The 57671-nt window shown below is 30.1% G+C and carries 39 protein-coding genes and 8 tRNA genes (2 of these 47 cut by a window edge); 34 read left to right on the top strand and 13 right to left on the bottom strand.

Annotated features, from left to right (window positions below; all coding sequences use genetic code 4):
* Both NXS15_RS01540 and NXS15_RS01535 read left to right on the top strand, forming a co-directional pair.
* Positions 1-1123: the 3' portion of a GIY-YIG nuclease family protein gene (locus NXS15_RS01540; protein ID WP_259290113.1), read on the top strand. It extends 593 nt beyond the left edge of the window; 1123 of the gene's 1716 nt are visible here — the last part of the coding sequence; its start codon lies beyond the left edge, outside the window; the stop codon is at positions 1121-1123.
* Complete coding sequence (locus NXS15_RS01535; RefSeq protein WP_259290112.1) at positions 1124-1888, top strand: hypothetical protein; 765 nt, start codon at positions 1124-1126, stop codon at positions 1886-1888.
* A 26-nt stretch (positions 1889-1914) separates the two neighbouring features.
* On the opposite strand, the gene NXS15_RS01530 is transcribed toward NXS15_RS01535, so the two are convergent.
* The 4 genes from NXS15_RS01530 to aspS all read right to left on the bottom strand — a co-directional run bounded on the left by NXS15_RS01530 (position 1915) and on the right by aspS (position 6085).
* Positions 1915-2610, bottom strand: coding sequence for a hypothetical protein (locus NXS15_RS01530; protein WP_259290111.1), 696 nt, complete (start codon positions 2608-2610; stop codon positions 1915-1917).
* Positions 2611-2637: 27 nt separating this feature from the next.
* Positions 2638-3324 carry a hypothetical protein gene (locus NXS15_RS01525; protein ID WP_259290110.1) on the bottom strand — a complete coding sequence of 229 codons (687 nt, stop codon included), beginning with the start codon at positions 3322-3324 and terminating at the stop codon, positions 2638-2640.
* 68 nt (positions 3325-3392) lie between these two features.
* A complete protein-coding gene (pip, locus tag NXS15_RS01520) occupies positions 3393-4340 on the bottom strand; it encodes a prolyl aminopeptidase (RefSeq protein WP_259290109.1) in 948 nt (315 codons plus the stop codon).
* A 32-nt stretch (positions 4341-4372) separates the two neighbouring features.
* The gene (gene aspS, locus NXS15_RS01515) at positions 4373-6085 is read right to left on the bottom strand and encodes an aspartate--tRNA ligase (protein ID WP_259290108.1); all 1713 of its coding nucleotides are present in this window, start codon (positions 6083-6085) and stop codon (positions 4373-4375) included.
* Between the two features lie 268 nt (positions 6086-6353).
* Between aspS and tuf the strand changes: the two genes are divergently transcribed.
* Positions 6354-7544 (top strand): elongation factor Tu, encoded by a 1191-nt coding sequence (gene tuf, locus NXS15_RS01510; protein ID WP_259290107.1) that lies wholly within the window; start codon positions 6354-6356, stop codon positions 7542-7544.
* A gap of 162 nt (positions 7545-7706) precedes the next feature.
* Here the strand turns inward: tuf and NXS15_RS01505 are convergent, their stop codons facing one another.
* Together NXS15_RS01505 and NXS15_RS01500 are read right to left on the bottom strand one after the other, a co-directional pair.
* On the bottom strand, positions 7707-7988 hold the full coding sequence (locus NXS15_RS01505) for a putative quinol monooxygenase (protein ID WP_259290106.1): 282 nt from the start codon (positions 7986-7988) through the stop codon (positions 7707-7709).
* A gap of 343 nt (positions 7989-8331) precedes the next feature.
* The gene (locus tag NXS15_RS01500; RefSeq protein WP_259290105.1) at positions 8332-8538 is read right to left on the bottom strand and encodes a hypothetical protein; all 207 of its coding nucleotides are present in this window, start codon (positions 8536-8538) and stop codon (positions 8332-8334) included.
* Positions 8539-8594: 56 nt separating this feature from the next.
* Here NXS15_RS01500 and NXS15_RS01495 point away from each other — a divergent pair, with 56 nt between their 5' ends.
* The 9 genes from NXS15_RS01495 (at position 8595) to NXS15_RS01455 (ending at position 24120) form a co-directional block, all read left to right on the top strand.
* Entirely contained in the window at positions 8595-9527 is a 933-nt protein-coding gene (locus NXS15_RS01495) for a hypothetical protein (protein ID WP_216505732.1), read from the top strand.
* Positions 9528-9541: 14 nt separating this feature from the next.
* Complete coding sequence (locus tag NXS15_RS01490; protein ID WP_216505733.1) at positions 9542-9871, top strand: hypothetical protein; 330 nt, start codon at positions 9542-9544, stop codon at positions 9869-9871.
* A gap of 17 nt (positions 9872-9888) precedes the next feature.
* Complete coding sequence (locus NXS15_RS01485) at positions 9889-11139, top strand: Mbov_0396 family ICE element transmembrane protein (RefSeq protein ID WP_259290104.1); 1251 nt, start codon at positions 9889-9891, stop codon at positions 11137-11139.
* Positions 11126-13954 carry an Mbov_0397 family ICE element conjugal transfer ATPase gene (locus NXS15_RS01480; protein WP_259290103.1) on the top strand — a complete coding sequence of 943 codons (2829 nt, stop codon included), beginning with the start codon at positions 11126-11128 and terminating at the stop codon, positions 13952-13954. The genes NXS15_RS01485 and NXS15_RS01480 overlap by 14 nt, the downstream gene beginning before the upstream one ends.
* Positions 13955-13962: 8 nt before the next feature.
* Positions 13963-14880 (top strand): ImmA/IrrE family metallo-endopeptidase, encoded by a 918-nt coding sequence (locus NXS15_RS01475; protein ID WP_259290102.1) that lies wholly within the window; start codon positions 13963-13965, stop codon positions 14878-14880.
* Between the two features lie 28 nt (positions 14881-14908).
* A complete protein-coding gene (locus NXS15_RS01470) occupies positions 14909-20083 on the top strand; it encodes a hypothetical protein (protein ID WP_259290101.1) in 5175 nt (1724 codons plus the stop codon).
* 1 nt (position 20084) lies between these two features.
* On the top strand, positions 20085-20429 hold the full coding sequence (locus NXS15_RS01465; RefSeq protein WP_259290100.1) for a hypothetical protein: 345 nt from the start codon (positions 20085-20087) through the stop codon (positions 20427-20429).
* A 191-nt stretch (positions 20430-20620) separates the two neighbouring features.
* Positions 20621-22459 carry a hypothetical protein gene (locus NXS15_RS01460; protein ID WP_259290099.1) on the top strand — a complete coding sequence of 613 codons (1839 nt, stop codon included), beginning with the start codon at positions 20621-20623 and terminating at the stop codon, positions 22457-22459.
* Positions 22460-22911: 452 nt separating this feature from the next.
* Entirely contained in the window at positions 22912-24120 is a 1209-nt protein-coding gene (locus NXS15_RS01455; protein WP_259290098.1) for an Mbov_0401 family ICE element transposase-like protein, read from the top strand.
* A gap of 212 nt (positions 24121-24332) precedes the next feature.
* Here NXS15_RS01455 and NXS15_RS01450 read toward each other — a convergent pair whose 3' ends face one another.
* The 4 genes from NXS15_RS01450 to NXS15_RS01435 form a co-directional block, all read right to left on the bottom strand.
* On the bottom strand, positions 24333-26537 hold the full coding sequence (locus NXS15_RS01450; RefSeq protein ID WP_259290097.1) for a DUF262 domain-containing HNH endonuclease family protein: 2205 nt from the start codon (positions 26535-26537) through the stop codon (positions 24333-24335).
* Between the two features lie 420 nt (positions 26538-26957).
* Entirely contained in the window at positions 26958-28004 is a 1047-nt protein-coding gene (locus NXS15_RS01445) for a zinc-dependent alcohol dehydrogenase (RefSeq protein ID WP_396888596.1), read from the bottom strand.
* A gap of 322 nt (positions 28005-28326) precedes the next feature.
* Positions 28327-30678, bottom strand: coding sequence for a putative immunoglobulin-blocking virulence protein (locus tag NXS15_RS01440; RefSeq protein WP_259290096.1), 2352 nt, complete (start codon positions 30676-30678; stop codon positions 28327-28329).
* Positions 30679-30879: 201 nt separating this feature from the next.
* On the bottom strand, positions 30880-33594 hold the full coding sequence (locus tag NXS15_RS01435) for an exonuclease domain-containing protein (protein WP_259290095.1): 2715 nt from the start codon (positions 33592-33594) through the stop codon (positions 30880-30882).
* 260 nt (positions 33595-33854) lie between these two features.
* Here NXS15_RS01435 and NXS15_RS01430 point away from each other — a divergent pair, with 260 nt between their 5' ends.
* The 5 genes from NXS15_RS01430 to gap all read left to right on the top strand — a co-directional run bounded on the left by NXS15_RS01430 (position 33855) and on the right by gap (position 42224).
* On the top strand, positions 33855-34817 hold the full coding sequence (locus NXS15_RS01430; protein WP_259290094.1) for a lactate/malate family dehydrogenase: 963 nt from the start codon (positions 33855-33857) through the stop codon (positions 34815-34817).
* Positions 34818-35025: 208 nt separating this feature from the next.
* The gene (locus NXS15_RS01425) at positions 35026-37401 is read left to right on the top strand and encodes a phosphoketolase family protein (RefSeq protein ID WP_259290093.1); all 2376 of its coding nucleotides are present in this window, start codon (positions 35026-35028) and stop codon (positions 37399-37401) included.
* Between the two features lie 132 nt (positions 37402-37533).
* Positions 37534-39141: a hypothetical protein gene (locus NXS15_RS01420; RefSeq protein WP_259290092.1), complete on the top strand. Its 1608-nt coding sequence runs from the start codon at positions 37534-37536 to the stop codon at positions 39139-39141.
* A gap of 83 nt (positions 39142-39224) precedes the next feature.
* A complete protein-coding gene (locus tag NXS15_RS01415) occupies positions 39225-41036 on the top strand; it encodes an aminotransferase class V-fold PLP-dependent enzyme (protein WP_259290091.1) in 1812 nt (603 codons plus the stop codon).
* A gap of 183 nt (positions 41037-41219) precedes the next feature.
* Positions 41220-42224 (top strand): type I glyceraldehyde-3-phosphate dehydrogenase, encoded by a 1005-nt coding sequence (gene gap, locus NXS15_RS01410; protein ID WP_259290090.1) that lies wholly within the window; start codon positions 41220-41222, stop codon positions 42222-42224.
* Positions 42225-42232: 8 nt separating this feature from the next.
* On the opposite strand, the gene NXS15_RS01405 is transcribed toward gap, so the two are convergent.
* Complete coding sequence (locus tag NXS15_RS01405; RefSeq protein WP_259290089.1) at positions 42233-42775, bottom strand: hypothetical protein; 543 nt, start codon at positions 42773-42775, stop codon at positions 42233-42235.
* A 326-nt stretch (positions 42776-43101) separates the two neighbouring features.
* On the opposite strand from NXS15_RS01405, the gene NXS15_RS01400 reads away from it, so the two are divergent.
* Together NXS15_RS01400 and NXS15_RS01395 are read left to right on the top strand one after the other, a co-directional pair.
* On the top strand, positions 43102-44457 hold the full coding sequence (locus NXS15_RS01400) for a M17 family metallopeptidase (protein ID WP_259290088.1): 1356 nt from the start codon (positions 43102-43104) through the stop codon (positions 44455-44457).
* An 80-nt stretch (positions 44458-44537) separates the two neighbouring features.
* Entirely contained in the window at positions 44538-46919 is a 2382-nt protein-coding gene (locus NXS15_RS01395; protein WP_259290087.1) for a transglutaminase domain-containing protein, read from the top strand.
* 56 nt (positions 46920-46975) lie between these two features.
* Here the strand turns inward: NXS15_RS01395 and NXS15_RS01390 are convergent, their stop codons facing one another.
* Positions 46976-48016, bottom strand: a complete 1041-nt coding sequence (locus NXS15_RS01390; protein WP_259290086.1) for an HAD family hydrolase — start codon at positions 48014-48016, stop codon at positions 46976-46978.
* 155 nt (positions 48017-48171) lie between these two features.
* On the opposite strand from NXS15_RS01390, the gene NXS15_RS01385 reads away from it, so the two are divergent.
* The 13 genes from NXS15_RS01385 (at position 48172) to NXS15_RS01325 (ending at position 55637) form a co-directional block, all read left to right on the top strand.
* Positions 48172-48248, top strand: a tRNA-Pro gene (locus NXS15_RS01385).
* Between the two features lie 2 nt (positions 48249-48250).
* A tRNA-Ala gene (locus tag NXS15_RS01380) sits at positions 48251-48327 on the top strand.
* A 4-nt stretch (positions 48328-48331) separates the two neighbouring features.
* Positions 48332-48408, top strand: a tRNA-Met gene (locus NXS15_RS01375).
* A 26-nt stretch (positions 48409-48434) separates the two neighbouring features.
* Positions 48435-48510 (top strand) — tRNA-Ile (locus NXS15_RS01370).
* Between the two features lies 1 nt (position 48511).
* Positions 48512-48604, top strand: a tRNA-Ser gene (locus NXS15_RS01365).
* A gap of 35 nt (positions 48605-48639) precedes the next feature.
* Positions 48640-48716, top strand: a tRNA-Met gene (locus NXS15_RS01360).
* 3 nt (positions 48717-48719) lie between these two features.
* Positions 48720-48796: transfer RNA gene (locus tag NXS15_RS01355), tRNA-Asp, on the top strand.
* A gap of 4 nt (positions 48797-48800) precedes the next feature.
* Positions 48801-48876, top strand: a tRNA-Phe gene (locus NXS15_RS01350).
* A gap of 146 nt (positions 48877-49022) precedes the next feature.
* Positions 49023-50636, top strand: coding sequence for a CTP synthase (locus NXS15_RS01345; protein WP_259290085.1), 1614 nt, complete (start codon positions 49023-49025; stop codon positions 50634-50636).
* A gap of 1258 nt (positions 50637-51894) precedes the next feature.
* Positions 51895-53907, top strand: coding sequence for a leucine-rich repeat domain-containing protein (locus NXS15_RS01340; RefSeq protein ID WP_259290084.1), 2013 nt, complete (start codon positions 51895-51897; stop codon positions 53905-53907).
* A 676-nt stretch (positions 53908-54583) separates the two neighbouring features.
* Entirely contained in the window at positions 54584-54943 is a 360-nt protein-coding gene (locus tag NXS15_RS01335) for a hypothetical protein (RefSeq protein WP_259290083.1), read from the top strand.
* Between the two features lie 24 nt (positions 54944-54967).
* The gene (locus NXS15_RS01330; RefSeq protein WP_259290082.1) at positions 54968-55324 is read left to right on the top strand and encodes a hypothetical protein; all 357 of its coding nucleotides are present in this window, start codon (positions 54968-54970) and stop codon (positions 55322-55324) included.
* A 13-nt stretch (positions 55325-55337) separates the two neighbouring features.
* Positions 55338-55637 carry a hypothetical protein gene (locus NXS15_RS01325; RefSeq protein ID WP_259290081.1) on the top strand — a complete coding sequence of 100 codons (300 nt, stop codon included), beginning with the start codon at positions 55338-55340 and terminating at the stop codon, positions 55635-55637.
* Here the strand turns inward: NXS15_RS01325 and NXS15_RS01320 are convergent.
* Positions 55623-56147 (bottom strand): HNH endonuclease, encoded by a 525-nt coding sequence (locus tag NXS15_RS01320; RefSeq protein WP_259290080.1) that lies wholly within the window; start codon positions 56145-56147, stop codon positions 55623-55625. The two genes, NXS15_RS01325 and NXS15_RS01320, sit on opposite strands and share 15 nt — an antisense overlap.
* 36 nt (positions 56148-56183) lie before the next feature.
* On the opposite strand from NXS15_RS01320, the gene NXS15_RS01315 reads away from it, so the two are divergent.
* Both NXS15_RS01315 and NXS15_RS01310 read left to right on the top strand, forming a co-directional pair.
* Positions 56184-57251, top strand: a complete 1068-nt coding sequence (locus NXS15_RS01315) for an AAA family ATPase (protein ID WP_259290079.1) — start codon at positions 56184-56186, stop codon at positions 57249-57251.
* Positions 57244-57671, top strand: the 5' portion of a protein-coding gene (locus tag NXS15_RS01310; protein WP_259290078.1) for an MBL fold metallo-hydrolase. It continues 340 nt past the right edge of the window; only the first 428 of its 768 coding nucleotides appear in the window; the start codon lies at positions 57244-57246; its stop codon lies off the right edge, out of view. The genes NXS15_RS01315 and NXS15_RS01310 overlap by 8 nt, the downstream gene beginning before the upstream one ends.

Genomic DNA, 57671 nt, shown 5'->3' with positions numbered 1-57671 from the left:
ATTACAATTTGAAATCGCCCTAGATATTAAAAACTCTTTGCAGTATCTCAAAAAAATTAGCGAAGACCAGATTATTGAACTGAAAAATTTCAAAAACATTGATGTTTTTACATACTGCATTAAGGATGAAAGAATCTATATCACCTTATTATTTTATAGACACGGGAATTTAATCGGTAAAGACAATGTTATTATTGATATTTATGTAGATATCAACGAAACGCTTAATAATTTTTTCCAAGTTTATTATGCAAATAAACACATACCAGAAAATGTGATTGCCGATGATTCTTTAAAAGAATACGATTTCGTTACCGAAAATGAAATAAACTTTATTTTTCCCAAAATCGGTTTATATAAAAAAATTCTAGCAATTGCTAACTTAAATTTAGACGATTTTGTTAAAAACACTAGCACGCACATGCTTAGTTTGCAAAATAAAGCATTCAACAATTTGAAAGATTTAGCAAAATACACTGGTGGTTTGGTCGCTAATAACATTGTAGTTTTTGATAATTCTAATTTAGCCAATAATTTACCAGTCGGCGTTGCAATAGCTATTTGCGGCGGTCTAAAAAACAAACTGTATTATCGTTCTTTTAATCATTCCGAAAACAATCTAAGACAAGCAGATGTTGAATATATGCGTTTAAGTATTGAAAAATATTTCAACTCTGATAAGAATTTGTTACCTGATTTAATTATTGTGGACGGAGGTTTAGCGCAAGTTCGTGAAGCAAAAAATGTTTTAACTAAACTTGAGCGTAATATTAAAGTTATAGGCTTAGTAAAAAATGATCAACACCGCACAAGTCGCATTATTGATGTTGATGAAAAAGCATGTGTGATCAAACCCCAATCATTGAAAAACTTTTTAACAGGCATACAAGATGAAGTTGATCGATTTGCCAAATCTGTTTTCTGAAAAAGAAAAAAAATTTCATCATTAGAAGGAAAATTACAAAGAATTAAAGGTTTAGGCAGTGTTTATGAAGATAAATTGTTAAAATATTTTAAAACATATAATAATATTTACAACGCACCGTTGAGTGAATTAGAAAAAGTAATTCCCAAAAACATTGCCAAGAAAATTTTCAACAAAGAGTTTTTAAAAGGAGAATAAATGAACAATAATTTTATTTCAGACACAACTGCAATTTTTTCTTTCAACAATATAGTTAATATTATTTCGGCAATGTTTGTCATTTGGCCGATCATCTATCAGTCATTATTGATTCGCCAATTTGTCAAAAAATATGCTTATTTTAGAGAAAATAATTTAATCACAACCAAAATAAAGCAAGATAAACGTAAAAATATTATTGATTTTGCGATCGTTGGTTCAGTTGGTTCTATTACAGTCGGTATTATTTTTGCTATCGGAGAGATATTTTTCCGTAAAAACGATTTGTGAATTACGAGTCGTTATGGTGTGTTAATTTTATGGGTGATCTCACTTTTACTCACACTTATTGGTTTCACATTTTTATCTCTGTTTTACCGTAAATTAAAAGCAACATACACAGTAAATTGAAAAAAAGTCAGTGAGTATATTTATAATAAAGATTATTCATTTAAAGATAAAGATTTTGAAATTCGCTGATTAGATCCAGTAACTAAACGTTACGAAGAAGCTAATCAAAAAGATATTTCAATTGAGTGAAAAAGAGATTACGCTCGCTTCAATTCTTTCTCAAAAGGAACAAAATTAAAAGTCAATATTGTTAAATGATATATCAGCCGCATTGATAGATTTTTCTTTAAGGAAGTGTTGAGTGCTGAAGATAAATTGCTAATGCTTATAGCTGTAGTTTTAAATCAATTAACACTGGAGGGTGAGTTCAATAGTATTGAAAGCGCAATTGAGCAAATGCAAAAACATATTTAAAAAAGTTTATCGGTGGATAAACTTTTTTAAATATGACATTTAACTGTTTTTTTCTGACTTTTTCTAATTAAAGAAACTTCACCAAATTGATCTCATCCTTCAGTTGTTCAATCGATTTCGGCAGTAGAGGCTGTATCAACATTATCAGCAACAACGCTTAAAATTTTTCTAACAGCGTCAAAATCAAATATTTTATCGATAGTAAAATTGGTATAAGTAATAGCATCTAAATAATTTTGATAATCAGTTTCGTCAATTGATTCAAGAAATAGCAAATTATTTTTTAATGATTTGGTTTCTTTGATGCTAGGGTTAAAAATTTCACCCACACTGACTTCATTCATTGAATATACAAATTTATTGTCTAAATAGTCAACATTGAAGCGTGATACTGGTCTATCAATAGGAATTAAACTCAATGTATAACCATTGATTATTGTCAACATGTTTAAAACATTTTGCAAGGCATCATTAGTATTAAAGGCTTGTTCGCCCTTGTCAAGAATATTCAAAAACGAGTTTGATTTTATTTTTTTTGACACTAGATTATTTTTGTATTTTGCAATTTGTTCTTTATTTTGCAATGCTTTTATTGCTTCTTTTTTTAGTTTTTCGTATTCATCTTTATTTGCTATTTTGTTTTCAAAATCAAATAATTTAAATACAGTGTTTATAGATCAAGGGATTTGTCTTGAAAATCTTCTGTGAAATTTAATGATCATTTAACCTCCAATGCACAATTTTAGTTATTAATTAGTTTCGTTTGGGTCTTCGTTAAACAAATGTTTTTCGATAAATAAAAATTGATCAAAGCCATCATTAAGGAAACCTAATTGAGATTCATCTTCTTCGATTACCGAACTATTAAAAATGCTTAAAATTCGATATGAAGCGTTGTGATTAAAAATTAGTGCGAATCATTTACGAATCAATTTGATTGATTCTAAATATCATTCATAATCATCTTCGCTTACTGCTTCAAGAAATATAAATGTATTTGCTGAGAAATTAATTTCCTTGTCTTCAACAAAAACTTTTGATATTTCTTTTGAATTTATCTCATAGTTAGGATGGTTATCTTTTGCACTAACAACTAATGAACCAATATTTTGCTCTGCGTTATGATGATTAATGGTATAACCGGTAATTACCATCAACATATTTAAAATGTTTTGTAAAAAATTATCAGTTTCAAATGCTTGCTCGCCTTGTAAAATAAGTTTTTCCAGCTGAGTGTTAAAAACGTTTTTATTGGCATATCTTTGCAATGATTTTTTTATTAAAATACGTTCTTTTAAATATTTTTTCGCTTCTATTTTCAAATTATCCAAATGTTTTGAATCATAGTTGTTAATATCTAAATTTTTCAATCTAAAGGCAGTTATTACACCCTGCGGATAAATATTGAAAAATTTTCTACTTACCGAAATTGTCATTTATTCCCCTTTTGTAAATTATGCTTAATAATTATACATATAGAAATGCTAAAAAAAATGCAAAAAATCTAAAAAGCGATATTTTGCATAATTTTTATAAGTGTTTTTGATATTTTTCATTCTCTTTGTGTGTGAGCTGTCTTCGTAAGCATGAATAAATGCGAGTTATTTAAAGCCTTATGTAATTCATATGCACCAGATGGACGACAATCCAAATCATACTCACCGTGGACAATATAAGTTTCAATGTCTTTGATTTTATCAATGTTGTGCAAAATATAATTTTCGCTCATGAAACCTTTATTGTAAAAATAATAATTTTCCAAATATGAAATTTCAGCAGTTGATTTCATATCGCTTTCGACATCTATATTGATTTTATTCACACTAATTAATGCATTTTCTCATTTTGCTCACTCAATATATGCTTGTTTACGTGTGTTTTCATCGTCAGTATTCATTCTGTGGTAGTAAGCTGATACAATATCTTTTCGTTCATTATCGTTCAAGATACTGATATATTGTTCATATTCAATTGGTTTTAAATACGAAGCGCCCTCTTGGTAAAGTCAATCAATATCGCTTTGGCGATTTAAATAAACGCCTCTTAAAACCATTCGCAAAACATTTCGGGGATATTTAATTGCGTAGCATAAACTTAGCGTTGTGCCCCATGAACCGCCAAATAATATTCATTTATCAATCTTTAATAATTTGCGAATATTTTCCATGTCTTGGACTAAAAAATCAGTCGTGTTATTTTTTGTCAATAATGATGGAGTAGAATTGCCACATCCTCTTTGGTCGATTAATATTATCATGTATTTTTTAGGATCAAAATAGCGACGACACACAGGGCTTGTACCACCACCAGGACCACCGTGAACATAAACAACTGGAATGCCATCGGGATTTCCACTGACCTCATAATAAATTTGGTGCTCACTGTCATTTGGCGAGTAAAAATCTTGCAGGTAGGGTTTAATTTCGGGATATAAATATTTTAAATATGTCATAAATACCTCTTTAAAAAAATTAGTGACTAGCACTAATTGTTATTTTTCTTAACCTCAATAAATAATTCATCAAGTTGTTTATTATCAACAGTATTAGGGGCTTGTGTGAACACATCTTGTGCTTTAGCGTTTTTAGGAAACGCAATCACATCCCTGATACTTTTTTCGTGTGTTAAAATCATCACTAATCTATCTAATCCCAAACCAATTCCACAGTGCGGTGGAACACCATACTTAAAGGCGTCAATAAATCAACCGAATTTTGTTTCTTGTTGTTCTTTATCCATACCAATCATTTCAAACATTTTTTGTTGAGTTTTTTGATCAAAAATTCTAGCCGAACCTGAACCTAATTCAAAACCGTTTAGTACTAAATCATAACTTTTAGCCATTACTTTTTCTAATGGCAATTTGTCTAATTCTTCAAGTTCATGGTCAAATTGTGTAAATGGATGGTGTGCAGCTTGTCATGTATTATTTTGTTCATCATACTCAAACATTGGTCAGTCTGTTATTCATGATAGATGATATTCATCATCGTTAGCATAATGGAACATATCATTTAACTCAACTCTTACTGCTCCAAGTGCTTTAGAAGCATTTTCATATGAATTGGCAACAATAAAGTATGAACCATCTTTATTGTTGTTTTGTTTGATCAAGTTTAACACTGAATCTTTAATTTTATTAGCAAAATTTGTGTGTGATATTTCGCCGTTTTCTACGACAAAATAAAACAGTATATTCGCTTTATTTTTCAAGGCTATTTCCGAAAGTAATTTGAACTCCTTTTTGGAAATAATAGAGTCAACAAACAACATTCTTTTGCTTTGAGCATCTTTAATAATAGAGAAATCAGTATCGTTAGCAAAATCATTGATGTCTTGTAATTTATAACCAAATCTTAAATCAGGTTTATCTGTTCCATAATCTCTCAGTGCATCAAAATATTTAATTCTAGCTAAAGGAGTGACTAAATTTAAATTCAATTGTTTAAAAATGTATTTGAATAACTCTTCAATATAGGCTTGAAAATCTTCAACATTTGTGAAAGATGTTTCAATGTCGAGTTGTGTAAATTCGGGTTGACGGTCTTTTCTGCCGTCTTCATCTCTAAAACATCTGGCAAATTGGTAATATTTTTCAAAACCAGAAAGCATTAAAATTTGTTTGAATAATTGTGGACTTTGTGGCAAGGCTCAAAATTGATTTTGTGAGCGAGTAGGAACTAAGAAATCACGAGCCCCTTCAGGGGTTGAACGTGCCAACATTGGTGTTTCAATATCGATAAAGCCATTTTTGTGCATAAATTCACGAACAGCATGCATTAAATTACTTTTTAAAATAATGTTGTTTTTCATTTTTTCTCTACGAAGATCTAAAAAACGATATTTAAGTCTTAAATCTTCGTTTACATTTATATCATCTCTAATTGTAAAAGGTAATTCTTCAACAGAAGTTGAAAAAACAGTGAAGTCACTGGCTAAAATTTCAATTTCGCCACTTTTTATATCTTTGTTAGCGCTTTGGCGAGCAACAACTTCCCCTCTAACTTCCAATACACTTTCTTTGGGAACGTGTACATCTTGTTTGAATACACATTGAACAATCCCACTACGGTCTCTTAAATCAATAAAAGTCAGACCGCTGAAACGTCTTTTATTTGCTACTCAACCATGTACAGTTACATTTTGACCAACATTTTGAAGGTTTAAATCATTATTATTAATATTTTTAGTTTGCATAATATCTCCGTTCTAACGTTATGTGTAATATTATATATATTAATTTTAATTTTAATTAATTTTAAATAATGCGTTAACTAAATTATTTTTATTTATTGATTTTCATATAAAATATTAATTAATTATTTAAATATTGTTTCTTTGCTAAAATAGATATGCTATTTTCTTATACGTAAATAGTAATGATGGATAGGATGCGGATGAAAGGCCGCACATAGGTTGGTTTAGCGCTAAAACAATTTAATATTTATGAAAGGAAATAAATAATATGGCAAAATTAGATTTTAACCGTGATAAAGAACACGTAAATATCGGTACAATTGGTCACGTTGACCATGGTAAAACCACTCTTACAGCTGCTATTGCTTCTGTATTAGCTAAAAAAGGTTTAGCTGAAGCTCGTGATTACGCATCAATCGACAACGCACCAGAAGAAAGAGCACGTGGTATTACAATTAATACTTCACACATCGAATACCAAACAGAAGCACGTCACTATGCACACGTTGACTGTCCTGGTCACGCTGACTACATCAAAAACATGATTACAGGTGCTGCTCAAATGGATGGTGCTATCTTAGTTGTTGCTGCAACAGATGGAGCTATGCCTCAAACACGTGAACACATCCTACTTTCTAAACAGGTTGGTGTTCCACGTATGGTTGTATTCTTAAACAAAGTTGATATGTTATCAGCAGACGAAGCTGAAATGGTTGACTTAGTTGAAATGGAAGTTCGTGAATTACTTTCAAAATACGGTTTCGATGGTGACAACACACCATTCGTACGTGGTTCAGCTGCTGAAGCACTAAAAGGTAATCCAGAATACGAAGAAAAAATTATGGAATTAATGAACGCTGTTGACTCATGAATTGAAACACCAGTTAAAGAATTCGACAAACCATTCCTAATGGCTGTTGAAGACGTTTTCACAATTTCAGGTCGTGGTACAGTTGCTACAGGTCGTGTTGAACGTGGAAGATTAAACCTTAACGAAGAAGTTGAAATCGTTGGTCTAAGACCTACTAAAAAAACTGTTGTTACAGGTATGGAAATGTTCCGTAAAAACCTTAAAGAAGTTCAAGCTGGTGACAACGCAGGTCTATTACTACGTGGTGTTGAAAGAACAGCTATCGAACGTGGACAAGTTCTTGCAAAACCAGGATCAATTGTTCCTCACACAGAATTTACTGCACAAATTTATGTTTTAACTAAAGATGAAGGTGGACGTCACACACCATTCTTCAAAAACTATAAACCACAATTCTACTTCCGTACAACAGACGTTACAGGTGGAATTGAATTTGAAGCAGGACGTGAAATGGTTACACCAGGAGAAAACGTTGAACTTACAGTTAAACTAATTTCTCCAATCGCTGTTGAAGAAGGTACAAAATTCTCAATCCGTGAAGGTGGACACACAGTTGGTTACGGTAACGTTACAAAAATCGTTAAATAATCAAACTAATAATTTAAAAGTGAGCGCGATGCTCACTTTTTCTTTTTTCAATAAAATAACACAAATAATCAACGTTTTGTGTGTATTAACACAAATGAAAATGATGGATATAAAACACTAAGTTTTATATATTTTGCTATTTAACTAAATTAATTATGAATTTTAGATAACTGTTTTAAATTTTCTAACTTTCATTTCATCGACTGTAAATTTTGCAATACTTGTTAAGAAATCTTTGTATCAATCTTTTTTAGAAAAGTTCATAAAAGATTCTTCAGAAGATCAGCGCTCAAAAATAATAAATCTTCCGCTCATTCAGTACCCGTCTATTGATAAATTCAATTCTTCTTGTTTTGATATGTAAATTCAATTTTTGATGTATTTACTAAATTCTTCTTTTTCTTCTTTTTTTATTTTTAATTCTTTTGTAACGATATAAATCATAGAATCCCTTCTTTTGTTTTTATTTTTAATTATTCAAATTGATAATCCTTAGCGCTAATAATAATTTTTTTCATTATAACACACTCAAAAATTTATAAATAAATTTCTAACATAAAATTAATAATTTTATTGTCGCTTATTTAATTTAAATTTTTTGCTCTTGTAAATGCGTGTTTTTTTAGTTATTTTTATACGCAAAATAAATAAAAACATAAATAATGCAAAAGAAAAAGGAAAACAGTCGTGTTTGGTGTTTTCCTAGATTTAGTGATTAATGTTTGATTATATATTGCTAAATAATGAATAGTATTCTAACTATAAAAGTAATAAGAGTATTTATTATTTATTGGCGGTTATCAACACTGTCAATTATTGCTCTAACTACTTGTTCTATTTCTTCGTATTTATCTAAATAAATGACATAAGTTTTTGATCAATTGTAATAGGTTTTAGGCAAAAATTTACCTATTTTGTTTTCTTCGTTTTGCGGTTCATCGATAATAATTTTGAGGGATATAAAACAAAGTAGGTAGAAATACCTATTTTTCATTTTTACCTTAGGGGTTTTTGGAAAAGTACTAGAAATAGTCGTTTTAAGGAGCCTGTATGCTGTATAAAATTTGAAATAAATCCCAATATTGCACGAATTTTTTCGTGTTCTATAAGAAATTCAATAAAAAACCTAGTGCATACGACGCTTCAAAAATGAATCGCCTATTTCATGAAAACGTGGTAGAAAAGAATAAAAAACTGAAAACTATGAAATTAGCAACATTAACGGAAGCCGTTTCACAGAATAAAAGTTATATCTGTTCTACCGGCGAGAATACAAGATTTGTAAATATTGATATTGACGCTAATGCCTTTAAATTGTTTCGAACTATGTTAAGGTATTACAATCAAAAATTTTCAAAAAACGAATTAAATGATAAATCGCAACCTGAAATGCTTTTTTTAAGGTATTTTTTACCGACTTTTCACTATGAAACAAATTCATCGAAAGGTTTGCATGGAGCAAAGGTAAGATTAGTTTATGCTTTTGATAGATTAATTTCAAAAAACGAGCTGACTTTAATAGTCGAAAAACTAAAAGGTCTTATTTACGGTGTTTTTGGAGCAATAGTAGATAACGCATCAAAAAATATTAAACAAATATTTTATGGAACTATTAAGCGTGTGTTTGTTAATCAAAATGTCAGAATCTATAATGCCCAAAAAATGATAGAAGTATTAAACTATGTTTTAAATATTTTAGCGATAGAGGTAAAAACTTCCAGCATTCTTAAAAGTTATGAATCAGGAATCAGTAAGGTAAGCAATAATTTATTCGAAACTCATGATTACGATGAAGCTTTGTGAATGTATGTTGCACTATACCATCTGAATTTGCAACATTTGATTATCACAAAACCCAAATGAATTAAAAAATTTGAGCAAACGATGAAAAATCGACCATATTTCAGAGTAAAACACAACACAAAAGGATATGAACTACTTAATAAACTATTAAGAAAGGAGAATGTAATTAATGGAATGTAAGAAGGACTTAATTTATGATAAACAAAATTTTAGCTGATAGCACTAATTCGTCTTCATCGAGCTTACCGACCGAAATTAGTAAATCTGTAACCGGTGGATTTCAAACAATTTTAGCTGCGATTACAGTCCCTGCTATATTAGTATCGTCGGGTCTTTTGATTTACTTATGTATTATGCTTGCAAAAAGATTTTTACAACTTTCAAAAGTCAAAGTTGATGAGTACAAAATGGAAATTAAAAAGCTTTGATGATATATAGCAGGTGTTATTATATTGTTTTTAGCAATAGTATTCCTAATTACAATGTCAGCAACAAATTGAAGTATTTTAAATCCTAGAGGTTAATTTTCGAATAGTAGAATATGCAATTCCTAATTAATAAAATAGCTTATGGCATATTTAGTGCTCTTTGATATATACTTGTGTTTCTTCCGGGTTGAGTATTACATATAATTCACACAACCGTAGAGTTTATTGCTTTAAAATTACCGATTTTTATTTTGTTTGGTGGATACACTATTGATTTTAACTCAATCTTCTTATACAGGTTTTTAACCATTATGTGTATTTCAATAGTATTTGTTATCGGAATAGTTATGTATCGACTTTTCCAAGCACATAAAAGCAGCGAAAATATTCTTTTATTCAAAGATTCATTTAAAAGAGCAGTAGTGGCTGTTTTACTAATGCTGGGTATTCCTATCGGAATCTGACTTATGATGATTTTTTCAATAATATTATTTGATTTCATAAAGTCAGTTATGATTAACAACCCACATGAGACAATAAGTAATTTCATATTTAAAGTTTTAGAACCAAGCTGAGAAAATGCTTCATCAGGACATAGAGCTTGAGTAAATGTGCAAAATAACTTTCAAGCACTCTCGTTTAGCGATTGAAAAAATATGAAAGGTAGTTCAATTTTATTAGTTATAAAATTGTCCTTATCTTTACTAGCAATACTTTGAGCAATTATGCAACTTTTTCTGAGAGTTGTTAAAATTGCAGCATTTGAATTTGTGTATTTATTATGGCTACCTATGTCTGTTGCACAGGGCGTCAATGATAATGGCGAAACACTGAAAAAATGATTTGCTAAATTTACTGAATGTATATTGTCTAGTTTCATTATCTTAATATGTCTTTTGTTGTTTTTATTCTTAGTTGATTCAGCTTTTATCCAAGTACCAAAATTGCTATCAGAAATTATTAAGTTAGATGGCTTAGAATCAATTAAAAATACTGTTTCTTCTATATTATCTGTATCAATTTTAATTGGTATGTCATTCGGTATTGAGTCAATGGTAACAAGGTTAATGTATTTCTTTAATTTAGTTGAATTTGCCTCATCACCAAAGCTTAAATTCAAAAAACAAAATAATAATAAGCAGCCCAAAAACAGTGCTTTATCTGGAAAATCATCTCAAAAATCAATTAGTAAAAGTAAAAACACATCTAAGAAAGGAAACCAAGTTATTACAAATAAATCAGGTCTTAAGAAAAATAATGTTGGCACTGGTTCATCAACAAAAGACCAAAACATGTTGAGTCCGTTTTTCTTAAAAATTTTCGAGAAATTGAAAGGATTGAAGAACGATAATGCTACAAGCTAAACCACTTAAAAAAACGAGATTTAACATTTTTAGAAACATGGCCTGATATGACTTATTATTATTCATTGCTCTTGTTATATCAGTGTTTTTAACGATTATTTTTGGTTTTCCTTTTCTCAACATCTTATACAAAATAGCCATTCCGTTTACCTTTATTCCAGTGATAATGTTATTGTTTTTGAATGTTAAGAATACCAACTATAAGGTTTATCAAATTTTTTGAGTTTGACTTAAATTTGTCAGCTCTAAAAAGAAATTTAAAAACAAAGAGATAAATGACTTAATGGTTTTCAATACTATTGACAGTAATGCAATTTTAAAGACACATAAATCAGCAAAAAGCAATGGTTTATATGCAAAATTATTGAAGCTAAACGGTAATTCCATTTTTAAATATGATAACTTTCAACAAGAGCAATTACTAGCATCATTAGCAACTAATTTAGGCAATATTTCAAGTTCAGTAAATATTATTAAAATTAACAATAAAGTTGAATTTAAGCAAAATTTAATGACAATTAATGAAAAACTTAAAAAATATAAAGATATTGAAAGTCAAAAATATTTAAACGCAAAATATTTAGACATTGACTTATTAAAAAATCAAAATTTTCAGGAATATTATTTATTAGTTTATGGCAATAGTGAATTTGAGATGAATGAAAATATCTCGAATATCAAATATGCTTTCGAAAGTGCTAATTTCACAATTTTCGAGCAAAATGAGATTGAAACTGTGTTATTTTTCAGTAATTTTTATAGTTTGGGGAAAACATATGATGAGATTGAATTAAAAATCTTAAATTTCAGTGAAAGCAACGAAATACCATTGTTAGATTTATTGGATTTCAGAGAAGTTGAATTTGCAAAATCACATTTTAGGTTAAATGACTGTTTTTTCTCAATGCAAGCAATTAATGAATTTGACTATGAAGTTGAAAATGGTTGGGCTAATACAATCTACGCATCAGATTCAAACGTAATTATAAATTTAAACAAAATTTCGTTTGCAATAGCCGAAAAACTTTTAGAAGGAGCTAATAGAAAAATAGGTTCACAAGCAAGCGAAACTTCTTATCATTTGTTGAGAGATAAAAAGAATCAATATGAATACGAGATTTTCAATAATTTGATTGATGATATTGTTAAAAATCAAAATAAACCGCTATTTAATGTATCTGTATATTTACTAAATAAAGCAGACAATTTAGAATCATTAAAAGAAATCGAAAAAAATAATGATAATAACGCCCGAAAAGAAAAAATAAAATTATCAAAATTTCATTACGAGAATTTTAAAGCATGAAATCAAGCACAATTACCGGCTACCGACATATTAAATATGGAAAATCAAGCACTGCCAGAGTTGATTGCTTATTCATGGCCTTGAAATCTAGAATTTTTAAATGATGATAGTGATTTAATACTAGCAAAATCAATAAATGATGATTCCCCAATTTTCTTTGATTTGTTTCATAGAAATAGCAATCGTAGAAACAATAATGCTATTATTATTGGAACATCAGGAAGTGGTAAATCAACTTTAAGTAAAAAAATGCTTTTGAATGAGTATTATGACAACGCACAAGTTATAATCATCGACCCTCAAAACGAATATAAGAAAATATGCAAACAAGTCAGCGGTCAATGAATCGACTTGAAAGATAGTGGCGAAACAATTATTAACCCATTAGAAGTACAAATTAATGAATTTGGCGATAATACAGTAAAAATCGAAAATATTTTAGATAATCATATTGACTTCACAGGCGAGTGATTCAAAATTCTCTTTGGTGATTTAACTAAAACTGATTTAATCATCATTAAAAACGCTTTAAAAAGACTTTATGACAAGAACAATTATTACAAAGTTCAAAATATCAATGAATTAAGAAAAGTTGCAGAATGACCTATAATTGACGATTTAATTGATGAGCTCGAATTAACAAAATTTGACTCCGAGGCAGAAAGAAAAATCTATGAATATCCTTTGGTAAAAATATTGAAAGAATTTAGATTCTTTTTTCAAACTCAAAAAAGTAATAGAAATATCTTTAATGCTAAGTCTAACATTAATTTGAATAATAAATTTATTGTTTTCAATGTCAAAAAACTTCTAGCTCAGCAAAACCAAAATTCAGCTTTAGCACAAATTTTCTTATTGCTGAAAATCATCAATACTAAAATAAGTATTAATTCAATTGATAAAGCATATTTTAAAACGGTTTTATTTATTGATGAAGCTCACTTTGCATTAAAAGATAATACCCCAGAATTAAGAGAGTTCATTATCGATACGACCAAAACAATTAGAAAATATAATGGTTCAATCATTTTGACCACTCAAAACGTTGTTGATATATCAGCTAACGCAGCCAAAATTCTTGGTAATATTCAATACTCATTATTTTTTAACTGCAAACAAATTGATTTAGATTCAATCCAAAATTTGTATAAGACAAATCAATCATTAACTGAACAAGAGCTTAAATTTATTTCAAACGCTAAAACAGGTGAAGCATTGATGTTTTTAACAGAACAACAGCATTACCAAATTAACATTCATTATAACGATTTTGAAAAAGATTTATTGTTTGATGACTTTACAGCTTTCAAAAAACATATAAATAATCTTAAATTTCAAATTGAAAGTATTTTGAATAGAGTTCAAGAGAGTGAAACAAAAGACGAATTAAAATCTAACTACATAAATGAAATTAACGCATTCGAAAATAATTTATCAACATTTACAACATATAAACAATATCTTGCTTTTCTCGTTCAATTTAAAGAAAATTTAATTAATGTAATTTAAGGACATAAATGAGTACAAAACAAGCAAAGAAACAAGAATTTAAAGAATTAATTCAACAAATTGACTATGAACTTAATGAGTTTAGTTTAGACCCTCATAAGTGAGATAACTTTTTACCGTGTTTAATGAATAAATACTCTTTAAGAAACAATTTAATCATTGCCAAAAACCACGCAAGCATAGTTAAAACAATTAATGCATGACACAAGGTTGGTACAAAAGTTAAAAAAGGCGAAAAAGCCATTTGACTTCTTTCGCCAAATACTGCCAGATTTATTGAAGTTGAAGGTAAAGAAATACTTTACAATAAAGCAACTGAGGAGCAAAAACAAAATAATAAACCATATACAAAAATAATTGGTGGATATAGACCTTTTCCAGTATTTGACATTACACAGACAGAACTAAAAAAAGAAGAGTACCCAGATGATTACTTTAAATACTATAAATTTATTGAAAACAATGGTTATGACATCACAAAAATGGAGAACTTATTTGATTATCTAATAAGTAGAGCTTATGACATTTACGGTATCAATGTTAAATATAAAAATACTAAAACAATGCACGGTTATGTTAATAATGAATTAAAACAAGTTGTTCTAAACGAAAGCGCTTCTTTAAGAAATAATATTCAAACATTTTTACATGAATTATCGCATTTCGTTTTAAAACACGACTACAAAAAAACATCAAGACCTGTTTGTGAATTTGAAGCTGAATTAGCAGGTTATTTAGTAGGTTCTGCCTTGGGAATAAAAGATAAGGAAACAAGTCTCTCGTACATTAAAGAATGAACCAATGACTTGAAAATATTAACCGAAAAACAAAGATTAAAGTCAATAGAAAAAGCGATTTCCACTTATAAGCAAATCTTTGAAGAATTTGAATTAACAACTTTTGCAGATAAATATGAATTTTATTAAATAGTAAAAAGCAATAGGAGGGTAATATATGAAATTAAAAAAATTATTACCTACAACAATAACAATAATACCCTTAACAACGCCATCAATATCTGTGGCGTTTATTAATACTATTAATTTTCCCTTATATCAAAATTTTGATATCGTCGTTGATGAATACGCTAGCAACCCAGGAGTTATTGATACAATACAACAACTTTTTCCGAATAATTTAGTTATCGACGAATCCGAACATCCTTATACAGGTGTTATCTCATACAAGTTCAAGCGGAGTGAAAATACATTTAATTTATTGAGAATTGATTCACAATTTATCACTAAAAACACTATTAATTTAACCTCTTTACCACCGAAATATAAGAATAAATCTTTTGATGCTTTTTGAACCGATTTTAAACGTGAAATCACTCCTTTCCTAATCTCAAATAACGATATTTTTAATGTTTCAAATGACACAAAAAAACCACTATTTATCGAAAATGGTGTATTAAGTAATTTCGTTATACACAAGAAAGTGCAAATTCAAATAGATAAACCGCTTTCACCTGGCCCTTGAAAATTTTCTGATATGTTCAAACATCAATCTGATAGCTACTATTTAAACCCAGTTTCTAGCAAAAACGCTATGTGGGTCGTAGATAGAAACCATCAACAAAACGAGCACCCAGACGAGAGTTTAACAGTACTTGACGGCTCTTTGACTATCAAAAATAATGAATACTGACCATCGATATTGAGAATTAATTTTAATGACTTTGTTTTTCAACGTGATAATCAAAAAAATAATTTTTTCCTATCATGAACCCAAAGTCAAATTAATGACTATATAGAAAAGCATGTAAATAGTCTTTATAAACTTAATTTATGAGAACAAATTCAACCAAAATTACAGAATTTCAACGATAAATACTTAGTCAAAAATAATAACGATATTGATTTAACGGTTGTAAAAAATAAACTTACTTTTAGCACTACTATTTCTTATTTAGACGAAGATGATATTGAAAAATATGTATATGACCAGTGACTTAAATTTAACGGTATTACAACACAAAATAATCAATACTATTTGGAAGTGGAATTTGATGATTATGTAGATTTTGTTAATAGTTTTGGGACGGAAATCGAAAAACAAAACATATATAAAAAACTTATAAGGAAATTTGGAACAACGAACATTACCATTGCAGTAGGCCCTAAACCTAACGCAATCATAAGTTATAATTCATTGCCAAATCAACAAACAAAAATTAATTTAATCCCAAAACTCCAAACAAATGATTCTAATAAATACTGGTGAAATAGATTCAATATAAACATACCTTATGTAGAAAATAACACCAACTATAATAGAAAAATATTCAGTTTAAAATCTGGTGTATCTGTACCTTCACCTGATAATGAAGAGCAAACCGAGCAATATACGATTAGCAGATTAAATAGCGATGATTTGACATTGCTTAGCCAAGCAATTATTACGCTTGTTTTAAGCCCGAAAAGAAATGAAGAGTTAATTATTAATGATAATGTTATTCCCGTCTCTCTTACTGGTTTTAAATATCAAATAAAACCTAATGATAAAAAAATAAAAATACAAATAAAAGTGTATAGCACTGAGTTAAAAAACGATGTTAATGTAATAGATAAAAACAATTTTAATGTTTTCACAATCACGGAAAATCTATTCGGAGATATCGGCATTAGCTCGACTTTTGATGAAATCGAGTTTAAAGCACATAAATGAAACCCTAGCACTAATTTAGAACAAGCACAAAAAATTAATCCTTATATCATTGACGCAAATTTTAAAGAAGTTAAAGATAAAAATGATTTATTAATTCCTAACCCTGACTATGATTATAAAATTTCTCCTGAAACTGGTATTTATGAACAAATATGGACTTTAAATAGCACGTTATACACCTTAATTGATGATTTAAAACTATGGCCCTCGATTGCAAAGCTAAATGAGCAAAAACTAATTGAATATTTCGCAGAAGAAAAGAACTCCGTTATTGCTAAAACTATTTTCGCTGATAGTGGATTGACAATGAAATTCGATAAAGGTTTTAATAAAATTGACGTTTTTTATTTAGGTAATGATATTGATAGCATAAAAACAAATAGAATACAACATTTCAAACTTTCAGTAAATAGTCAAGAAACTCTTTATTATACAACACCGAAAGGAGAAGGATGATATTTATTGTCTGCCGAACAAAAAACAGGTCTAAATAAATATTATTTAATATATCAAACAAACGAAAAATTTAAACAAGGCGAACAACAAAACATACTGGATAGAGCATTTGCTAAATTTAAAGACCTTAATATGGTTAATGATATAAATTCATCAAAATATTTCATTTCCTTCAAGGAATACATTAAAGAGAAATCGCTAGATATTCTTGCTCTTAAATATTCAGATTTGGTAATAGAATACGAGAATTTTCTACTTTATAATAACATTACATTTAAAGAGAACTTTAAAAATTTAAAAGAACAGAAATTTATCAGTGATTTTGAGAAATACTTAATCAATAATCAAAAATTCAAAATTACAAATTTACCAGGAATCAAAAAAATTAGTCAAAACAATGGAATGGTTTATATTGAGTTCGATAAAGACATTAGAAAAGCGAAAAACATTAAATTGCTTTATGAATTAAGCGGAGCAGTCATTGAAAATAATTATAAAAAATTATCTAATAATCACACTGCTCTCTTTGATTTTAGTAGTCTAAATTCTAATGAATCAGCCAAAATTAAATATTTACTAATTGATAGCGACAAATTAGAATCGAGTAAATTACAGATTAATATCTCAACTAATATTGCCGAACCATTTCAAGAGTCAAATGATTTAGGCAGTACTTTAGCAGAATATGTACCGAATAACTATGAGAAAAAACCTGAATTGAACCAGTTCAAAGATTTACTAATTGAATTTATTAAGTCAAAAATGCAAAATAATATTGATAAAAATATTTACAACTATTTAAATTCATTTCCGATTGAAAATATTGAACCTGAAAAATTTACTTATCTAGATGCAGAATCAGATAAAAATGTTAGTGTAAATCAACCTAATAAGGACATAAATGAATATCAAATAGAGTTTAATTTTAATTTAAATCCCAATACAACAATTATTAAGTTTGTAAAACAAAATGATAAACATATTTTAAACCTAACGAATTGACTTAAAACAAAAGGATATCAAGTTAATTGACCTATAAAAATTAATCTTAATTTTGAAAATATTAAGCAAAAATTAAGTTATCGAACAATGAGTGATTGAAGTTTAAATTCTAATAAACTGAAAGACTTCATTTTAAGAAATATAACAAACATTGAACTTGATGATAGAGTTTATGGACTCAATGACTCACTTAACTTAAATGGTAAAGATATTTTAGTAAAAGATATAGTTGATAACATCAAAAATGTATATTTAACATTTACTGATGATAATTTATTTGTAGATATAGAAGGTAATATTGAAATAAGTGATGAAAAATTAATTATCAGTAGGTCAAACTATAAAATCGAAGCTAATTGAGCTCAATATTCAAACCCTTTAGATTTTTATAAACCTAGTGCTTTGTCGTATGATGGACTAAATATCGAGCAAATAAAAGAGAAATTAAATTCTATTGATTTGTTGAGTAATTTTGAAATGAATACTGTTTTTGAAGACTTAAATTATGACCTTAATTTTGAGTATCTTAAAGACTTTGAAGTGTTAAATTTATTGAACGATATTGACATTCTCGCTACTGACGAATACACCCGATATTTAACCGATGAAGAATTAGAGGCAGATGATAAAAAACTTGTTAAAAATATTAAATTAATTAACCCTAACAACAATTTTATTATCGAACATATTATAAATGAAGTGAAATCTGAACAACTCGTTAGTGAAGAAGATATAGATTTTAATAAATCATATGATGAAGTAAAAATATCATTAAAAAACACCTTAAACGATAAATACATAGAATTAGAAAAGAAATATGAATTGATGAAGCGTATTATCAAACATTGATATGAAAAAGCAAGTAAAACAATCACTATTTCAAATCACAGTAAAACTATGTATAAGATGCCTATTGATGCTCTTTTATCGCAAATGGATTCATTCGAATTTGTTATAGACGATAAACAATCAAACGATTATTTTAATACTGTAAACGATTTTTTTGAACGCAAAAGAGTTGAGCTTGCATCAATAAAAAATAATCCAGAAAAGTATAGATTTAACGGAAAAGCTATTAAAAACTATGAACGTTGATTAGAATTTGGCTTATCACTAAATGATTCAATAAAAAAAGATATTTTATACAATTTTTGAAATTTTTTAGAATCACAGGCGAATAAATTAAGCAAGAATAAAACTGAAAAAATTAGGTTATTTGCTCATTTTTACACAAAACTCGATATTGAGAATGTTATTAATAATGTCTTAAACGGAATTAAATTACAATCAAGTGAACATAGCCTCTCGAATGTAGAACATATATCACAAAATATTTATAATAACGTGAGTCTAAATGAAAAATACTATCAATACGATATGAATATCATTTTAGTATCGCCTTTAGATTCAATAACGGGAGAATATTCATTAAACACAATTATATATAGCAATATAAACCCAAAACAAATTGATGAAAGTCAAACAAATAACGATGTTCAAAACGATGAAAGAATTGATATTAGAGCATATAAGTTTAAAGATATCGACTTTATTATCGAAAATGAGTACTTAAGTGAGTTAAAAAACAAATTTATCAGAGTCATAACATCTAATATTTTGAATGTATTTAGCTTAGATGACAATACAAAATCTAAAATTTTTAATGATTTGATAATAACTAAATTTGACGACAAATTCTTTAATAGTATTTTCAATCAAAAAGACATAATAGTTGATAAAAATGGTAAGAAATACTACAAGATAACAAAAAATATAAAATTAAATGCTAAACAAGATTCGACCATAGTTTTTGGAGAAAACGCATTCAATGTTAATTTCTACATCAATATTAATTTCAAACCTGATGCAGAAGCTAAGGAGGTTAAAAAGAAAAAAATTATTTGAATTAGTTCTGCCATAGTAGCAATTCTTTTTGCGTCTGGCATTATCACAACAATTAGTGTGTTAAACAAAAAACAAAGAAAGGTTAAATTATTTTAAAATGAACTACAACAAATTATTAAAATCAAAATTTTCAAAATTCTGAATAATAGGGGCAACATTAGGCATACTTGTTCCCTTTGCGATTTTTGACTTAGTTTCAAGATGAAAGAGCTTTGATTTATATCAAGCTTCAGTGGTAATAACTGCTATAACTATAATAAGCATTCTTGCGTTAGTATCAATAGTTTTTCTAATTGCTCGTGCTATCATTACTTTACGCAAATCTAAATTAGAAAAACAACTATATTTTTTAAAATTAAACCAAAATCCCGATCAAGATAAAATTAAAGAAATTGAAACTAAATTAAATTCGATAATAAACAAACACTATCAAAATCGATAATTTATCGATTATATAGGATTAAATATTTAAGAAGTTGGCACAAACCAACTTTTTAAATAGACGCAAGCAATATTAAATAATTATGAAATAAACTCACATATAAGTCAATATGAGACGATGAATAGATTATTTGGAGCATTATTTTATATATAATTAAGATAATAAACAATATAAAAATTAAGGAAGTTTATATGAAAATAAAAAAATTTAGATTAGCCTTACTTTTAGGCTCACCATTTATTTTGACTCCGGCGATATCGGCGAGCTGTTTAGACCGTGTCAATGAAATCTTAAACAAAAACAGACTTGGAGTACCAGAGAAGAAAAACCCTGATGTAAAAACTTCAGAGCCTTCACAAAAAGATGAACCTGCACCAGAAAAATTATCAGAACCTAATAAAAACGGCGATACCAGTCCTAAAAGAACTCAATTAGAAATTATTAATGATTTTACTGATATCTACAAAAATAAAACTATGCTAGATCTTGCACCAGCAATCTTCAATGAACCTGGAATTATAATCGCAAGGTTCCAACCTAAACCTTTTGCTCAAGCACTGGATGTATGAACAAAAATGTTCAAACACGCCACAACGCAGTTAAGATATTCTGGAAATAAAAGATTTTATGACTATGTTTTACAAGCAGATAATTTTAAAGAGAATTTAAGAAATAGATTACTAAGGTTGGATGATGTAAGTTCCGGCTCGTTTTACTCTAACAACTATCGAACAACAAGATTAGGCGAAGAATGACGAGATTACATTACCTATGATTTGAATAAATTCATTGAGTTATATACTGATTTCTACGAACAAAGAACTGCTGAATCTGGATTATGGTTTGGAATAGTCCCTGTTGATATGGATGAAGAAGAAACAGAGATAGTTGATAATTATAGTGCTGCAGCAAAAAAAGCTAACTGATGAATCGCAAAGGGCAATATTGAAGCAGAAGCAGATGACCAACAACCAAGAATTCCATACAGCGATATGTTTTTAGTATCTAAAAACTTTTACGAAAGAGCAGATAGACATTTTCTACAAGAAAGAGTTCTTTTAGACAAAACAACAAATAAAAGATTAGCATTAGACCCAATTCCTAATAAGAGTGCAAAAGACAGCGATTACTTCAACGCTTGATACAACTTTAAATTCCCGTTTGATGCAAAGAAAAATACTAATATAACACGTGATTACATAGGTGCATTCCCGCCAACTGCTCAATTTTTTTCAGAAAATGGTTGAACACCGAACGAAATGTATAACAATGAGTTCATTCAAGCCCCTTTTAAAGATATACAAAACTCACACATAAACGCAAACCAGTTGAAATTATTAAAATCATTCCTACACTTTAAAACAATTCTAACATTACTTAGAAGAGACCGTTCTACACCGTTTTTAAAGCTATTAGACGATAAGAAAAATGAAGAATTACAAAAATTCTATCAAGACAATGGATACGCTGATTTTACTGACTTTATTGATAAGTTTATTGAAAACACCAAAAACATTATTGACCCAACAATTTACCTTAACTTCATCGATGAATTTGGTAAAAAACACTATTTCTACGATGAATGAAAAGAAAGCATGGAAAATGCACGAATTAATCATTTACAGCCGTCAAATCAAAGACAATTCTATTTATTTGCTCTAAACCTATACAATAAATTCCTTATGCCTTTAAATTACTTACTAAATGATGCTGACAATTTTAGTTTTTCATCAGATAACATATATGGAAAATCTTTATCAAGTGATTCAAAGAAACAAGCATTTAAAATGGATTTATACAATAAATTCTATGAACCTGTATTCGGTAAAATTGAAAAATTAGAAGCTAATACAAACGAAGCTAAAACAAACCTAGCTAAAACAAAAATTAAGAACTTTATGGAACATAATTTCATTAAAGAAAGAGACAACACTGATAAGAATTTATTATTCATATACGATATTCAAGCCAAAGACATTACTGGTATAAACTTCAATGATTTTTGATTTAACCCCAATAGCGAGTCTTAATATACTTCTATTAATTTGCATAAATTAAAAATATAAAGTCTGTATTTTAGGTTACATAGATAAATAGACAATCAATCAACTTTCACACACTCCCATTTAAAAATACATTGTAAATACGCATTTTTATTAAAATATTGAAAAATGCGATACAAATTGTTTAGACCTTAATACAGTTGGTATTTTCTTCATTTTCCCCGTGAATAGTGTATTATGTAGATACAGGTCATTAAAGACACTGTGTATTATGTAGAATACAGTTGTAAAACGCTGTATAACATACATATGTGTGATATAAGCGGAACAACCGGCTTGCGAGCATTGCCACACAACAAAAAATAAGGTTGCTTTAGAAAACAAAAGACAGGAGCTGTTGTTGGCTATCGACCTGTCTTTTTTTATTGCGAAAATTCACAAACAACTCGTTTACGTGTATTTTAGTAAAATTTAGACATATGAATAATAAAATTAATGAATTAGAATACATCAACGAGTTATCCTGCAATGAGATAAGCGAACTATCAAATGAATTCAAAAACTCAATTGAAAGAAAACAATTAAAATTAAAGATTAATAAAACAATCATCAGAAAAATTATTGGCCAAAATCGAAAAATATATAAATTTGTTATTTATGAATATTATCGTTTTGTGAACAACAAGAAACAGTATTTCAGATACTACCCAGAAAAATATAAATATTTATTTAGAAAGCAATACGACACGAAGCTAATTTTTGATAACTTCAATAATTATTGTGGTTTGATAAGAAATAGATTCGCACAAGTTAGTTGAGTATTGTGTAAGTACTATGCTAAAAAATTAAATTTATTCGAAAACATGAGTTTTAAAGACTCGTTTAATAAGACCTACGCAACAAAAATATACATTCATATCGATGATTGCTATGGAAAATCAAGAGAGAATAGCAAAATTTATAAAACTAATGCAAAGATAATAAAAATATTCAGTGATACACACAAAAAACCACTATTTATATATGAAACTTATACTTCAAGAGATTCACGAAAATTAAGTAATAATTCTCGAGCATCATTACTTTTAAAAATAATTAAAAAGCACTATTATACAGACAAAAGCACTCAAATATACCTTCTTAGCGATGGTGCAAACTACTTTAAGAATTTAGCTAAATCATTGAATGCTAAACACATCTACGATTATTATCATTTTAAAAAACGCTTTGGGGAATTATTTAAAAAACCATTTTTTATTTTTGACTCAAAAATGAGAAAACAAAAGTTGTATATAAATAATTTAAGTGCGAAAGATTGAATTTTGCAAGCTATTAAAGATAAAAACGAATTAGTGAATAGATTAAACTATTTATCTGTTTTTTACTTTGCTAATAAAGAAACAAAAAACAATATAAAATCATTTGTAAATTTTGTGTTAAGAAATTGTAAGGAATATCAATTCTATATCGACAATATTACCTGCGAAGCTGAATCTTCAGTTAGTCTTTTTAAATCATTTTTTGCCAAGAGATATTCTACTTATAGTATGAAAACAATTCTCAATCTAATCAAATTAAATAATTCTCATAATTATGAACTAATTGATATAAACGACTTTACAGAGGGCGAAGATCTTACATATGAGCCGTTAATGATGTCGAACAACTATAAATTCACAGCAAGTTAAATCATTCTTTTTTATTTTTACCCCCCTATAATATTACGCACACGCGCACGATAAATATATTTTAATATATTGCTTTTTCTCCTATTAAGGAGTTAGAGAGAGACACCCCTATGTATTAAACAGAGAGACAAAAGAAAAGCGGTTTTTCAAATTTTAATCGCCTGGAATGGTGTATAATTGAATTAACAAAATGTATATTACCTGCTAACATTTTATACCCCCATAATTTTTAATTTTGACCGTAGAATATTTATATTAGCTATCGTTTTTGCCTGTTTTTCGTCTTTGAGTGTGACACATCAATTGGTCTGAACCGCTGATAAATCTTTATATTTTTCTTTAATTGAAGTAAAAAGCATTTCGTATAGCTCGACCATATTTTGATTTTTGTCGGCGAAATAATTTAATTCTTGATCATCTTTTTCTAGTTGTGATATTTTAAAATCAGAATCCTGCGTAATTTCTGGTTTCGACTCTCTTTCGTCGTTCATGAATGTCAGACCTAATAATGTTTCTTCATCTTGACTAAAAGTAAACCCTCATCTATTTTGCATAAATTTCAATAACTTTTTACCTCTATCTAAAATAGTGTTCGGATTTCAGTCATCATGTTTTGCAATTTCTAATTCAGAAATGCAGCCGGTTGAATATTTTTCTTTTTTATATTCGAATTCATTATTTTGTAATTCTGAATTAATTTTTTGAGAAAGAGCTATTAAGTTTCCTAGCGAATTTGATAAGCAACGCTTTTCGTCATCATTATAATTTCGAAATTGATTTCGCCAATACCATTTTGTTGGTGTTTGGGGAAATATATGTTCAATCGAAATTTTATCTCGTTCGCTTTTAGTAAACTCACTTCAGTCAAGTAACTTAGGTGAATGTCCTTTTTCCGAATACAATTTCATTTCGTATTCAAATAGAAAATAACTTAAATATTTTCAACCGTAGTATCCTTTTTCTTGGTCATTATCGAAGCTACTTCTTACTCTTTCGGCAAATGAGTTGGTTGCTTCCTTTTCCTTTTCTTTGAATTTTTTCTCAAAGTACTCAATAATTTCCTCAATTTCAATCGTGCCCTTCATCAATTGTTCAGCAAACGCATACGATTTACTACTTAGGTAAGTTGACTGGATGCGACCTAATCTGAAACACAAGAATATAAATTTTTCAATTGTTTTGAATAATTTTATTCTTCTACTTTCATCAATTTTTTTATTAAGAAAGGACGCCACCACTAAGGTTCTAAAATAATTAATATCTATTCTATTTAATTTATTGATTCACTGTATTTCATCTTTGGAGAATTCATATTCATTTTTTTCAGGATTAAATGAGTAATATCAATATTTAGCGACTGACTTCAAACTTTCCACGTAGTTATTGATTTTTTCAATAGTTAGGTCATTGTCATCTGTTGTTTTTGATTTCGCTTTATAAACAGATTTAGAATTGAAATATTTACCAAATAAGAAATCAATATAGGCATTGCCTTTGTTACGTGAGTACTTGAAATACATTGATCAATGGTTTTTTAAATATTCATCATCGTCTAGTGGTTTATTCTTGTCTCGTCCAAGTTGGTAATATATTTCTTTTCAAGATTCATTTATGTTTCTGCGTATTTGATTTTTCGTTTCGATTGAAATCGTGCGGTCGGGGAAAATTGTTGTTAAATAAATCAATCTATTTTTTAAAATTTCTAAGTTAGATAACTTTTTACCTCTATTATTCATAGTCTCAAACGCAGTGTAAACATCAAAATTATCGTCAATGTAATAGATATTGAATAATAATTTGTTGCAAACCTTGTCGAGAAGTAATTCTAATCCTTCCCTTTCTTGATTTTTAAATAAATCTTGAATTTTTTTAGTAAAGTACTGATTTGCTTTTTCTAAATTTAAAGTATAAAATGTTTCTAATAATGATCCTGGATGATTTTCTTCCAATATTTTGTATCTTAAAAATTCAAATGAGGGATTATCAGTCTCATAGCCAAATTTGTATGCTTTTAGAATCTTTTCTGGCTTTTTATATTCAACTATGTAGCGATTTTTAATCTCTTCCAAATCCACACCGTTTAAAAAATTTATATTTTTATGATTGGCGAATTTTATGATGCAATTAATCAAAATTACTAGTGTAGTCAGTCTTTGTTGTCCGTCAACAACATGGTATGCCTCATAACTCCGTTCATCAAAGATTCATTTTTCTTCTTTTCAATTGTTGTAAACATCCTTATCTAATTTTTTTAACGAAATCATGCCGGTGTAATGAAATTTATCTTTATTAAGGTAGATAAGATCATCTCAAAAGTCATTTAATTGTGATTCGTTTCAAGCATAACCTCTTTGATAATCAGGAATTCTAAATATTTTTTTATCGAACAAGTCAAATAAACATGTCAAATCTTTCATGTATACACCCTCACTTTATGGTTTCAATTTTACTGATATTATAAATTATATTCGTTATACAATGTTTGCTAATTTACATATAGATTATTGAGTTTTTTTATTGATAATGACACACATCAGTTTAGTATTATTGAGTACATAATTAATCAAATTTAATATGCTACCACCTCTGTATTAAATAAAGAGCTTGTTTAGATTTATGTTCATTATGAACATTATTTTTATTTATTTGTAAGAACAATACATCTTGACGATTATAAGCAATTTTTACACAATTTTATTGGTGTAAATCAATAAAAATGGTAAAAAAAATGTGTAAAAGTTCACAATGTTACAAACCTTTACACACAATTTAATGTTGAGTCAAAAACATACAAATTTCAAAAAGAAAACATCCTTTGTTAAGGATGTTTAGGATAATTATTTTCTATAGTCGATAACAGCACGACCAATAAAGTCACCTTTTTCAAGTTTTTCGAAAATTTCTGCGACTTCTTCAAGTTTAACAACTTTAGTAACTTCTGATTTAACCAATCCACGCGCTGCATAGTCAAGAGCTTCTTTTAGGTCTTTACGTGTTCCAACAATTGAACCGGCTAATTCACGTTCGAATAATACAGTTCAGAATACAGATACTGGGAACTCATCTTTTCCTAATTTATCTTTAGCAGGTAGTCCAACTAACACTTGACGTCCACCACGACGTAACATTTCCATCCCTTGGATAGCTGCTACTGTAGCAACTGATGTGTTAACCACACCATGAACTCCGCCTTCTGTTACTTTAATGATCTCTTCAACAGCATTAACTTTTTTCGAGTTAAAGGCAAATTCAGCACCTGATTTTAGCGCTAATTCACATTTTTCGTCATTTAAATCGACACCAATAGGACGATATCCCATTGCTTTTGCGTATTGGATTGCTAATTGACCTAACCCTCCAACACCAATAACAGCAACGAAATCACCTGGTTTTAGTTTTGCTTGTTTAACAGCTTTGTATGTAGTAACACCAGCACAAACTACGGGTGCTCCTGTGATTAAATCTAAATCTTTTGGCACTACGCCGACGAAGTCTTCATGTCCAATTGCATATTCAGCAAATGATCCGTCTTTTGTATATGCTGACATATTTTGGTTAGGACATAATGTTTCTTTACCACTTAAACAAAATTCACAGTGCCCACAAGCATCGTGTAGTCAAGCTAAACAAACTCTGTCACCTACTTTAAGGTGTGTACATCCTGGACCTAATTTTTCAACAATACCAATTCCTTCGTGTCCAGGAATAAGTGGGTATTTTGGTTCAACTAATCAATCGTAATTAGCTGCGTGCAAGTCTGTGTGACAAATGCCACTAGTTTCCATTTTGATTAAAACTTCTTTTTCTTTTGGTTCAGGAATATCAACGATTTCCACGCCTCATTTACGTGGAGAGCGTACAACAAAGGCCTTCATTTTAGACATATTATTATCCTCTTTTCTTTATAATAAATTTTAATTAACGATAAATTATTTACATTTATCAATATAATCATATTCCTTTTACACGTTTTTGTGTATGTTTGGTTAAAAAAGAACAAAAGGATGTGCAAACATTTTGCCTACACATATTTTGCAATTATTAATTTTTTCAAAGACGTATCTATAAAAACTTATTTTTTTATGCATTTTGAACCACTTAAAACATTTTTTTATTTTTAGCTTTTGTTTATTGATTATTTAATTTGTCATATTTTTTATCATGTAAATAAAATAAATGTGGAAATTTCCACATTTATTTTAAATACTAAGCAAAGTCAAAATCTTGTGCTTCTCTAACTTTTAATCCTGAGTTTTGCAATTGCGTTTTTAATTGCGTTGCCTCTGCATCAACTTCAATCTCATCACTAAATTCATTTCCGTTTTTGGCGAATTTAATAAATTTAAATAGATTAGCAATACCTGAATTTGTTAGGGTTTGATTACCTTCAATTTTTATTCGTTTAGTTGTTGCACCGTTTGAAAAAATAATTTTTGAAGATTGCATTGGTTCATCAACCATGTGTTCCATTCCTGCATTATTTAAGTCTTGTGCACTCATAGTGAAACTAGTTGAATTGTTGTATAAGACTAATCTCGAAATTTTTCTTGCCTTATTAGCTGGTTTAAATTCATCATGAAATACAAGACCTCTTAAACTTTTAATTTGTGGAACTCTTGAAAAGTCTAAACCTGTTGCGTAGCTGTTGCCACCTTCATTTTCGTCCGGATTTAAACCGCTTCCAAAACCACCTTGGAAAATTGGTTCATTATTGCGAGCATAATAAGCCATTCTTAAACCTAAATTAATTCTTTCAAAAGGATTGCTTGAACCAGAAGCATAATCTTGAGCATCAAAAGATAATGTATTAAAAGTGATTCTTGTTGCTATTTCTTCACCTACTTTATACTCAAAACTTACATTGTAATCGTTAGTATTTACTCATTTTGTGTTCCGTAAGGCAAATGGGTTAATACTCCAATTGTCTAATAATGAATTTCCCAAAGTATATAAAGACAACTCTTTAATGACTTTATTTTCAAGTGTGATTAATGAACCTGTATTTGTTGCACGATCAGAGAAAAATAGTTCTAATTGCGGAATTTGGTCGGGTAATTCATCTAAAATTTCTTTGAATTTTTGTCCCGCATCATGGCTACCCATATTTTTAATACGGAATGAGACAAAGTTTAAATCTGGTTTAGCTTTTAAATCAATTAATAGTTGTTTGGTTTTTTGATATCCACTTTCATTACCGGCATCAATTTCTAAAACATAACCTTCATTTATTTGCCCTTTATCATTAATAGGCTCATCTCTGGTCATTTTAATAATATTAATTCCGTCTGCTTTTGATACATGTAAGTCTTTAAATTCAACATTATCAGTTACATCAACACGAGTCCATCCTGGATAAATACCATTTTTAACATTGTAAGGACTTCTTATTTCTGAAGAACTATAACTAAACACACGTTTTTGAAAATTATCACGTGTCATTCTTGCCTCAACTGAGTTATATCCTTTTGGCAAACTTGCTGATCACGAATCTAATTCGCCCTTTTCGTTAAAGTATGATGTATCTTCTGAAATAACATATCCTTCAGCTAACATTTTCTTAGCATTGTCACTCAGTTTAGTGAATTTAGATCAGTCAAGATTTGAATATAATCAGAAGTAGCGATGCACTTTAGAAACGAATTTTTTTGTGCGATATTGTGTTTTAGCATCCGGTAAAAGGAATTTTTCCACATTATTGCTATCAAACAATTGTTTTCATTTTTCAAATTGTTTTGTATAAAATCCTGTTTTATTAACGTTAACAATATCTTCTAAATTTTCAGGTTTAACTTGTGCCAAAAGTTCGTCCACAGTCCCTTTTATTAGTCTATTGTTAATTCCGTTATTGCCAGTACCATCACCTTTAACATTGTCTAAAACTTTGTTAACTAATTCATCAGTTACCTGAATACTTACTATTTTGTCGACAGTGTTATTTTGGTATGGATCAATATTGCTTATTTTATTTCTGATATCTGAAGAATTTACTTCTCTATTTTTGTTTTTAATTACTTTAGCACGAACATTAGCACCTAAAATATTGATGATAGTTGCCGAGTCATCATTATTGATTAAATTATCAATAACAACATTGGAAGGAGTTTTGGGTTTTACAACTTCTTTTTCTTCTGCGACTTTAGGTGTAATTATTTTTTTCGGTTTAGGTTGAACTTGTGGTTGATTGTCAGGCAGTGGCACTGGTTTAGGTTTTGGCTTTGGTTCAGCTTTAGGAATAGGTTTGGGTTTTGGTTTTTCTTCATCAACGGCAATTTTAACGATTTCTTCAACTTTTGGTTTTTCAGGTTCCCTAATTGGTTCGTGAATTGATTCAGGAACTTTTAACTCTTTAAGGTTATTGTCTGCATTCGCACTCGTGACATTGAGGTCTAAATTGTTTTTTGTCGTAAAATCTTCTTTTACTTTTGCGTCAAAAAAGTAGTCAAATTTGGCTTGTTTTTTTGAGTTAAATTGGTATAGCAAAACCGCTGTGACAGATGAGACAATCACAGTAGCAGATGATAATGATAAAACAATTTTTTTACGTTTTAAAAATGCCATTTTATTCCTTCGTTGTTTGACAATTAATAACTTCCTTTGAGAGCTATTTATTTTAAATAGATTTTATCACATTTACATGTTACAATCTCTATCAAAAACAAAACATTTTAGCAAAGCAAAATGTAGATAATATTTTATCAATTTTAAAATTAAATTAGATTTTTTAACTTAGCGTCATTGTTTGAACTGAAAATAAATTGCCTAATTTTTTTTGATTTTGAATTTATGGCCTCTATAGCCATTATCAATTGATTTTTGAATTACGTTTTTAAAGTTTTTTTCAAGATGAGAAAAGATATCAAAAATTGTTTTGGCATCGTGATAAGCATTGTGATGTTGAAAATCTATACCTAAATCGTAGGCAATAAAATTTAAACGCTCAATTTTTTTATACTTTTCATTGTATTTTTTTAGCCCATGTCTACTGCAAAAATAGTATAAATCATCACTCAACGAAATATTCGATCTAATCAGTTCACGCTTTAAAACATTGATATCAAATGCAATATTGTGAGCAATTAATAAATACTCGCCGTTAAAATAATGTTTAATATTGTCTCAATATTTACTGAAACTTGGGGCATTTTCAACCATTTCATCACTGATATGGTGTTGCAGTGTGGCGGCATAATCAATTGGGACGAGCGGATTAATTAATTGATCTACCGAACTAGAGATTTTGTTGTTTTCGACAATTACCATTCCTATTTGACAAACATAGCCTGTTAAACTGCTTGTTTCAAAATCAAAGAACACAAATTTATCTTTTGATTTCAAACCGTGTGCTTCCCTAATTCCTAATTTGACTGTTTCGTAATCTATTAAAATTTTATTAATTTGAGATAATTCAACCTTCGAATAATGAACATCAATATCTGGAATGTTATTATCTATGTTGTCGATTGCATTTGAAACTATCTTTTTTAACTCATTAGTGTCGTTTATTTCAATTTCGAGTTTTGAATTATTGCGAATATTAAATAAGACAAATCTAAAGTTTTCGAGCAAATTATTCATTTTTTTATCTTCTTGGGCTTCTAAATACAATAGTGCAACATTGATTACCAGTTCGTAAATATCATTATCGCTTAAGCGATCATTGAATTTAATTCAATACATAATCTCACTTTCGTAATCAATTAAATCAACAATTCCTTCAATGTCAGAATAATTTATGTCATACCAAAGCTTTGAGCCTTCGTTTTGTATGTTTGTTAGTCTATCTAAAATAAGATTGTAATTTTCATTGTTTATTCATTTTCTCTCATCAATCGGGATTGAATTGATACCGATTAAACTATGGCTTAATAAAGCATCAAAAATCATCGCCATTGTTAAACAATATTCTTTGTCACTAAGAGTGCTCGCAATTTTTAATTGTTTATTAATTTTATTTTTGAATTCATAGTCTTTACTACTGAATTTTTTAATAAAATAATTTATTTTTTCACTAATTTGACCTTTTTCGAAATGCAAGGAATACAATATTTTTGAATATATTGAATTAATAGTTGAAACATTGTAACTTTGCTGCTTATCCTTGATTTCAATATTATCCTTGATATTGATTATCTTTTCTGGATAGGATAACCAAAGTTTACTAATGACTTTTGATAGGTCATTTTTTGTTTTATATGATATTTTTTTGACTAAGTCTGTAACTCTATAATCACGCGAAAATTCGATATTGTTTTTTGAATTCAAATTTCTCATTGTATTTTTGTTTCAAACGCTATGGAAATATGCTTTATCATAGAAGTTATTAACTTCAATGAAGGAAGGGAATACTTGGCCGTATTCCTTTGTTTTTACATTGATTACAATCAAATCTTCACTAGCTCTTGTCATTGCGACATAATATAGATTTCTTGCTAGTTCATGAGTATTTTCATTGAAAATATCTTCAGTAATTTTATTGAAATTATAAAGAATTACGCATTTTTTTTCGCGTCCTTTTGACTGGTGAACACTGGCAAAAACCAACTTATTTTTTTCTTGGTTTTCACTTATTCCGACTGAATTAGGTTTAGGGTAAAATGTTTCATAACCTCTTAAATTAATTTCATTGGCTATTTTTATTAATGAAATATCAGAGTGCGAATTGTTTACGATTGGTGAAAGCACAAAAACGTTTTCAATACCATAACTACTGATTTTTTCTTCAATAATGTTGCAAGTATAATCAATGAAATCATCATCGGTTACGTGTATTTCAAGATTTCCGGTTTTGTCTGCGTAACTTGTTCCATTAAATTCGCTTAAATCATTTATCTTGAAGAAATCTCACACAGATTTTTTAACACGAAAACTATTCGTTAGTGATAAATGCTTTCATTCAATATTATTATTTATAAGTTTATCAACATTCAAAAAGTAATATGGAGTTGACCCGTTATGTTGGTATATTGTCTGATTTTTATCGCCAAAAAACACATATTGACATTTTTTATTATTAATGTTATTAGACAATATTGCCTGTGTTAATTTTCAAAGCAACGGTGTTAAATCTTGGGCTTCATCGATTATGATTAAATCAAAATCAATGTTTTTTACAGTATTACCATCATGGTCAAATATTTTTTGTAATTCGCCATCGTCACGACACGACATTGCTCAATATGAGGCAGCGAATGAGTGAAATGTTCTAATTTCTCAATAATTTTGTTGATTTCTTTGTCTAATTTTATTAATTTTTACCCGTGTGTTCTCCATTAATCTTGTGTTATAAGTCAATATTAGGATTCTTTTATCCATATTATTTTTAACTATTCCGATTATAGTTGTTGTTTTACCAGAACCGGGAATAGCATCGACCACAATATTATTAGTTTGTGAATAATCGATTATTTTTTGTTGCTCTTCTGTAAAGAAATTGGTATTTTTTTTATCTAAAAAATTGTCGAGATTATTTTTCATTACTTAATTTTAATACAAATATTAATATTAATGTAAGCTCAATTAAAAGTTATGGCGAAATAGTTTTAAAATGAATAAATTTTCCTCTATTTTAAGTTTAAGATTAATAATTAATATGAATTTTCATTTTATAAAGCATAAGTTAAATTTATATGGAATTCATTCCATTTTTTTGAAAATAGTTTTTATTTTTTTAAAAAAATTTATAATTGTATTAGTTTATAACAAACTAAAAATTCAAAATAAAAAAAGAGGGATATATGAAAAAAATTATTGTTATCGGACTAGGTAATGTAGGATTTACATATGTAAATATTGCTGTTGCCAGAGGCTTAGAAGCTCAATGAATATTTGTGGACAGAAATGAAGACATAGCTTTTGCACATGCTAAAGACTTTTCTGACATGGTATCAATCTTACCAAGAAATGGTTCAACATTTAAAGTAGGAACATTAGAAGATCACGCAGCAGATGCTGATATTGTTGTTGTATGTGCTTCAATTCCTGCAAATAAAGATTTCTCAGATCGTCTTGCTTTAGCGGGTGCTAACGCAAAATTAATGGATTCATTCGGATCTGTTTTAAAAGAAAAAGGCTTTAAAGGTGTGGTAATTGTTGCTGCTAACCCATGTGATGTTATGGCAGCTGTATTCCACTACGCATCAGGTCTTCCAGCAAACAAAGTTATTTCAGCAGGTACTATTTTAGACGGTGCTAGATTGAAAAAATTAATTTCTCACAGATACAATGTAGAAGCAGATTCAATTGAAATTTCAATGATTGCAGAACACGGTGCATCAGCAATGGCTGTTTGATCGAACGCTAAAATTGGTGAAACATTAATTAAAGACTTACCACAATTTACTGAAGAAGTTAAACAAAAACTTTACGAAGACAGTAAAAAAGAAGCATTCGAAATCTTCTCACGTAAAGGAAACACACAATTCGGAATTGGTACATCACTATACGAAATCACTTCAGCTGTTTTAAATAACAAAAGAAAAATCATGACAATCGGTGTTAAATTACCTGACACATTCAAACACCCAGGAATTTATTTCTCAATTCCAGTAATCGTTGGTGAAAATGGATATGAATACTTACCTGAAAAAATGTCTCTAACACCAGAAGAATGAGAAAAATTTGACAAATTCTCAGAAGGATTTGCAAAAGTTCACAATGATACACTAGGTCAAATTGGTGTAAAACACATTTTCAAATAATAAATTTAATAAAAAAATGCCGCAAGGCATTTTTCTTATTAACTAGAAAAATAGATTTCTTTTATTTTTAAAATTTGTAAGATAAGCTATCTTTTTTTTGATATGCTAATGATTCCATAAACTAAGTATTTTATCTACAATTAAAATGATAAAAATAATTATATTTACTATAATTTAAAAAGAAATAAATAATATAAGGAGTAAAACAATGCAAAAGAAAAATATCAATTTTGATTCTAAAGAATATTTAGCAAAAGTCGATGCATGATGAAGAGCTGCTAACTATATTGCTGTAGGTCAAATGTATTTAAAAAATAATCCATTAATGAAAAATGGCCTTAAACCCGAAGATTTAAAAATTTACCCAATCGGTCACTGAGGAACAATCCCTGGACAAAACTTTGTATATGCTCACCTAAACAGAGTAATAAACAAATATGACTTAAATATGTTTTATATTGAAGGTCCTGGACACGGTGGACAAGTTATGGTTGCTAACTCATACTTGGATGGTTCATACACTGAATTATTCCCACACATCACACAAGATGAAGAAGGAATGAAACATTTATTTAAAATTTTCTCATTCCCGGGTGGTACTGCTTCACACGCAGCGCCTGAAACACCAGGTTCATTACACGAAGGGGGTGAATTAGGTTACTCACTTTCACACGCAACAGGTGCTATTTTAGATAATCCTTCATTAATAGCTGCTGCAGTTATTGGAGATGGTGAAGCTGAAACTGGTCCTTTAATGGCTGGATGATTATCAAACACTTTTATTAACCCTAAAAACGATGGTGCTGTATTGCCAATTTTACACTTAAACGGTGGTAAAATTTCTAACCCTACAATTTTCGCTCGTAGATCAAACGAGGAACTAACTAAATTATTTGAAGGTTTTGGCTGAGAACCAATCTTTGTTGAGGTGGAAAAAGTTGCCGACTATCACCATGAAATGGCTGACAAACTAGACTATGCTATTGAAAAAATAATGGCTATTAAAGCTGAAGCGGCTAAAAAAGGCGAACAACAACAAAAAAGACCTCAATGACCAATGATTATTTTTAGATCACCAAAAGGATGAACAGGTCCATCAAAATTTGCTGGTAACCAAATTGAAGGAAGCTTCAGAGCACACCAAGTTCCAATTCCTGTTAAAGCCGAAGATCCAAAACACATTCAAGATTTAATTGACTGAATGGAATCATATAAACCATCAGAATTATTTGATGAAAACGCAAGATTAAAACCTGAATTTTATATTGCTCCTGAAGGTGACAAAAGAATGGCAATGAATCCTGCTACAAATGGAGGAATTGACCCACAAAACTTAAAATTAGGTAATTGAAAAGATTTTGCTTTAAAATTTGATAAACCTGGTAGTGTAATTTCACAAGACATGGTTAATTTATCAACTTATTATGCTGAACTTATAAAATTAAACCCAACTAACTTTAGAATTTTCGGACCAGATGAAACTAAATCAAATAGACTTTTTGATGTATTAAAAAACACAAATCGTCAATGATTAGACACAATCAACACTGAATTAGATGAATTTATGGCACCAGCTGGTAGAGTTATCGACTCTCAATTATCAGAACACCAAGCCGAAGGTTTCTTAGAAGGTTATGTATTGACAGGACGTCACGGTGTCTTTGCTTCATACGAAGCATTCTTAAGAGTTGTTGACTCAATGGTTACACAACACCTAAAATGAATCAACAAATGCAAACCACTATTCTGAAGAAAACAAATTCCATCACTAAACTTAATTGCTACATCTAACGCATTCCAACAAGACCACAACGGTTATACACACCAAGATCCAGGTATGTTAGGACACTTAGCAGATAAAAACTCAGAGGTGGTTAGAGAATACTTACCAGCGGATACTAACACATTATTAGCTGTTTCAGCAAAAGCGTTTGCTGAAAAAAGTGTTATTAACCTAATCGTTGCTTCAAAACAACCAAGAGAACAATTCTTTAGTGTTGCCGAAGCAGAAGAATTAGTTGAAAAAGGATACAAAGTAATTGATTGAGCATCAAATGTTTCAATCGACCAAACTCCTGATTTAGTTGTTGCTGCTTCAGGTACCGAATCAACAATTGAAGCTCTAGCTGCTATTTCGATTTTAAACAAACAATTCCCATCATTAAAAATTAGATTCGTTAACGTTGTTGAAATCTTAAAATTAAGACACCCATCTGTCGATCATCGTGGTTTAAGCGACGAAGAATTCAATTCAGTATTTACAACTGATAAACCAATCTTATTCGCCTTCCACGGTTACGAAAGTCTTTTAAGAGATATCTTCTTCACAAGACAAAACAGAAATCTACACGCACACGGTTACCGTGAACACGGAGATATTACTACATCATTTGACATTCGTCAATTATCACACATGGATAGATTCCACATGTCAATTACCGCTGCTAAAGCAGTTTATGGTGAAAAAGCTCAATCATTTATTGATGAAATGAATGAAAAACTTGAATACCACACAAACTACATTAGAGAAACTGGTACTGATATCGACGAAGTTAAAAACTGAAAATGAGAAGGAATTAAATAATAAAAAAAGTGTCTCGTGACACTTTTTTCTATTTTTACAATTTAACATCAATTCAACTGGACATTAAATATTATAACTTTAACATTTTTTATATTAAAATATACTTAATATTGGATATATAAAGGATAAAAAATGAAAATTAAAACCCGTAATTTGTTATCGTATATTGTAGTTTCAACAGCTCTGTTGACCTCAGCTATATCTTTAACATCATATAAAATTTATAAAGTGAAGGTTTCTAAATACGATCGTGATAATTTTGCCAAAAATAAACAAATTAAGACGATTGAGTACAAATTTAGTCCAGTCAAATTTATTGAAAATGATACAGAAAAAACATTGCAAATTGACGATGAAAATTTAATTAATGAATATAGCGATGTTACTTCATTATTAGACCAAGCTGACATCAATATGTTTGGAATTTCAACTAGTATTCAACCATTTTGAGATCAGTTAAGATTAGCAATGATGGCCAAAGGCGAAGTTCATTTTACACAATTTGTCTATGGCGATAATAGAATGTCAGTTGACAAAGATAAATTTGAAGATTGATTGAATAACAAACGCGCAATTAATAATGATAAAAGCAAAAAATCTCGTGTGTATAATTTTAACCGTTTCTGAACAAACAAAGATTATTTAGTCAAAGTGCTCCGTGATGTTATTGTTGCTAATCCTGACAAAAAAATCAATTTATGAGTTTCATCAGCTGAATTGAATTATGTGCGTCAATACTTAGAATTAGCAGCGTTTACAAATGTAAAATTCCTTTGTTTAAACGAAGCTAGCTCTATTATTTCTTCATATGAAACAAGATTTTTAAACGACATTGACAATTTTAATAAAAAAGGCCAAATGATTAATATAGATGATATTGAAAGTGGTCCAACAGGTTGGATACCTATTTCTACAATTTTAGACAATGTTTATTTCTTCTTTGAGGATCACAATGGCGTTAATAAATTCAAAAATAAAGAGTTAAAAAGAATATACCCATATTCAGTTGACAAAGATTGAAGAATAAAAAATAAATTCTTCCAAACCCGTGATATTAACAAAAAACGTATACCTTTTACTGAAGAATATTACGAAATATCAAGACAAGATTGACGTGTTGAACGTGACAAAGTTAAACAAAATCAAAAACTCCACGGCGATAAACCTAAAATCATATTCTTAGGTTCTGGTGGGGATGTTAAAATCGAAAAAGATTCACTCTCACACGTTATTGATAAATATCAAGACACATACAATATCTATTACAAAGGTCATCCTAATTTCTCAGTTATTGATAAGTGAATTGAAGAAGTTGTTAACAAAAATCAACAAATTGAATATACAGACAGAATTCACACCACTGATTTCAGTAAGCCAGTCGAATTGCATACTTCTCTAAAAGAAGGAAATTCAATCACTGTGCTAAACAATCAAATTCCTTCGGAAGAATTAACCACTAACCATGCTAATGATTTTGGTTCCGAAGAGGGATTATGATTCGAAAAATGGGCAACTGTTGACATGAACACTGGTGCACTAAAAGCCATTTTAGATGTAAGCGGTAAAAATACAGCCAGTGATTTAATTTTTACCGGTATATCAATTCGTGACCAAGATGGCAAAAAAATAATTGCTTGAAGAGCCGCTTCGCCCGTGAGTGAAATTGACGACCCGGTCAATAATGATTTATGAAACGAAATTGTTTTAAAACAAGCGGAAATTTTTAAGACCAACAAATAAACATATTGGTTGATTAAAATAAAAACACAATTTATATTGCAAATAATGTTTCATCAGTCGAAAATGAAACCAAAGGAAAAAATATGAAAAAAATAAAAAATGTTGTAATTTTTGCTGCAGGAAAAGGCACAAGAATGGCACCTTTAACTCAATACTTACCAAAACCACTAGTTCAGGTACACGGTGAGCCAATTATTGAAAGAAATATTAAATTTCTACACGAAGCAGGAATTAAAAATATCACCATAGTGGTTGGTTATTTAAAAGATCAATTCAACTATTTAATCGATAAATACGGTGTTAAATTAGTAGAAAACCCTGAATACGATACAGCCAATAATATAAGCAGTTTGTGATATGCAAAAGACTTTTTTAACGATACCTTGTATGTTGAAGGCGATTTATATTTCAATGAGAATGTCTTTAGCAAAATTGTTCCCTTAATTTCGAACGCTAATACTTCAATAGCCTTCAGTGTAAAAGGATATGAACACAAACCAGAGTGAGCTTACAATTTAGATAAAAATGAAAATGTTATTAATCATTCTTTAACACAAGACTCATTTATGAAAAACATTTGAAGTGGAATTTTGTATCTAAACAATACAACTTCAAATGAAATGCGCCAAAAAATTGATAGTTTTTATCAAACACACCGTGAAGACTATTTTGAAACATTTTTATGAACTCTTGAGTCTAAATTCAAACATCTTGAAATCGTTAATGTACAAATGCGTGAGCTTGATACTTTTGAAGACTTACAAAATTTAGATTCAAGATACCGTAATCATGCTACTACACTATTATTTACACCTGGACCAATAAATAATTACAACGAAGTTAATGAAATATTGAGCCAATGTGTCTTACACCACAGATCGCAACTTTTTAAATATTATTTAGAAGACACAACAAAATTAGTTCGTGAATTATTCAAAACTGAAAACGGTTTACCATTATTTATTACCTCATCAGCTACCGGAGCGATGGAAGCTATTTCAATTAATTTAGCTCAAAAAGGCGAAAATGTACTTTTAATTGAAGCAGGTGATTTTGGTAAAAGATTTAGAATTCTTTTAGAAAGACTGGGTGTAGCCGATACTTTAACAACTATTAGCTATGCCGATGGTGAAACATTTGATTTTGCTCAAATTGAGTCAGTATTGAAAAACAATAAATTTAAATCACTTTTTGTTACTCATCATGAAACATCAACAGGTGTTTTACACGATATTGAGAAATTGTCTAAGATTGTGAAAAAATACGCACCTGATACTTTATTTATTGTTGATACAGTTTCATCATTTATACATGATGATGTTAAATTTGATGAATGAGGCTTGGATGCTGTAATTGCCACAAGTGGTAAAGCGTTTTGTTTGATGCCTGGTTTAAGTTGCGTTGTTTTATCACAAAGAGCAATCGAGGCCGCAAAGCAAAATACTAATTTTAAATTCTACTTTGATATTCCGGCTTATGTTAAATATTATTACGAACAAAAATCAACTCCATATACACCAGCGAGTGCCATTTTAGTTGCGATGAATGCGGCTATTAGAGTAATTAAAAACCAAACTATCGAAGCTATAAGAAAAGATAAAGAGTTAATTTACAATTACATTAGAAACGAATTAGTTGAACTTGGTTTTAGAGATGTCGTTAAAGGAGAAAATGTCACACACGGATTATTAGTGATGGATGCTCCTAAAGGATATAATGCTGAAATTTTAAGAAATACAATCGAGTACAAATCAAACATTTATTTTGAAGTCGGACGAAATGGAAGACAACAAACACAAGTAAGAATTGGTATTCCTAATGTTATAGATATGCCTAAGGCTAGATTACTAGTAGACGCTATCAAAGAAAATATAGAATTAGCAAAAATCAAATAATTATAATCCCTTCATGGGATTTTTTATTTAATACTTTATCAATTTTGCTTAAAACTTAAACAAAGCGGCTAATTTGTGGAATCGTTTCTTAGATTTATTCCATATTTATGACATAAACAAAAATAAATTACCTTGCTAAATGTAAAATTATGTATATAAAATTACTAAATTTTAGGAGGCAAAATGAAAAAAATAGCAATTAATGGATTTGGCCGTATTGGTCGTTTGACTTTACGTCGTATCCTTGAAACAAAATCAGAAAACATCGAAGTAGTAGCAGTTAACGATTTAACTGACCCTACTATGTTAGCTCACTTATTAAAATACGATACAGCATTCGGACCTCTACAACACGAAGTTAGCGTTAAAGAAGGTGCAATTGTATTAGATGGTAAAGAAATTAAAGTTTTCGCAGAAAAAGATCCTGAAAATCTACCTTGAGCAGAATTAGGAATTGACATTGTTGTTGAATCAACAGGTTTCTTTGCAAAAAAACCATTAGCAGAAAAACACATCAAAGCTGGTGCTAAAAAAGTTGTAATTTCAGCTCCAGGTGGTAATGATGTTAAAACAATCGTTTACAATGTAAACCACGATATTTTATCTAAAGATGATGAAGTTATTTCAGCAGCTTCATGTACTACAAATGGTTTAGCACCAGTTGTTAAAGTTCTTGTTGATAACTTCGGATTAGTAAATGGTTACATGACTACTGTTCACTCATTTACAGCAGACCAAATGCTTCAAGATGGGCCTCACAGAAAAGGTAACTTAAGAAGAGCACGTGCTGCAAGCCACAATACAGTTCCTACTTCAACCGGTGCTGCTAAAGCTATTGGTTTAGTTGTTCCTGAAGCAGCCGGAATTTTAAACGGTATTGCCCTACGTGTTCCAACAATTACTGGTTCTATTATTGACTTATCAGTTCAATTAGAAAAATCTCCATCTGTAGATGAAGTTAATGCAGCATTCAAAAAAGCAGCTACTGAATCGATGAAATACAACACTGATGAAATCGTTTCTTCAGACATTATCGGTTCACACTTCGGTTCAATTTTCGATGCTACCCTAACTCACGTACAAGAATCTAATGGACAAAAAATTTACAAATTGTTTGCATGATACGACAACGAAATGTCATACGTTTCACAATTGGTTAGAGTTATAGAACACTGAGCAAAATTATAATCAAGTAATTAACGAGCACTCGTTGCTCGTTTTTTATTTTGCTTTAAATTTCTAAAACATCAATTAATTTTGAATAAATTCATTGAGTTAACCTTATTTTTTCTTGCTAATTTAATTGAAATAGGTATAACAACTATGTTAATTGTATTGCGCATTTGGTTTCAATAAATTGAGCGGTGCTTACTGATATCAAGATGATATTTATTACCGATTTTGCACGAGAGAATTATTTGATATGAATTTCCTCAATCACCTATCAATATACATTCACTGTGATTATATGTTCCATCTTCATTTTTTAAAGGTTTGAACTTAAATCAATCAAAAATATTCGTGCTTTCTAATTTGGTTAAAAAGAATAAAATAGCTTTTACTTTTTTAAAAAAATTATCACGGTATTTCCTTGGCAATTTGGCACAAATTCAGTCAAAATCTTTAATATTATGAGTAATTTCATAGAAAAAATTGTAGATATTGTAATCTTTATTTAAACCTAAAAATTTACGCTTTAAGCCAAGACTATGGAAGAAAAATTCTTTTGATCAATACACTATTATTCGTATTCGATATTTGTTGATCGCACTGGGCCAACGCAAAATGTCGATCGTAGATGTTTTGATTAAAAAATTAAAATATTTAATAACTATACTTTTAAAAATTTCATTATTTATTTTCATATAGATAAATTACTTATTTTTCTTTTATAAACACAAAAAGGAAAAAATTATTAAACTAGAAAATAAAAGCAAAATAACACAATTGAGATGTGTTGAATGCATTGAAAAATAATCGCACTAAAAATTACTTAAAGTTATCATTCCAACAAGTCGGTTAAGTGTTGATTTCCGTGTATAATATTACTCATACAGGAGGGATAATGATTAAATATTATTCAACATTTAGAAATGAAAATTTCTTATTAAAAGCAGTTTGTGGTCAAATAGATCATGAAATTAGTCCAAAAATTTCAACAAAAAACGGTGCTATTACTGAGTTTATCGAAAACAAAGAAGCATTTATTTATATTGAAAAAGATTTGAATTATGATCAACTACTTAATTTTATTGATAAATTCATTGTAACAAGCAATAGAAACTATCAAATAGACTTAAAAACATTTGTAACGAAAAAATTAGATATGGATGCTGTAATTAAAGCATTTTATTCAAAAATATTTTTCTATGAGGCTGTTTTGTTTAACAAGAAAAAAGAAGCACCAGAAAAAAAACAATTCACATTCCTATTACCAGATGCCTCTTTTACTGAAATAGCACAAAAATACGCAATTATTGCCTTGAATAAAAACTCGGTTAGAAATTTACAAGTGATGCCAGAAAACTTTTTAAATTCTGAAACATTGGCCGATGTTATTAAAGAAGAATTCGAACAAAATGAAGATTTAAAAGTAACAGTACTGAGAAAAAATGACATCAGCGATTTAGGTATGGGTCTTATTTTGTCAGTCAATAAAGGTTCAACACACGCTCCACGGGTTGTAGTTATTGAGTACAACGGGAATCCTGATTCAGACGAAAAAATTGTTTATGTTGGAAAAGGTATTACTTTTGACACCGGTGGGATGAATACCAAAGGTTATCATATGGAAGGTATGAAATATGACATGTCAGGTTCAGTTATAACTGCTTACACAGTTAAAACTGCAGCTGAATTAAAAATTAAGAAAAATTTAGCAGCAGTAATGTGTATTACTGATAACCGCCAAGATGGTGATGCTTCATTGCCGGAAAATGTGTATGATTCAATGGCTGGAATTTCGGTCGAAGTTACAGACACTGATGCTGAAGGTCGTCTTGTTTTAGCTGACGGATTATATTATGGTGCGACAGTTTTAAATGCCACAACATTAGTTGATGTTGCAACATTAACCGGTGCAATGGTTAGAACATTAGGACTTGATTACTCTGGTATTTGGTCAACAGATGAGCAAAATTGAAAAATATTTGAAAAAGCGGCAAAAATAGCACGTGAAAAAGTTTGAAGAATGCCACTACACGAAGATTTCCATGAACCTAATACCGCAAGTATTGTTGCCGATTTAAATAATTACAACAATGATGAAACATCAGATCACAACACTGCGGCAATGTTCCTAAAAGAATTTACTAACAATGTTCCATACATTCACTGTGATATTGCAGGAACCGCCGATAGAAAAGGCAAACCAATGGGTGCATTGCTTGATACATTAGTTGAATTTGCGATCCAAAAATAATTTATAAAAACAGGCCATGCCTGTTTTTTTTGATTCCCGCTGTGTTTTATTCATATTATAATAATGAAAATGAGGTAAATATGAAAAAACGAAGTCCAAAAAAATTATTATTTAGTATCCCGCTTAGTCTAGCTTTAAATGTGATGGCAGTTTCGTGCTCAAATACTAAAAAAACAAGCAGTAACAATGAACAAGATGATAATAACATCGCTAATAGTGTTGCGACAACTGAGAAAAATAATGATATTGGCGAACCGAAAAACAAAACTATGAACGTTGTTAATAACGATAATAATGAACACAATAAACCATCAAAACCAACCGTTGATAAGCAAAAACCTACTCCCAATGACAGTAGCAATGATAAAAGAAACGACAGGGTGAATGAAAATAATCAAAATGAGTCGGAAAAAACCAACAGCAAACACACAAAAGATGAAAGCGAACCTGTAAATAATCATCAAGTTGGTTCGAGCGATAACAATCATGGATCGCAAAATAATGACAATACAAGCGAAGACGACAATGACACTAAGGTACAAAACACTGAAAATAAAGATGTTGAAAGCGATAATCGATCTAACAATGGTCAGCATATAGAGTCTAATAATAATGACGATAGTGAAAAAAACGAGCAAGCAAATAAAAACACTGATCAAAAAACCAACAAAAATATTGAGGTTAAAGACAATAAAGATGAAAATAACATTGCTGATGATCGAGAACACAACACAGATAAAAATGAAAAACAGCAAGAAAATACTGTTGATTTTGAACAAAAAATTGCCGAATTTGAAGTTAAATTGACTGATTTAAGAAATGAACTAAGTGATTATTTATCCTCAACAAAAAATGAAGCAAAATATAAGTACGAAGAAGTTGTTGATTTATTACAAAGCCAAATCTATGATTTTAAATTTCCAACTATAAAAAGCGATAATGAATTTTATTTGAACGAATTGCGCAATTACTACGATTCGATGAGTTCGCAATTTAATCAAATTAAATCGCTTAAAGAATCGCTAAAAGATTCTGAAGATGCCAAACCTGAGTGAGCCGGCGATAACTACAATAAGTTAGCTCAAAAAAAACATAAACAAGAAAGCAATCCCTTGCTTAATTATCCAGAAGTCGACGCAATTAATGCCTCATTGAAAGACACAAATCGTCGCGTGAATCCTCAAAATGCATTCATTAATAATCAAGCAATCAAGTTTTTAAATTTTGGCGGCAATGAATTTATTGAAAAATTCAGTGAAATTAACTATACGCCAGCACAACGACAAAAAGTTAATGAATTTTTACATAATTCTATCGTTAAAGAGTCAATGACTAAGAACGAAAAAATTGAAGCAATTTTTGATTGAATAACAAATAACATTAAGTATGCTAATGCTAAAAATAGACCTCATATTAATCCTTGAGAAATAATTGAGTATAGATACGCAGTGTGTGGTGGTTTTAGTAATTTATACAAAGAAATGTTGGACTTGATTGGTGTAAATTCAGTCATGGTAATTGGTTGATCATCGGCCGGTGATCACCAGTGAGTTTTAGTTCAAGATCCCCAAACACACGAGTGATTTTATTCTGATCCGACTTGAGGAACTATTCAAAAAAGATATTTTAGAATGAATTCTGAACAAATATCAAATGACCATCGTGTCATAAGGGTGTTGAATTATACTTTAACCCATAATCAAATTCAATACGAATATTGAAAAGGTCTAGCAATCAAAAACGCCTTAAGTGAGCATGTAGTAATTCCAGACTTACTAGGCGATATAAAAGTTGAAAACATCGCAAATACACTGCTGAATAACGAGAATTTAAAAACGCTACAAATTGGTAAATATGTTACAAACATTGAATACAAAGGTATGCAGGCGCAGTTAGAAAGTTTCAATGTTGATGAAGGTAATAGCGTTTATGCGTATTCAGACGCAATGCTATACACTAAAGATTTAAGTGAAATTTTAGTAACACCTGCTGGATATCAAAAAGATAAAATAACAATATCTAAATACACAAAAACACTAAGTGATGGGAAAGAGCTATTTAATATTCCTTTATTGAAATTTATTGAAGTTGAGCCGGGTAATTACTCATTCGCTTCATATAAAGGTCTTTTATATAATAATGACTATTCACAACTAATTTCGATTCCTGATGGGGCCACAAAAATTTATATTCACCCATTAACAAAATTAAGCGGCCAAGAAATATCGTTTAAGGAAAATGTTGAGGAAGTATATTTAGAGCAAGGAATTACTAATATCCCTGATTTTACTTTCAATTATTTACCTAAGTTAAAAAAAGTTTATCTTCCTGCTTCTATCAATCATATTTCTGAGTATGCTTTTGTAAAAATTAGTAATATTACATTAGTTACCGATAAATATAATTCTTATGTTAGTGACTATGCTAAGTCACATGGATTCAGATACGAATTTGAAAAATAATTTGTCATAAAAAAATAATAGTGATGTGCTATCACTATTATTTTTACTCGTTATTTTTATTTTAATAGTTTATTTTCTATAAAATCATATATTCAATCTTCGTCTGATGTTTTGTCGCTAACAAAAGTGGCTCCTTCTAGAGCATTTGTCATTGAATTTAGTGGCGCACATGATAAGGCAACTACATCAAAAGTAGGTGCATCATTGTTAGCATCACCAAAAGCGACAGTTCTACCTAAATCAATATTATATTTAGGGGCTATTGATTCAAGTGCCAGTGCTTTTGAACTAGGTTCGCCAATGTCAAAAAAGTTTTTTTGTGTCTGCACACCGATTAGATTTTTAAATTGCTCAACAAATTGGGCTAATACTTTTATATCTTCGCTTTGGTGTGGATCAAAAGTTACTAAAATTTTGCAAATTGTTTTATCATCTAAAAAACTTCTGCCAGGATTTAAACTTCAATGTTCAGGCTCCATCATTTTTGAATAATCACGAGATTTGAAATCTTGTGAATTTTCAACATTAAATCCGGCTAAACCGTTAGTTCAAAAAACATAATAGCCTAAATTTAATTCATCAGCCTTATCCATGATTAAATTTGCTTGTTTTTTTGGAATATTAAAATCAGAAATCATTTCAAAACTTACATGATCATAAACCATTCCACCATTAGCACATAAAAATGGTAAATTATATGGAATAATATTTAAATAATTTTTTAACATAAATACAGCTCTACCAGTGGCAATCGCAATATTTTTGCCCATTGCTCGTAATTGGTTTAGTATTTTTAAATTATTTGGCACAATATTTTTTTTACTATCTAATAATGTTCCATCCATATCAAAAACGAATGTGTCGAAATTTTTAATATTCAATCCAAATAGTTCAAAAGATACTTTTTCATTTACATTTTTAATTTTCGCTATGATTTCATCATTATCTTGTTCGTTTAGGAAACGAAAAATGATTATTTTATTTATATCTTCTTTATTGCTAATATTAGTTAAACTTAGAAATAAATCTAAATCCATGCTCATTGTTTTTTTTAGTTCGTCAAAATTTTGTTTTGTTAATTTAATTCTTTGTTTCATTTTATCTCCATTACCTATATAATATTTTATATTATTCATGGCATCTACGGCTTTTTTGTTTAAAAAATAGCTAATAAAAAAAATTTAAAAAAATTCTTTTTCTTATCATTTGCTGTGATATAATAATCTTGCTTTTATTGATAAAGCATGCCAGCGGAGAAGTAGCTCAGCTTGGTAGAGCGCTTGGTTTGGGACCAAGTGGTCGCAGGTTCAAATCCTGTCTTCTTCACCATTGGGGGATTAGCTCATTTGGCTAGAGCACCTGCCTTGCACGCAGGGGGTGGTGGGTTCGAATCCCATATCCTCCACCATTATGGCGTTGTAGCTCAGTTGGTTAGAGCGTCCGGTTCATACCCGGAAGGTCAAGAGTTCGACTCTCTTCGACGCTACCATTATATGGAACAAATCTAACTGTTATGGACCTATAGCTCAACGGTTAGAGCAACCGGCTCATAACCGGTCGGTTACCGGTTCGAATCCAGTTAGGTCCACCATGGGTGATTACCCAAGTCCGGCTGAAGGGACTAGTCTTGAAAACTAGCAGGGGCTTCACGGCCCGCGGGGGTTCAAATCCCTCATCACCCGCCATTTGCTGTTATGGCACCCAAAAAAACTTATCACATCGCGGAGTGGAGAAGCTCGGTATCTCGCAGGGCTCATAACCCTGAGGTCGTTGGTTCAAGTCCAACCTCCGCCACCAAATGGTCCAGTGGTAAAGTGGTTTAATACGCCTCCCTGTCACGGAGGAGATCGCGGGTTCGATCCCCGTCTGGACCGCCATTGTGGCTCTGTAGCTCAGTAGGTAGAGCAACGGATTGAAGCTCCGTGTGTCGCTGGTTCGATTCCTGCCGGAGCCACCATATGATTAAAATCGCCCCCTTTTGGGCTTTTTTTATTACATTTTAATATCGTTATGCAAACAAAATGAGCTTGTTTGCTTTTTTTATTTCAATAAAATTGTGCTTGTTTATAATATAAGTATTATTTTTTTAATTTTTGGAGGATTATGAAAACAAAATTTATTTTTATAACCGGCGGTGTGTTAAGTGGTTTAGGCAAAGGGGTTAGTGCCGCTAGTATAGGAAATTTATTAAAAGCACAAGGATTTAGTATTTTTGTTCTAAAAATGGACCCATACTTAAATATTGACCCAGGAGTGATGAATCCAATGGAACACGGGGAAGTTTATGTAACCAGCGATGGTGGGGAAACAGATTTAGATTTAGGACACTACGAAAGATTTATTGATGTTAAATTAACAAAAGAATCTAATTTTACAACTGGCAGAATTTTTACGCGAATTTTCGAAAAGGAAAGACGGGGTGAATATTTAGGAAAAACGGTTCAAATTGTGCCGCATGTTATTGATGAAATTATTGACATTATTTTGACACAAGCTACTAAAAAAGAGCCTGATTTTATGTTAATTGAGATTGGGGGAACTGTAGGCGATCTTGAATCCAACCCTTATATTTATGCAATATCAAAATTTGCTAGCATGTATTCGAAAAATGTCTTATTTACTCATTTAGCATTTATACCATACCTGAGTGCATCAAAGGAATATAAATCAAAACCAAGTCAAGTTTCTATTGCTTCTCTGCGCTCGTTTGGTATTAATCCAAATATCTTATTGTTGCGTTCACAAGAAGGAATTGATAGTTCAATTATCAAAAAAATCAGTGAAAGTGCTTTTATTCCGTCGCAAAATATTATTAATATTCCTGACAAAACTAATATTTATGAAATACCTTTATTTTTAGAAAAATACGGAATAGTGCGGATAATTTATGAACACTTTCAAATTAAAAAAGAAATTATTCAGGACGCAAATAAGGAGTGAAATAATTTTATCGAGAAATATTTAGCAAAAAGAACAAAACCAGTAAATATTTTACTTGTTGGAAAATATACAGGCTTAGAAGATGCCTACTTATCAATTATTTCCTCATTAAAAATCTCTGCTGCGCATCTAAATGTTGATTTGAATTATTCGCTAATTGATTCTTCAACTATTACTGAAAAAAATATTGAAAATGTGTTTAAAAACATTGATGGAGCATTGATTTTACCAGGTTTTGGAGTCCGTGGTTTTTATTCAAAAGTTGATGTGGCTGAATACACAAGAGAGAATAAAATTCCAACGCTTGGTATATGTCTAGGATTTCAAGCAATGGCGATTGCTCAAGCTCGGCGTCTTGGGGTGAAAAATGCAACAAGTAAAGAATTTGAAGTAAAAAATACAAATCAAGAATTTGTCTTAACTCCATTTTATGAAAACGGAGATACTATGAATTTAGGCGGTACTTTAAGATTAGGTGAAGACAAAATACAAGCCTTGCCTAATACTTTGGCTTCTAAAATTTATGGAGATAAAATTTTCTATGAAAGACATCGTCACCGTTACGAAATAGCAGATAAATATCGCCACTCATTAGAAGATAATGAATTTAAGTTTTCTGGCATTCATCCTGATTTAAAAGTGGCTGAAATTTGCGAGGTAAAAAATCATCCTTTTTATTTAGGCGTTCAATATCACCCTGAATTTACAACAAGAGTTGTTAATTCGAATCCACTTTTTGATAGCTTTTTAAAAGCTGTTTGGAAAAACAAGCAATAATAAGGTTGAATTTAAAGCATAGAAAGTAAACGTGGGTAAAAAATATTAACATTTTTATAAAAAACACCACAGCAACACGCTGTGGTGTTTTCAGTATAAATTTTGTTATATCATCTTATTTTTATGTCAAAAATATATGTCACATATTTTTTAATTCTATCAGTGTGTTTTTGCTCGGCATAATAAAATCGCAATTAGAATAAATAATAAATTTTTAAAATTTCAATCTTGAATATCAATGATGTTATCGAAAATAAACCTAAGTTGCTGATTTTATTCAGTCTAAACCATAAATTTTTAGTTTTATGGTTGATTATAGTAAATACATTTATATAGATCTTTTAGGTATTTATGAATAAACATCAACAAAAAATATTTCCATTTTCTATCTACGCAATATCTTTGAACAATGTTTGAGATCTTAAATTTAGTGTCTTTAATTTCTTTTTTTATTGTGCCTTATATTTGAAATTTAATTGATTTAAATATGATGGATAGATTTAAAGGTTGCGAAAATACTCCCTACAGTCACTCAAAATTGCCTCAGTGATTAACTAAAGAATTATTCAACGAAATTATTGTTAGACAAACCTCAACAATAATTCGCAGCTAAGGCTACGTTTTTCATTTATTAGCTGATACACTAACAGGAAATTAGCTATTGCAATTACCTGTTAGTTTTCATAAAATATTGTCTTTTTTCATATTTTTAAGTGAAATTTCAACGATCCACTTCAAAAAAAAAAAAAATAATAACATAAGTCTAAAAGAGAATATAAAGGAGGAAATGATAAGGTCAAAACTTCAGGAGGATGAGTCGATATTTTGTTCATCTTAGGTCGGTAAATTTAAAAGTGGTTATAAGGTAACATTTTAAATAAATTTGATTAAACAATTAGATGAAATTAATGCTGTTAATCAAAAATAAATCTCGTAGCTTTCCAAAATATTTGTTCTTACTAAATGAAAATAATTAGCAGCTAATTTACTCAATAAAATCAAGAAGATGGCATGATAATTAAAGAATTAAAGGGCTTTAAAATACAGTTAAAAAGAGCTTTTGACATTCATAAGAATAAAAAATAGACTTAATACAATGACGAGACGATAAATTTATTTTCATTGCGGATTCTCCGAAGAGATGAAATTACAATTATATAGAGAGTATTCGGCTCAGATGAATATTAAAAAATTAACAAAATCAAATTTATAAAATTAAGCAAAAGTTAAAACTCATTAAGAAAGGAAAAACATTATTATGAAAAACAAGAAATTAATTCTCTTATCAGCTAGTTCAATAGTTTCGATTGGTTCGGTATTAGTCACATTGTCATGTAATAATGGCAAGGATTTGCCTGAAAAAGGTAAAACAGGAACAACAACCGAACCAAAAGAACCTGAAAACAACAGCAATGAAATAGGAACAATAACTAAACCAAAAGAACCTGAAAACAACAGCAACGAAACAGGAACAACAACCAATCCAAATGAACCTGAAAACACCAGCAATGAAATAGGTACAATAACTAAACCAAAAGAACCTGAAAACAACAGCAACGAAACAGGAACAACAACTAATCCAAAAGAACCCGAAAACAACAGCAGCGAAACACCAACAACAACTGATCCAAAAGAACCCGAAAACAATAATCAAATAAAATATTTTGTTATTGATGAGAACAATATTCAAAAATATATAGATAATGGATTTATTGCAAAGAACAAGAATGGATATACTCTAGTCAACCAAATTGATGATATACAATCTTTAAAATGAATGCTTAAAGATGAATTATCCATTCATAAAATGTCTTGGATAGTTAATTTATCAATGCCGAATGTAACTGAGGTTAGTTACTATGCTTTTAAAGACTGCACAGCCCTAGCAAGCATCGAGATGCCAAATGTAACTGATGTCAGTTCCAATGCTTTTAAAGGCTGCACAGCCCTAACAAATATCGAAATGCCAAATGTGACTAATATTGATCGCGATGCTTTTAATAGCACGAAATTTTTAGAAAATTTAATCGATTCAAACCCACAAAAATTAGCTATTGTAAATGGTATATTAATTGATGGAAAACAAGCAAGCGGAAATGTTGTTCTGTCAAAAGAAGTAAAAACTATTGGAAGGGGTGCTTTTAAAGACTGCACAGCCCTAGCAAGCATCGAGATGCCGAATGTAACTAAGGTTAGTTACTATGCTTTTAAAGGCTGCACAGCCCTAACAAACATCGAGATGCCAATTGTGGCTAATATTGAGTACAGAACTTTTTCCGGCTGCACAGCCCTAACAAATATCGAGATGCCAAATGTGACTAATATCGGCCAGGAAGCTTTTAAAGGCTGCACAGCCCTAACAAATATCGAAATGCCAAATGTGACTAATATTGATCGCAATGCTTTTAATAACACGAAATTTTTAGAAAATTTAATCGATTCAAACCCACAAAAATTAGCTATTGTAAATGGTATATTAATTGATGGAAAACAAGCAAGCGGAAATGTTGTTCTGTCAAAAGAAGTAAAAACTATTGAAGATAATGCTTTTATAGGTTGCACAGCCCTAGCAAGTATCGAGATGCCAAGTGTAACTAAGATCGGTTATAATGTTTTTGGAGACTGTACAGCTCTAACAACTGTTAAGATGCCAAATGTAATTGAGATCGGCGGCAATTCTTTTAATAACACGAAATTTTTAGAAAATTTAATCGATTCAAACCCACAAAAATTAGCTATTGTAAATGGTATATTAATTGATGGAAAACAAGCAAGCGGAAATGTTGTTCTGTCAAAAGAAGTAAAAACTATTTCGCCCGTTGCCTTTGAAAACAATAGAGCATTAGCAAGTATCGAGATGCCAAGTGTAACTAAGATCGGTTATAATGCTTTTAGAGACTGCACAGCTCTAACAACTATTAAGATGCCAAATGTAATTGAGATCGGTTTCCATTCTTTTAGGGGCTGCACAGCTCTAACAACTATTAAGATGCCAAATGTAACTGAGATCGGTTTTTATTCTTTTAGAGACTGCACAGCCCTAGCAAGTATCGAGATGCCAAATGCGACTAAGATCGGCAAAGAAGCTTTTAAAGGCTGCACAGCTCTAACAAGTGTTAAGATGCAAAATGTAACTGAGATCGGTCCCCGCGCTTTCAAAAACTGCGAAAATTTATCTCACAGTAACTCAAAATTGCCTCAGTGATTAACTAAAGAATTATTCAACGAAAATATCACCTATGGTAATGCCTTGCATAAACCTCAACAATAATTCGCAGCTAAGACTGCGTTTTTCATTTATTAACTGATGCACTAACAGGAAATTAGCTATTAGAATTACCCGTTAGTTTTCATAAAATATTGCACTTTTTGAGTGAAATTTCAGCGACCCACTTCAAAAACATAAGTTTAAAGCGGAATATAAAAGAGGAAATGATAATAAAAGAATTAAAGAGCCTTACAACACAGCGAAAAACGACTTTCAACATTCATAAAAGTAAAAATAGACTTAATATTTATTATCACCATCAAAAATTATTAAGGAAACGCTAAATGTGTTTTAAAAGGGCATCGTCAAAAAAATATTTGAAAGATTGTTTCAATTAGTGAAATTAAATATTAACATATGTAATTATGCCAATAAAGTTCTTTACGAAAGGCGCCGGACACCATTACAAATATTGACATGTATCGCCATTTTAGCTGAAGATAGTTTTAAATTTTCCGGTATTGCCTCTGATTTAAAAGTTTCTAAAATTTGCAAACTAAAAAATCATCCTTTTTATTTAGCGTCAATATCAGCCTGAATTTACAACAAGAGTTGTTAATTGGAGCAGGCTTTTTGATAGCTTTTTAAAAGCTGTTTGAGACACTAAAAATGGCGATAAATATCAAATTATTGACACATTCCCGACTTCTTAGAGTTATTACTTTAAGGAGTTTTTATTATGTTTGAAATTACAGAATTTAAAAAATTAATTAACAATATGGAGAGTTTTTGACGTAGAAATGTCGACAATTCAAAACTTTCAGAACTTGAAAAAGAAGGAGCTGAAACCCAAACTTACCACGACGACTACTCTTCATTTTTCCATGTGTTTGTTTCAACTTTTTATGATGTATTAGAAGAAAGCAAAGAAAAAGGCAGCGTAGATTTAGACGCAGTCAAAAAACTAAGAAGCGAAGTGACCGAATGACACAAAGTTGTTATGCCTGATTTTGTCAAAGAATACGAAATGACCGGTTACGACTTTAACGAGGTGCTTGACGCTTTTGCTGATTTAGATTTGAGTGCTTTATTTGTTTAAAAGCCTCTTAAAGGAGTTTTTATTATGTTTAATGTTAAAGATTTTTGAGATTTCGCCCTAAAAATGTACGAGTTTTGAGAAAAAAACCTTGCCAACTCTACACTCTTTTGGGTTGGGTTTGATAAGCCTCGTAGTTCTATCACGAGCCCAGACTATACAACTTTTTATGATTTCTTTTGTCGCTTTCATGACGGTATGAAATCAAACATAAAAGACGGCTACGTTGATCCGTTTTGATATGTTGCTTTAAAGCGTGATGTGATTCGCTGAAATAAAACAATCGCGCCTGGTTTTATCAGAAAACACCAAATGACCGGTTATGACTTTAACGAAGTGCTTAATTATTTCGCAGAATTAGAAGCGAAGGCGTGCTTTATTTAATAAGGAGAGTGACATGACTTTTTGAGAATTTATCAAATTCAAACATTCGCACCCTTTTGCGTTATATGTAAAAGAAAAACGCGAATGACTAGAAAAACAAAAACAAGACGCGAAAACACTGACCCAAATTCGTGCCATTAATAAAGAAATGAAACAAATTGAAGGTCTTAACGACCTTGACATTATCAGAGGCGACAACCTTGAATTAATTCATCCGTTTTCATCTTTTAAAGACCTTATGTCTGAATATTATGACGATTATGACTTCCACCTTAACTGGCATATTTGACTTAATGACTTAAACCTTGGTTAATACGTCGGCAAAAAATTGCCTAATAGATTGTTCGAATTCGTTGCCTTTTATTGTGATATTGAGTGAGACAAAACGCTCGCGTTTAAAAAATTCACATAATAACGTGACTAAATTTTCCACCATTTTAAAACTTAGCGAATTCTCTACGATATTAAACTCGTAGCGATTGGCGTATTTAATAAATTGACTGGCCTGTTGTTTTAAAAAATTAACCTGTTGCAGCATTATTCCCCTGCTTTGGTTGAGTTTAATATCGATAGCAATGTCGTAGTTTGGGAAGTCTTTTAAAAATCGCAACTGATTAGTTTTTTCGGCGTGGTGTGAAATGCATAACGTCTGCAAGTTGTCGGGGTTTAAAAACCATTCAACACGATTATTATGAGGGACAATGTGGTCGACTTGTAGCCTTAGCGTTGTATGACACTTTACGCAATAAGGTTGCTCGTTTAGGTGCTGTTCTCGTAGGCTGGTTCATTCTTTGGAGTTGTAGGGAGTTATTCAATTTATCATGTTTTTATTATATGCAAGAGAAGCGAAAGGAAAACAATGAAAGAAATAAAAATTATGGCGTTAGTTGTGGAAAAATTCAACGCTATCGTCCAAAATCAGTTTAAGACCTTAACAAGTTCAATACAACGACCATTCGCAACAGGACCAAATGCCAGTGGAAAATCAACAAAATTGAGTGCCATAACTTATTTATTTAATAACACTAAAACAATGAAAGGCGTAAGAAACGCCAAAGACCCAAAAACTGAATTATTTGCGTTGTTTGATGTGTTTGTCAATGGGACAAAAAACGAGTTCACAATCTCTTATCAAAATGGGGGCTGACAATCGATCCACAATAACGGACCTGTTGGGGCTTTAAAACCTAGCGAATACAAAAAATTTATGAATTTAATTTATAACGATTTTTGAGAATTTTGGGAACTTTTAAGCATTCCGGACTATTTCACAACCTTAGCCGGTAGCGAGCAACGAACCACTTTTATTAATTTTATGCTTAAAGCAAACGTTGCTAAATTTATCGCCCCTGAACTTTTTAATGTCTTAACCGACGGCAAAACACCTGACGAGATGAAAAAAGAACTACGAGTACAAAAACGCGAATTTTTAGACAATATGAACTCAACATGATTATTCGACTTACGTGACCGACTGGACAACACGCAAGAATTACAAGACGCAGTCGACTTGGTCGTTAATAAATACATTAAAGAATACTCCGAGGGCAGCGTTGAAATTATGGAATTAGATAAAAAATTGACTGCCATTGCTAACTTAGAAAATGCAATCGTGAGAGCGTTTATTGCTCTGGTTAAAAATAAATTCGCTGGCAGTGATTTCACTATTGAATTAGTAGACGGACGGGACGGAAACGATAGCATGGTTATTAAAACAATCAGCGACGGCGTAGAGTATAAAAACCTTAACACAACCAAACAATTAGAAATCGCCCTGCAGTTTGCTTTAATGTTCCAAGAATTGGCAGACGTTAAAACGTTTTTATTAATTGACAACTTCGAACGCGTAGACGCAAACAATAGCGACAAAATCGAAAAAATGCTCCTAGGTCATCAAGTTTTAGTTGCGAAGGTGACAAATGAATAAGTTGTACAGCTATGGCTCATCATCAAAAGGCAACGCTTATGCTGTTATGTTTGACGATATTTTCAGCACTACTATTATTTTAGACGCCGGCGTCAATGTTTTCCACAATTTACAAGACGTAAACCGAATCTGACTGCAAAGAGCTAGTCATGTCTTTATCTCGCACGAGCATGGTGACCATACCCGACATTTAAAAAATGTGCTTAATAACGCACTTTTATGCAAAGTGGTAGCCCCTGAAAAAGTTAAAAACGAGTTAATAAAACGCGGTCGTTTGGGAGCCTATGTTGGTAGATTCGTAGCGTTTAACCCCCACTGAATAACACAATTGCCTAATTCGCCCTTGGTGTTTAAATGCTTAAAGATTTCGCACAATTCAGTCGCTAATTTCGGCTACCAGATAATCCACAAAGAATTAGA

The sequence above is a fragment of the Mycoplasma sp. CSL7475-4 genome (genome assembly GCF_024834065.1).
Classification (GTDB): domain Bacteria; phylum Bacillota_I; class Bacilli_A; order Mycoplasmatales; family Metamycoplasmataceae; genus Mycoplasmopsis.
The sequence above is the reverse complement of the archived record's forward strand: the minus strand, read 5'-3'. Positions and strand labels throughout refer to the sequence as shown.